Source organism: Clostridium sp. C8-1-8, from assembly GCF_009928445.1.
Taxonomy (GTDB): domain Bacteria; phylum Bacillota; class Clostridia; order Clostridiales; family Clostridiaceae; genus Clostridium_AR.
Map to the genome: position 1 here is coordinate 1 of NZ_JAABNO010000011.1, position 57671 is coordinate 57671.

The 57671-nt window shown below is 30.6% G+C and carries 50 protein-coding genes and 1 tRNA gene (1 of these 51 running past the window's edge); 37 read left to right on the forward strand and 14 right to left on the reverse strand.

Features of this window, described 5'->3' with window-relative positions:
• The first annotated feature begins 187 nt into the window (after positions 1–187).
• From GXK57_RS12545 to addA, 4 genes are all read left to right on the forward strand, one after another.
• On the forward strand, positions 188–1078 hold the full coding sequence (locus GXK57_RS12545; RefSeq protein WP_160676626.1) for a metallophosphoesterase: 891 nt from the start codon (positions 188–190) through the stop codon (positions 1076–1078).
• Between the two features lie 154 nt (positions 1079–1232).
• A complete protein-coding gene (locus tag GXK57_RS12550; RefSeq protein WP_160676629.1) occupies positions 1233–1772 on the forward strand; it encodes a GNAT family protein in 540 nt (179 codons plus the stop codon).
• A gap of 127 nt (positions 1773–1899) precedes the next feature.
• Entirely contained in the window at positions 1900–5364 is a 3465-nt protein-coding gene (addB, locus tag GXK57_RS12555; RefSeq protein WP_160676632.1) for a helicase-exonuclease AddAB subunit AddB, read from the forward strand.
• A complete protein-coding gene (gene addA / locus GXK57_RS12560) occupies positions 5364–9173 on the forward strand; it encodes a helicase-exonuclease AddAB subunit AddA (RefSeq protein WP_160676635.1) in 3810 nt (1269 codons plus the stop codon). Before addB ends, addA begins: the two co-directional genes overlap by 1 nt.
• 59 nt (positions 9174–9232) lie before the next feature.
• Here addA and GXK57_RS12565 read toward each other — a convergent pair whose 3' ends face one another.
• From GXK57_RS12565 to GXK57_RS12575, 3 genes are all read right to left on the reverse strand, one after another.
• Positions 9233–9538: a hypothetical protein gene (locus tag GXK57_RS12565; RefSeq protein WP_160676638.1), complete on the reverse strand. Its 306-nt coding sequence runs from the start codon at positions 9536–9538 to the stop codon at positions 9233–9235.
• 284 nt (positions 9539–9822) lie between these two features.
• Positions 9823–10767 carry an AEC family transporter gene (locus GXK57_RS12570; RefSeq protein ID WP_160676678.1) on the reverse strand — a complete coding sequence of 315 codons (945 nt, stop codon included), beginning with the start codon at positions 10765–10767 and terminating at the stop codon, positions 9823–9825.
• A 19-nt stretch (positions 10768–10786) separates the two neighbouring features.
• A complete protein-coding gene (locus GXK57_RS12575; protein ID WP_160676681.1) occupies positions 10787–12133 on the reverse strand; it encodes a CCA tRNA nucleotidyltransferase in 1347 nt (448 codons plus the stop codon).
• Between the two features lie 161 nt (positions 12134–12294).
• Here GXK57_RS12575 and GXK57_RS12580 point away from each other — a divergent pair, with 161 nt between their 5' ends.
• Positions 12295–13260 (forward strand): HD domain-containing protein, encoded by a 966-nt coding sequence (locus GXK57_RS12580; protein ID WP_202127721.1) that lies wholly within the window; start codon positions 12295–12297, stop codon positions 13258–13260.
• Positions 13261–13318: 58 nt separating this feature from the next.
• Here the strand turns inward: GXK57_RS12580 and GXK57_RS26610 are convergent, their stop codons facing one another.
• Complete coding sequence (locus tag GXK57_RS26610; protein ID WP_243156424.1) at positions 13319–14671, reverse strand: L,D-transpeptidase; 1353 nt, start codon at positions 14669–14671, stop codon at positions 13319–13321.
• A 113-nt stretch (positions 14672–14784) separates the two neighbouring features.
• Between GXK57_RS26610 and GXK57_RS12590 the strand changes: the two genes are divergently transcribed.
• The 9 genes from GXK57_RS12590 to GXK57_RS12630 all read left to right on the forward strand — a co-directional run bounded on the left by GXK57_RS12590 (position 14785) and on the right by GXK57_RS12630 (position 25978).
• Complete coding sequence (locus GXK57_RS12590; RefSeq protein ID WP_160676684.1) at positions 14785–15570, forward strand: DUF1189 domain-containing protein; 786 nt, start codon at positions 14785–14787, stop codon at positions 15568–15570.
• A gap of 77 nt (positions 15571–15647) precedes the next feature.
• The gene (locus GXK57_RS12595) at positions 15648–16448 is read left to right on the forward strand and encodes a DUF1189 domain-containing protein (RefSeq protein WP_160676687.1); all 801 of its coding nucleotides are present in this window, start codon (positions 15648–15650) and stop codon (positions 16446–16448) included.
• A gap of 16 nt (positions 16449–16464) precedes the next feature.
• On the forward strand, positions 16465–17688 hold the full coding sequence (gene pepT, locus GXK57_RS12600) for a peptidase T (RefSeq protein WP_160676690.1): 1224 nt from the start codon (positions 16465–16467) through the stop codon (positions 17686–17688).
• Positions 17689–18075: 387 nt separating this feature from the next.
• Positions 18076–19404, forward strand: coding sequence for a type I glutamate--ammonia ligase (glnA, locus tag GXK57_RS12605; RefSeq protein WP_160676693.1), 1329 nt, complete (start codon positions 18076–18078; stop codon positions 19402–19404).
• A gap of 20 nt (positions 19405–19424) precedes the next feature.
• On the forward strand, positions 19425–19997 hold the full coding sequence (locus GXK57_RS12610) for an ANTAR domain-containing protein (protein ID WP_160676696.1): 573 nt from the start codon (positions 19425–19427) through the stop codon (positions 19995–19997).
• A gap of 678 nt (positions 19998–20675) precedes the next feature.
• Positions 20676–21008 carry a bacteriocin immunity protein gene (locus GXK57_RS12615; RefSeq protein WP_243156425.1) on the forward strand — a complete coding sequence of 111 codons (333 nt, stop codon included), beginning with the start codon at positions 20676–20678 and terminating at the stop codon, positions 21006–21008.
• A gap of 135 nt (positions 21009–21143) precedes the next feature.
• Positions 21144–21323, forward strand: coding sequence for a hypothetical protein (locus tag GXK57_RS12620; RefSeq protein ID WP_160676699.1), 180 nt, complete (start codon positions 21144–21146; stop codon positions 21321–21323).
• Positions 21324–21625: 302 nt separating this feature from the next.
• On the forward strand, positions 21626–22837 hold the full coding sequence (locus GXK57_RS12625) for an exonuclease SbcCD subunit D (RefSeq protein WP_160676702.1): 1212 nt from the start codon (positions 21626–21628) through the stop codon (positions 22835–22837).
• Entirely contained in the window at positions 22838–25978 is a 3141-nt protein-coding gene (locus tag GXK57_RS12630) for an AAA family ATPase (protein ID WP_160676705.1), read from the forward strand. It abuts the gene before it with no gap.
• Between the two features lie 86 nt (positions 25979–26064).
• On the opposite strand, the gene GXK57_RS12635 is transcribed toward GXK57_RS12630, so the two are convergent.
• The 3 genes from GXK57_RS12635 to GXK57_RS12645 form a co-directional block, all read right to left on the reverse strand.
• Positions 26065–26391 carry a hypothetical protein gene (locus GXK57_RS12635; protein WP_243156426.1) on the reverse strand — a complete coding sequence of 109 codons (327 nt, stop codon included), beginning with the start codon at positions 26389–26391 and terminating at the stop codon, positions 26065–26067.
• 30 nt (positions 26392–26421) lie between these two features.
• Complete coding sequence (locus tag GXK57_RS12640) at positions 26422–26853, reverse strand: nucleotidyltransferase domain-containing protein (protein WP_160676708.1); 432 nt, start codon at positions 26851–26853, stop codon at positions 26422–26424.
• Positions 26854–26985: 132 nt separating this feature from the next.
• On the reverse strand, positions 26986–27861 hold the full coding sequence (locus GXK57_RS12645) for a DegV family protein (RefSeq protein ID WP_160676711.1): 876 nt from the start codon (positions 27859–27861) through the stop codon (positions 26986–26988).
• A 721-nt stretch (positions 27862–28582) separates the two neighbouring features.
• Here GXK57_RS12645 and GXK57_RS12650 point away from each other — a divergent pair.
• The 5 genes from GXK57_RS12650 (at position 28583) to GXK57_RS12670 (ending at position 34244) form a co-directional block, all read left to right on the forward strand.
• Entirely contained in the window at positions 28583–29842 is a 1260-nt protein-coding gene (locus GXK57_RS12650; RefSeq protein WP_160676714.1) for an Nramp family divalent metal transporter, read from the forward strand.
• 333 nt (positions 29843–30175) lie between these two features.
• Positions 30176–31105, forward strand: coding sequence for a sugar ABC transporter permease (locus tag GXK57_RS12655; RefSeq protein WP_160676719.1), 930 nt, complete (start codon positions 30176–30178; stop codon positions 31103–31105).
• Complete coding sequence (locus GXK57_RS12660) at positions 31105–31926, forward strand: carbohydrate ABC transporter permease (RefSeq protein WP_160676722.1); 822 nt, start codon at positions 31105–31107, stop codon at positions 31924–31926. Before GXK57_RS12655 ends, GXK57_RS12660 begins: the two co-directional genes overlap by 1 nt.
• 245 nt (positions 31927–32171) lie before the next feature.
• Positions 32172–33527, forward strand: a complete 1356-nt coding sequence (locus GXK57_RS12665; RefSeq protein ID WP_160676725.1) for an ABC transporter substrate-binding protein — start codon at positions 32172–32174, stop codon at positions 33525–33527.
• Between the two features lie 640 nt (positions 33528–34167).
• A tRNA-Arg gene (locus GXK57_RS12670) sits at positions 34168–34244 on the forward strand.
• A gap of 216 nt (positions 34245–34460) precedes the next feature.
• Here the strand turns inward: GXK57_RS12670 and GXK57_RS12675 are convergent.
• Positions 34461–35525: a hypothetical protein gene (locus tag GXK57_RS12675; protein ID WP_160676728.1), complete on the reverse strand. Its 1065-nt coding sequence runs from the start codon at positions 35523–35525 to the stop codon at positions 34461–34463.
• Between the two features lie 316 nt (positions 35526–35841).
• On the reverse strand, positions 35842–36177 hold the full coding sequence (locus GXK57_RS12680) for a helix-turn-helix transcriptional regulator (RefSeq protein WP_160676731.1): 336 nt from the start codon (positions 36175–36177) through the stop codon (positions 35842–35844).
• A gap of 169 nt (positions 36178–36346) precedes the next feature.
• On the opposite strand from GXK57_RS12680, the gene GXK57_RS12685 reads away from it, so the two are divergent.
• Entirely contained in the window at positions 36347–37132 is a 786-nt protein-coding gene (locus GXK57_RS12685; protein ID WP_160676734.1) for a DUF5780 domain-containing protein, read from the forward strand.
• A gap of 86 nt (positions 37133–37218) precedes the next feature.
• On the opposite strand, the gene GXK57_RS12690 is transcribed toward GXK57_RS12685, so the two are convergent.
• The gene (locus GXK57_RS12690) at positions 37219–38460 is read right to left on the reverse strand and encodes a site-specific integrase (protein WP_160676737.1); all 1242 of its coding nucleotides are present in this window, start codon (positions 38458–38460) and stop codon (positions 37219–37221) included.
• Positions 38461–38462: 2 nt separating this feature from the next.
• Entirely contained in the window at positions 38463–39029 is a 567-nt protein-coding gene (locus GXK57_RS12695) for a helix-turn-helix transcriptional regulator (RefSeq protein WP_160676740.1), read from the reverse strand.
• A gap of 181 nt (positions 39030–39210) precedes the next feature.
• Between GXK57_RS12695 and GXK57_RS12700 the strand changes: the two genes are divergently transcribed.
• The 9 genes from GXK57_RS12700 (at position 39211) to GXK57_RS12740 (ending at position 47315) form a co-directional block, all read left to right on the forward strand.
• A complete protein-coding gene (locus GXK57_RS12700; protein ID WP_160676743.1) occupies positions 39211–39393 on the forward strand; it encodes a helix-turn-helix transcriptional regulator in 183 nt (60 codons plus the stop codon).
• A 73-nt stretch (positions 39394–39466) separates the two neighbouring features.
• Entirely contained in the window at positions 39467–39697 is a 231-nt protein-coding gene (locus tag GXK57_RS12705; protein WP_160676746.1) for a hypothetical protein, read from the forward strand.
• A gap of 17 nt (positions 39698–39714) precedes the next feature.
• The gene (locus GXK57_RS12710) at positions 39715–40272 is read left to right on the forward strand and encodes a hypothetical protein (RefSeq protein ID WP_160676749.1); all 558 of its coding nucleotides are present in this window, start codon (positions 39715–39717) and stop codon (positions 40270–40272) included.
• Positions 40273–40970: 698 nt separating this feature from the next.
• A complete protein-coding gene (locus GXK57_RS12715; protein WP_160676752.1) occupies positions 40971–41363 on the forward strand; it encodes a hypothetical protein in 393 nt (130 codons plus the stop codon).
• Between the two features lie 10 nt (positions 41364–41373).
• Positions 41374–42141, forward strand: a complete 768-nt coding sequence (locus GXK57_RS12720) for an ImmA/IrrE family metallo-endopeptidase (RefSeq protein WP_160676755.1) — start codon at positions 41374–41376, stop codon at positions 42139–42141.
• Positions 42138–42725 carry a hypothetical protein gene (locus GXK57_RS12725; RefSeq protein ID WP_160676758.1) on the forward strand — a complete coding sequence of 196 codons (588 nt, stop codon included), beginning with the start codon at positions 42138–42140 and terminating at the stop codon, positions 42723–42725. The genes GXK57_RS12720 and GXK57_RS12725 overlap by 4 nt, the downstream gene beginning before the upstream one ends.
• Positions 42726–43844: 1119 nt before the next feature.
• Complete coding sequence (locus GXK57_RS12730; RefSeq protein ID WP_160676761.1) at positions 43845–44243, forward strand: hypothetical protein; 399 nt, start codon at positions 43845–43847, stop codon at positions 44241–44243.
• A gap of 73 nt (positions 44244–44316) precedes the next feature.
• The gene (locus GXK57_RS12735; protein WP_160676764.1) at positions 44317–46620 is read left to right on the forward strand and encodes an ABC transporter permease; all 2304 of its coding nucleotides are present in this window, start codon (positions 44317–44319) and stop codon (positions 46618–46620) included.
• Positions 46620–47315: an ABC transporter ATP-binding protein gene (locus GXK57_RS12740; protein ID WP_160676767.1), complete on the forward strand. Its 696-nt coding sequence runs from the start codon at positions 46620–46622 to the stop codon at positions 47313–47315. Before GXK57_RS12735 ends, GXK57_RS12740 begins: the two co-directional genes overlap by 1 nt.
• Before the next feature lie 557 nt (positions 47316–47872).
• Here the strand turns inward: GXK57_RS12740 and GXK57_RS12750 are convergent.
• On the reverse strand, positions 47873–48499 hold the full coding sequence (locus tag GXK57_RS12750; protein WP_160676774.1) for a hypothetical protein: 627 nt from the start codon (positions 48497–48499) through the stop codon (positions 47873–47875).
• Between the two features lie 188 nt (positions 48500–48687).
• Positions 48688–48891: a DNA-binding protein gene (locus GXK57_RS12755; RefSeq protein ID WP_160676777.1), complete on the reverse strand. Its 204-nt coding sequence runs from the start codon at positions 48889–48891 to the stop codon at positions 48688–48690.
• Between the two features lie 678 nt (positions 48892–49569).
• Here GXK57_RS12755 and GXK57_RS12760 point away from each other — a divergent pair.
• The 5 genes from GXK57_RS12760 to GXK57_RS12780 all read left to right on the forward strand — a co-directional run bounded on the left by GXK57_RS12760 (position 49570) and on the right by GXK57_RS12780 (position 53325).
• Positions 49570–49776, forward strand: coding sequence for a hypothetical protein (locus GXK57_RS12760; RefSeq protein WP_160676780.1), 207 nt, complete (start codon positions 49570–49572; stop codon positions 49774–49776).
• A gap of 448 nt (positions 49777–50224) precedes the next feature.
• Complete coding sequence (gene lepB, locus GXK57_RS12765; RefSeq protein WP_160676783.1) at positions 50225–50785, forward strand: signal peptidase I; 561 nt, start codon at positions 50225–50227, stop codon at positions 50783–50785.
• Positions 50786–51112: 327 nt separating this feature from the next.
• Positions 51113–51520, forward strand: coding sequence for an SdpI family protein (locus tag GXK57_RS12770; RefSeq protein ID WP_160676786.1), 408 nt, complete (start codon positions 51113–51115; stop codon positions 51518–51520).
• A gap of 25 nt (positions 51521–51545) precedes the next feature.
• On the forward strand, positions 51546–51824 hold the full coding sequence (locus GXK57_RS12775; RefSeq protein WP_160676789.1) for a hypothetical protein: 279 nt from the start codon (positions 51546–51548) through the stop codon (positions 51822–51824).
• Between the two features lie 319 nt (positions 51825–52143).
• On the forward strand, positions 52144–53325 hold the full coding sequence (locus tag GXK57_RS12780) for a cation diffusion facilitator family transporter (RefSeq protein ID WP_160676792.1): 1182 nt from the start codon (positions 52144–52146) through the stop codon (positions 53323–53325).
• 114 nt (positions 53326–53439) lie between these two features.
• On the opposite strand, the gene GXK57_RS12785 is transcribed toward GXK57_RS12780, so the two are convergent.
• Positions 53440–54231: a glycoside hydrolase family 16 protein gene (locus tag GXK57_RS12785; protein WP_160676795.1), complete on the reverse strand. Its 792-nt coding sequence runs from the start codon at positions 54229–54231 to the stop codon at positions 53440–53442.
• Positions 54232–54871: 640 nt separating this feature from the next.
• On the opposite strand from GXK57_RS12785, the gene GXK57_RS12790 reads away from it, so the two are divergent.
• From GXK57_RS12790 to GXK57_RS12800, 3 genes are all read left to right on the forward strand, one after another.
• A complete protein-coding gene (locus GXK57_RS12790) occupies positions 54872–55861 on the forward strand; it encodes a polysaccharide deacetylase family protein (RefSeq protein WP_160676798.1) in 990 nt (329 codons plus the stop codon).
• 273 nt (positions 55862–56134) lie between these two features.
• Positions 56135–57091, forward strand: a complete 957-nt coding sequence (locus tag GXK57_RS12795; protein WP_160676801.1) for a glycosyltransferase family 2 protein — start codon at positions 56135–56137, stop codon at positions 57089–57091.
• A gap of 26 nt (positions 57092–57117) precedes the next feature.
• Positions 57118–57671, forward strand: partial view of a glycosyltransferase family 39 protein gene (locus GXK57_RS12800; protein WP_160676804.1) — the beginning only. It continues 1789 nt past the right edge of the window; the window shows 554 of its 2343 coding nt (coding positions 1–554); it begins with the start codon at positions 57118–57120; its stop codon lies off the right edge, out of view.

Genomic DNA, 57671 nt, shown 5'->3' on the forward strand with positions numbered 1-57671 from the left:
GGCCGAAGAGGCGCCCCTGCTAAGGGCGTAGGTCGGGTAACCGGCGCGAGGGTTCAAATCCCTCTTTCTCCGCCAGCAAACACTCAGTTTTATAACTGAGTGTTTTTTTGTGTTTTTATATGTATCTATTGATTTAATGCAAGCATATACTAATAAAGCATAAATAATTATACATGAAAAGTTGTATATGAAGAGAGATATATTGACCAGTATAATGGATAAGTCACCAGAAGTATATTTTGATAGAAGTAGTAAAATTGCATTTATAAGTGATTGCCATAGAGGAGATGGAACTTATAAGGATGACTTGCTACCAAATGCCAATATATATATGACTGCATTAAATTATTATTATAGAAATCAGTTCACTTATATAGAGATTGGTGATGGCGATGAGTTATGGAAGGTTAAAAGCATAGAAGATATATACAATACCTATCCAGATATATTTAGATTACTTTTAAAGTTTAAAGATGCAAAACGATTTTATATGCTTTTTGGAAATCATGATGAAATAAAGGCTACTAAGAAGTTTAGGCATATGATAGAAAAAATAGACAGAAGTGAAGATGAGAACGAGCTTTATAAACTTTTTCATGATCTTCCTATATACGAAGGCTTAATATTAAATTATGAAAATATAAAAAGGCTGTTTATAATACACGGGCATCAGGTAGATAGATTAAACTATAACTTTGAGCCTTTTGCATCATTTATGGTTAGGTATGTATGGTCATTTCTAGAGGGTCATTTGGGATTTAAGAATGGAACAAGTCCTGCAAGAAGTAATACTAAGAGAAAAAAGGTTGATAGAAAGCTTCAGCAATGGGTTAAGAATAACAACCAACCTATTGTAGCTGGGCATACCCATAGATCAAGGATGCCAAAAGCAGATGAGATTCCATATTTTAATGATGGTTGCTGTATTCACCCTTATTCAGTAAGTTCAATTGAAATAGAGAATGGAAGAATATCACTTATAAAATGGAGTATAAAATCATTAGAAAACGGAGTACTCACCGTAAAAAGAGATATCATAGGTGGGCCAGAACTTATTATTAATTATAAAATATTATAGCTAAAGATTATATCAATGAGCTTAATGACTTTATTTATGGTTAAGTTAAGTAAAGCTGATATAAGCAATATTATTACTTATATTATAAGTTGAACCATATATTTACAAGATATATAATAGAAGAGGATTACTTTATGCTAAAGAGGGTGTAAGGGTGTTAAAGGGTAAAAAGATATATTTAAGATCAGTAGAAAAGAGGGATGTAAACATCTTTTATAATTACTCTACTGATAAAGAAATACGTAAGTTTGATGGGGGAAATATGATTTTTCCTTCTATAGAATATGTGATGCAGCATTTTGATGAAATAATGAATGTGTCTAGAAAAACACTTAGTATAATTAATGAAAAGAGTGTTTTAGTAGGCTATTTGACCTATAAGGAATTTGAAGATACAGCAAATGTATATACTATTGGTATTACTATAGGAAGCCAGTTTTGGGGAAGAGGATATGGACAGGATTCTATAATGGTTTTATTAGATTATCTATTTATGTATAGAGGTGCTCAAAGAGTTGAACTAGAGGTGGTTGATTATAACCTACGAGCTATAAGATGTTATGAGAAGTGTGGGTTTATAACTGAAGGAAAAAAGAGAAGTAGGTATTTTTCTCAAGGTAAGTACCATGATACATTACTAATGGGGATTTTAAGAGATGAATTTGATAAACTAAGACTAGAGGCTATAAATTAATTAATTTGAAAGTTATGTGTACAGGTAATTAATATTATCTGTACCTTTTTTATTCTTTTTAGAATTGGGTTATAATTAAAGAAGAACTTATAAATTATCTACATTGATAAAAGTAGGAGATACGCATATGGGAATAAAGTTTATTTACGGAAGAGCTGGCAGTGGAAAGAGCTATTATTGCATAGAAGAAATTAAGAAAAGAATTGAGGATGGAAGAGAAAATAAACTAATACTATTAGTTCCTGAGCAGATAACCTTCCAAACTGAAACAAGACTTTTAAAGCATATTGGAGAAAAAAGTGTGCTTAAGTCTGAAGTGCTAAGCTTTAAGAGAATGGCGCATAGAGTCTTTAACTTTTGTGGTGGAATAACGCACAAGCGAATGAATGAAGCAGGCCGTAATATGCTTATCTTTAAGGTGCTTGAAGAGGTTAATGAGCGTTTAAGTGTTTTCTACAGAGCGTCTAAACAACAAGGGTTTGTAGACATAGTTTCAAGAACTATAACAGAGTTTAAGAAGTATAATATTACCTCGGAAATATTAAATACAACAATGCAGGCTATGAGAGAAGACAATGAAGAACTTAAGATGAAGCTAAATGACTTATCAATAATATTTGATAAGTTTAATGAGTTACTGCATGAGAATTATATTGATTCTGAAGATGAGTTAAATATGCTTTCAGATAAACTTGACGATTGCAATATATTTGACGGTGCAGATATATGGGTTGATGAGTTTACTACCTTTACTCCACAACAGTTGGGCGTATTAGGTAAGCTTATGAAGAAAGCAAATAATATATATGTAGCATTAACCTTAGATGACACTCATGGAAGAGATGAGACAGATATCTTTAATGTAACTAAGAATACTGAGAAAAGGCTTTTAAGAATAGCGGCAGAAAATAACATTCCTTACGATGGATACTTAGATTTAAATAATAAAGAGAACTATAGGTTTAAGGAGAGTAGAGAATTAAACCATTTAGAAAAACATCTTTTTACATATCCATTTGTGCAGTATAAGTGGGCTAATAATGACTTAAGGCTCTATAAAGCTAATAACAATTATGATGAAATAGAAATAGTAGCAAAAGATATATTAAGGCTAGTAAGAGAAGAAGGCTATAGATATAGAGATATTTCAGTAGTTTGCAGACAATTAGAGGACTATGAGAAAATAGCTGCTGTAATATTTAATCAATATAATATTCCATACTTCTTAGATAAGAAAAGAGACATAGTAAGTAATCCACTTATAGTTTTAATTACTTCTGTATTTGAAATATTATCTAGAAATTGGTCTTATGAAAGTGTATTTAAATACCTAAAGACAGGTCTTACAGGGATTGATGGCGAGTACATAGATATATTGGAAAATTACGTTTTAGCCAACGGAATAAAGGGAAAGAGATGGCTTGAGGACTGGTGGGAATATAAAATAGACCCATTTAAACAAGAAGGAGAAGATCTACCAGAGGAAGAAAAGCAGAGAATTTCACTTATCAATGATATAAAGGATGAAATAAGAACTCCATTACTTAAGTTCTACTCAGATATTAAAGGAAAGCATACAATAAGAGAAACTTGCGTAGCTTTATATGATTTTATGAATTCTCTGGATATTATTGAAAGAATGGATAGACTATCTAAAGACTTTGAGGAAAAGGGTATTGGAGATAAGTCTAAGGAGTATGATCAAGTTGTAGAGATAATGATGGAAGTATTAGATCAGGCTGTAGATGTAATGGGAGAAGAAGTAATAGAAGCCGGTGACTTCATTAAGATACTAAATGTAGGTTTTGAAAAGTATGAGATTGGACTTATACCGGTGGCCTTAGATCAAGTAAATATAGGTGAGATATCAAGAATAAGAAGTAGAGAGCTGAAAGCTCTTTATATAATTGGAGCCAATGATGGAGTATTTCCTGCTTCTAATAAAGATGAGGGAATACTTTCAGATATGGATAGAGAATTATTGAGAAACCAAGGGGTAGAACTTGCTTCTGATACAAAGACTAAGGCTTTTGAAGAGCAATTTTTAGTTTATACAACTTTAACTATGTGCAGCAATTACTTAATGATAACCTATCCTTTAGCAGATTTTGAGGGTAAGTCTTTAAGACCATCTATCATAATACCTAGACTTAAAAAGATATTCCCTAACATAAAAGAAGAAAGTGATATATTTAGACTTAAAAATAATGATTTTGAAAAGGTAGTAGCTCCTATACCTACCTTTAATGAACTTATTGGTGCAGTAAGACGAGACTACGATAAAAAAGAAATAGAAGAATATTGGGCAGAGGTATATTCTTGGTACAAGAGTAAGCCAGAGTGGAAGGAAAAGGCTGACAGCATATTTAAGGGATTAAGGTATAGCAATCAAGAACAGGATATAGCAAGAGATAAGATAAAAAAGATATACTCTAGCAATAGTGATAATTTATTATTTAGTGTTTCAAGAATAGAAAAATATGCTCAGTGTCCTTTTGCTTATTATGTTCAATACGGTCTTAAGGCTAAAGATAGAAAGGTTTACGAATTCACTCCGCCAGACCTTGGTAGTTTTATGCACAATGTGTTAGACGAGTTTACAAATTATATAAGAGATAATAAAATTCATTGGGATGAATTAGATGGTAATAAGTGCAGAGCAATAATATCAGATATAGTAGATAAGCAAGTAGGAGAAAGTGCTGCTTCTATATTAAACAGTTCAAAGAGATATGAGTATTTTACAAATAGATTTAAGAATATATTAACTAAGTCAGTTAGCGTAATATCTGAACAGATGAGAAGAAGTAACTTTGATATATTTAGAAATGAGTTTGAGTTTGGCAGCTATAAGGATAGCGAACCGATAAAGCTTAAGCTATCATCTGGAGATGAGGTGTTCTTAACTGGTAGAATTGATAGAGTAGATACTGTAGAGTTAGAGGGGCAAACTTATATAAGGATAATAGATTATAAGTCAGGAAGCAAGGAATTCGATTTAAATCAGCTATATTATGGATTACAAATTCAGCTGTTAGTATATTTAGATGCTTTAATTAAGAATTCTAAGTACTTCTTAGATAAACAGGTAGTGCCTGGAGCAATCCTTTATTTTAGAATAGATGACCCTATAATAAAGTCAAAAAGAGATTTAAGTGATGAAGAGTTAAAGGAACAAATACTTAAGAAGCTTAAGATGGATGGACTTTTACTTAAAGATGTTAGATTAGTTAAGGCAATGGATAAAACTATGGAAACTTATTCGCTTGTAATTCCAGCAACCTTTAAGAAGGATGGAGACTTTACAAAGCAGAGCGCCGTTATAACAGAGGAGCAGTTTGATATATTGAGAAAGTATGTAAATGAGAAAATGATTGAGTTATGTGAAGAGATGTTAAGTGGTCGTATAAAGATTGAGCCATCAAAAGATGGAAAGTTCACATACTGCAGCTTCTGTAATTATTCTCACATATGTCAGTTCGATTTAAGTTTAAGTGATAATAAACATAAGGTTATACAAAAGCATAGTGACGAAGAAGTGTGGAAAGAAATAACCAGTGTTGTAGTTAAGGATCTAGGAGGTGAAAAATAATGGGAGACACGAGATGGACGGAAGAACAATTTAGTGCAATAACTACTAGAGGTAGAAATCTGTTGGTGGCAGCGGCTGCTGGATCTGGTAAAACCGCAGTATTAGTAGAGAGAATAATAAGAATGATAACTGAAGGCCAAGAGCCAATAGATATAGATAGTTTATTAGTGGTGACTTTTACATCTGCTGCAGCTGCTGAGATGAGAGAAAGAATTGGAGAAGCTATATCTAAGGCGCTAGAGCATGCACCAAACTCTAAAGTTCTTCAAAGACAGTTAGCTCTATTGAATAGAGCTAATATAACTACTATGCACTCCTTTTGTTTAGATGTTATAAAAAATAACTTTCATCATATAGATTTAGATCCTAACTTTAGAATTGGTGATGACACAGAAGGTACCTTAATAAGAAATGAAGTAGTAAGCGAGTTGTTTGAAGCTAGGTATGATGCTGATGATGATAATTTTAAAAGGTTAGTAGATGCCTATGGCCAAGGAAAAGACGATAGTAAGCTTCAACAGATGGTATTGGATTTGTACCAATTTTCTATGAGTGAACCTTGGCCAAGAGCATGGCTTAATGAAAAGTGTGAGAATTTAAATATTAGTACAGAAGAGGAACTTAGCCATAGTGAGTGGGCTAAAATATTAGTTAATAATGTTGAGATTGAATTACAAGGTTCCCTAAAGCTTCTTTATAATGCTAAAGAGCTATGTGAAGCTACAGAAGGTCTAGAGCCTTATCTAATTAATTTAGAGGATGATATAAATCAAGTAACTAACATAAGAGAAAGTATTTGCGGTGGTATTAGTGCTGTTTATAACTCACTAAGGGATTTTAATCTATCAAAGCTTAAATCAGTAAAGAAGAACCAAGTATCTGACGAAGATGTTCAACAAAGGGTAAAAGACATAAGAGATGAGGTCAAGAAAAAGGTAAATAAGATGAGAGATGATATATTTGCCATACCTCCAGAAGAGGCTATTAAGGACTTTGACACCTTACATTTTCTTATATCAGAGCTTGTGAGTTTAGTGCTAGAGTTTGATGAAAGATATAAAGGCAAGAAGAGAGATAGAGGAATATTGGACTTTAATGACCTAGAACACCTATGTCTCAAGGTTCTTACTGAAGAAAATGAAGATGGTACTATAGTTCCATCAGCCGTGGCTAAGGAATTTAAGGCTAAGTTTAGTGAAGTTTTAGTTGATGAGTACCAAGACACTAATAATATTCAAGAAACTATAATAGATATGGTTTCTAGAAAAAATGATGATGATCCTAATGTATTTATGGTGGGAGATGTAAAGCAGAGCATATATAGATTTAGACACGCTAAGCCAGAGTTATTTTTAAACAAATACAATAGCTACTCTGAGCAAGGTGAGCATGATATGAAGATAATGCTCTATAAAAATTTTAGAAGCAGAAAAGAAGTAATAGATGGAGTAAACTATGTATTCAATATGCTTATGTCTAGAACCGTAGGTGAACTTGAATATGATGAGAGAGAAGCTTTAAACCTAGGGGCTGATTATAAAGATTTAGACATTGAGAATGTATATAGTGGAGAAGCTGAGATCAGTGTAAGTGATGTGGAAATTGCGGGAGACATAGAGGTTCATATATTAGATAAATCAGCAAAGAAAGAAGAATCTGAAGAGGAGACTCAAGAGGCAGAGGTTCTGGATGAAGTAGAGGGTATTGGAGAAGCAGAAGAAGATTTAGATGCAATTCAGATTGAAGCAAGAATTGTAGCTAAGAGAATACATGAGCTTATGAATGCTGCTAACGGCAAAAAATACATGGTATGGGATAAGGGTTTGGAAAGCTATAGGAGACTCAAGTATAAAGATATTGTAATACTTTTAAGAGCAACAAAGAACTGGTCAGAGGTATTTGTAGAAGAGCTTAGTCAAAGTGGGATTCCTGTATATGCGGATACTGGCACTGGTTACTTTGATACTATTGAGATAAGAACTATAATGTCTTTATTACAGGTAATAGATAACCCTATGCAAGATATTCACATACTATCGGTACTTAGATCACCAATCTTCTTATTTTCTTCAGAAGAGTTAGGGGATCTAAGACTGGTTGACAAAAAGAAATACTTCTATGAAATAATAAAAGATATAGCTGAAGAAGAATTACAAGAAATTATCTCTGAAACTCTTAAAAGCAAATGCATTAACTTTATGGAAAAGCTTAAAGTATGGAGAGATAAAGCTTTGTATATGCCTATAGATGAATTTATATGGTACTTATATATGGATACCTCCTACTATGGGTATGCAGGGGCAATGCCTAATGGGGTTCAAAGACAGGCTAACTTAAGAGTATTGTTCCAAAGAGCTAAACAATATGAGAAAACAAGTTTTAAAGGCTTATTCAACTTTATTAACTTTATCAATAAGCTTAGAAAATCCTCAGGTGATATGGGGAGTGCAAAGATACTTGGAGAAAATGAAGATGTAGTTAGAATAATGAGTATACATAAGAGTAAAGGACTAGAGTTCCCAGTAGTGTTTCTATCTGGCTGTGGAAAACAATTTAATCTTATGGACCTAAACAAAGAGATACTTTTCCATGATGAATTAGGTTTTGGACCTGAATATATTGATGTGGATAGAAGAATAAGCTATACTTCTCTTCCAAAGCATGCTATAAAGATGAGGTTTAAGCTTGAGGCTCTTTCTGAGGAAATGAGAGTTTTATATGTTGCCTTCACTAGAGCAAAGGAAAAGCTTATAATAACTGGAGCGGTGTCCAATCTTGAAAAGTCAGCAAGGAGATGGTGCTCATCTGCCAATCTTAGTGAGGAGAAGATACTTTCTTCAGAGGTTCTTAAAGGAAAGAGCTATATGGATTGGATAGGTATGTCCCTTGCAAAGCATAAGAATGGAGAAGAAATCAGAAAGTCTGGAAATACAATTGTGGATTATATTAAAAGTGACTTTTCCACATGGAATATAAAATACTGGTCAAAAGCTGATGTAGTTGTGGATGAAAAACTAGAGGTTGTGGATGAAATTTCACATGAGGAAGAGGAAAAACGACTCTTTATCTACAAAGATATAGATGATATAAGTGAAGATATTGATAGAAGACTAGGGTTTAATTATAAGTTTAATAGCTCTACTAAGATAACAGCTAATATATCTGTTTCGGATCTTAAAAGAGCAGCCTATGAAGAAGATCAAAATGAAATACTCACTGTATATAAGGGAGATAGAATAAGAAAACCTCAATTTTTACAAGAAGAAAAAGGTCTATCTGCTACTGAAAGAGGTACTATAGTACATTTTGTTATGCAACATATAGAGCTTGGTAAGGTAAGAAATATAAACGAGATAAGAGAACAGATTGAAGATATGATTTCAGGAGAGTTCTTAACTAAAGAACAGGCTAAGGTGGTTAATGCAAGTAAGGTATTTAAGTTCTTCCAAAGTGACATAGGCAAAAGAATCATAGATGCCTTTGAAAATGGAAGTATGCTATATAGAGAATTACCTTTCTTTACTGAGATACCAGCCTACCTTGTGGATAAATCTTTATCTCAAGAAGAGGGAGAAAATGAGTTAGTTAGACTACAAGGAGTTGTAGATTGCTTCTTTGAAGAGGAAGATGGATTGGTGCTTCTTGATTATAAGACTGACTATGTAGAACAGGGCAATGAGCAGGAGATAAAGGATAGATATGAGCTTCAGCTTAGCTATTATGCAGATACCTTAGAAAAAATAACAGGAAAGAAAGTTAAGGAAAGATATCTATACCTATTTGGGTTGGATAAAGAAGTTAAGTATTAATATAAGTAATTAGAACAAAAAAAGATAATATAAAAATACACCTTAAGATTAAGATGCATCTAAATCTTAGAGGTGTATTTTTTTCTTATTGAATTATCAAATATAACTAATATACAAGCTGGAATACCTATTAAACCTCTAATAGAATCAAATCCATGAATTAGGGCAGCTCCTAGTAATAAGTACCCTATTCCTATAAAGAGAAATAAGATTCGCTCACTTTTGAGATAATTATTCTCGTCTATTATATTAAATTTTCTTGAATTAGGAATAAAAAGTTTTTTTGGTCCAACAACTGCTATGACTGCACACATAACTCCTAAAAATATAAATAAATAGTTAAGAATGTTACCTATAGTACTCATTATATGTCTCCTTTACTTAAAGTTTTTTATTCATAATTATTATAAATATGTGCTGATTCAATGATAAGTATATTTTTAAAACTCCTCTAATTTCTAAAAAGAAAGTTTGAAAAATTAAATCTTAAATAATGAGGCACATCTATTCTTCTAAACAAACGCAATATTTAGACCCTTAAGATTAGGGGATTTTTAAATTAGTCGCTATAAATGTGACTCTCTATATGAGCAAGCTACTAGAATTAAAATGAAGTTTTAATAAATATAAGTGATTTATTATGTCCTTATTATAGCAAATATTTAAAAAGGAATACATATATTGGTATAAAAATAAAGCTCGCTATTAGTGACGTTGCATTTAGAACAGAAGAAAACTTATAATCTCCATTGTATTGTCTAGCTACTATAGCGACAGTATTCATAACTGGCATAGCAGACATAACTATGAATACCTCCTTCATAAGTAAAGGAAAGGATGTAAAGCTTAAGAGTAGAAAGGATACAATTGGCGATATGATAAACCTTCCTATTAAGATTAACAGTGAATCTTTATCTACTTTCATCTCTTTATAATTCATATTTGACAAGATTGAACCTATAAATATGGTTGAAAGTGGAGTTGTTAGATTTCCTAAGTAGTTACAGCTGTCAACTAAGAATACTGGTAGTTGAATCTTCAGGAGTATTAGAGTAGCAGAAAAGATAAAAGCTATAAGTGGTGGAGAAAGTATATTTTCTAAGTTGCTTTTAGAAAAAAATCCACCAGAAGTTTTCTTGCCATCACATCTTATATCATAGGCTGCTATGGACCAAAAGAACAAAGTGTTTATTATATAGTAAATTAAGATATAGGGGAGAGCCTTTTCTCCAAATATAGATATGTTTACTGGAAGACCTACGAATATGGTGTTTGATAGACCAAAGAGCGCTCTGAAGACGCCCTTTCTATCTTTTGATATATTAAAAAGTTTATATACAAAGGAGCCTATTAAATAGGTTGTAGAAATCGATAAAAAAGCTAATAAATATCCTCCAAGGGAATTTATGAATTGTTCCTTAGTAAAGCTAGTATTTAAGTTTGCTATCATGAAAGCAGGTAGAGATATATTTACTACCATTTTAGACATAAGAGTGTCTGTACTTTCATTAAACCAGCTTTTCTTTCCAAGGAAGAAGCCTACAGCTATAAGAATAATTAGTGTTATAACCCCATTAAAAGCATTTATAATCATAATAAAATCCTTTCAAAAACTATTTAGAAGGCTTATTGTAAACTTGGTATTCTTTAGCTAATTCAAATAGCTTTTCTCTGCTGTTAAGGGAAGGATCTTTAAGTACCTTTTCTAATAGATAGTTTAGGAGCTCTCCCAAGTGTTTACCTGGTTTTAATGTTAATTCATTTATTAAGTCATTGCCATTTACGGCTAGTTCTTTAGAGGATAAAGGAGCTTTTGAGTTTAATATTTCGTTAATTTTATTCTCCATAATAGCTACATGTTCTAAATACAAAAATGGAGGAGCAGAGGACAGTATATCAGCTCTTTGAAGTTTGAACAAATCAAATACTAAGCTTTTACCAACTCTATTTATCATACGCTTAAGAGCTATGTCTGTTGGATCTACAAGCACGTTCATATGCTCCTTTACCAATGTGCAGGTCGTATCTGTAGTTAAGTTATCTACTCGTAGCCTTCTTAAAATCTTTCTTGTAAGATTTTCTCCCTTATTGTTATGACCATAAAAATGACCTACGTTATTCTCATCTAAAGTAAAGCATATAGGTTTAGCTATATCATGAAATAATGCTGCCAGTCTAAGATAATCTAAGTTTGGTACCTTTTCTACAACAGAAAGTGTGTGGTTAAAGATATCCTTGTCATGGTATGGAGTATGCTGATCAAAACCTATGCATTGATCAAGTTCCGGTAGTATGTGCTTAAGTATACCTGTATCTGCTAGAAGTCTTAAGCCTAAGCTAGGATTGTCTGAGATAATTATTTTTATAAACTCATCCCTTATTCTTTCAGCGCTTATATTATTTATAAGTGCATTGTTTTTCTTAATGGAAGCCAAGGTTTTAGCTTCAATAGTAAAGCCTAGTTGAGCTGCAAATCTTATGGCTCTCATCATTCTTAAAGCATCTTCGTTAAACCTCTTATCAGGTTCTCCAACAGCTTTAATCAATTTATTTTGAAGATCCTCATTTCCGCTAAAGTAATCAACAAGACCTTCATTATAATTATAGGCCATAGCATTTATAGTGAAGTCTCTTCTTGATAAATCTTCCTTTATATCAGAAACAAACTCCACAGATTCAGGTCTTCTATTATCTATATAATCTCCATCAATTCTATAGGTGGTTACTTCATAGCTGTTTCTGTCAATAAGGACAGTTATGGTGCCATGTTTTATACCAGTCGGAATTGTCTTTTCAAATAATTCTTGAATTTTTTCAGGAAGTGCATTAGTAGTTATATCATAGTCATGTGGAGTTACTCCTCTTATACTGTCTCTCACACATCCACCAACTATAAAGGCTTCGTAGTTATTTTCATAAAACTTATCTATTATAAACTTTACATCCTTTGGAATGTTCATGTCATATCCTCCTATAGAAACTAGTTTATACTTTCATACTAATTTAAGTATATAATATATAGTATAAGCATTAAATAAAATATTTTACTAACTTATGTTTATGTTTCTATAACTAAAGATATAATTATTAATAGGATATTGACGAAAGGATGTAAGGTGCATTGGGTATAGAATTGAAAAAAATCAACGAATTTGAACAAAATGAAAGAGTGGAAGGCTTCTTCTTAATAAAGTCACTAAGCTTAAAAACAGCGAATGCTAACGGGAAAAAATATTTGGATTTTGCTTTAGGAGATAGTACTGGAGAAATAGCAGGAAAGCTATGGGAAGTTAATGATGACAATGAAGATGCCTTTAAGGAAAATACAATAGTTAAGATTAGAGGAATGGTTTCTGCTTGGCAAGGAAATCTTCAACTTAAAATAGAAAAGATAAGAAATATAGATAAAGAGGATGATGTGAACATACAAGATTATGTTCAAAGTGCACCTTTTGACAGTGAATATATGTATTCAAATATAAAAGAGCATATAGACAATATGAAAAACGAAGATATAAGAAATATAGTTGGATATCTATTTGAGGGATCTAAAGAAAAGTTGATGTACTATCCAGCAGCTAAAAAGAATCATCATGCCATAAGAGGTGGTCTATTATATCACATAATGACAATGCTTACTGTAGCAGAGAATTTAAGTTCTATCTATACATTTTTAAATAAAGACTTACTTTATGCTGGAGTAATACTTCATGATCTTGGCAAGATGAAAGAGATGGATTCCAATGAACTAGGAATTGTATCAGAATATAGTTTAGAAGGTACACTACTTGGACACATAACCCAAGGAATAAAAGATGTTGAGGTTGTTGGAGAAAGCTTTAAGGCTGATAGAGAAGTTATTGTACTACTACAGCATATGATATTATCACATCACTACGAACCAGAGTATGGAAGTCCAGTAAAGCCTATGATAGCTGAGGCTGAAATGCTTCACTATATAGATATCATTGATGCAAGAATGTATGACATAAGAAGAGTCACAGGAGAGACAGAAGCAAAGCAGTTCTCTGAAAGACTATGGTCACTGGAGAATAGAAGAATATACAATCATGATTTAGATAAATAAAATAGCTAATATAAATAAAACCTCCTCGTGTTTAGCTAACATGAGGAGGTTTTATTATTTAGTTTATTATTACTTTTGACCCTCTAGAGACATTATCATATATCCATTTTGCATCTTCTAGTTTGAGTCTTACACATCCATGTGAAGCTGCCTTACCTAAAGTAAAGTCTGTTATTTGGGATTTAGAGGAGTTATAAGGCAGTGAGTGGAATAAGTAATTTCCATCGAACTGAACCCAATATTTTGCTCCTTCTTTATACTCATCTGAATAGAACCAATCTCCCTTTTCCTTAACTGTAAATATTCCAGAAGGAGTATCACTTCCTTTAATTCCTGTAGAGCATGAAAAGTTCTTTAGTAAGGTCCATCCATTTTTCTTACCTTTGTACACATAAGTCTTTTGTGAAGATAAGTTTACATATACAAGATAAGGTGTATCAGAATTAAGGTTAAGTGAATTTATTGTACTTGAGTTTATAACCATTGCTGATACCGAAGTGGTTTTAGAACCAGAGTCTGTACTACTTTTATTATTTCCGTTTTCGGTTTTTGAAGTAGACTTAGAGGAATCCTTTTTTGTGTCTTTTGATGAGTTAGTGCTTGCAGCGGTAGATGAAGCTGTATTTGCACTTGAATCATCCTTATCATTAGCTGAGGGTTTACTACTAGAATCTTTATTTAAAAAGTCATCTTTGTCTTTCTTGTACTCATCTATTTTACTTAACACATCTTTATCATTAGAGTAATACTTTGTATTGTCCTCCAACAGTGAGATTGCTTTTGAAAAGTAGTTTTCTGAAACTAGCTTTTCAGCAGAGCTTAAGGTTTCTTGCTTTATGCAATTTGCTACTTCTTTTTTATATTCTTCTGCCTTGAGGAAATTATCATCGTAATTATTTACCTTATCAAAGGCGGCATAAGCTTCTGCATAACTTTTATCCTTATAAAGTTTTATTCCTAGTGAAAAGTTGTTAGCTGAGTCAGTTAGTATTGGTAATTTCTTTTTAAAATCACGAATTTTATCACTAACTACACCATATCTATCTACTTCATTCAATACTGATAATGCAGTTTCATCCGATATATTGTTGTTTTTATAATTAGAAATCAAGTCATCTATATATGTTGAAAAGTAATTTCTTAAATCACTATATAGCAATAGTTTTTTTGCAGGATTAAAATTCCCCTTAGAAACTATTAGAGAATTAGCTGCAGAATAATCCTTTTTATCAAAGTCGATTTTAAAATCACTGATTATATCATTATAAGCATAAAAAGAATAAGACATTGCTATACAAAAGAGCGCAAACATGCTTAAGACAATAATTTTCGATAAAGGGGGCTTTCTTTTTTTTATACTTTCATTAACTTCATTACTTTCATCAATTATATCATTTTTATCATTTTCCAAACTATATCCTCCTTCCTAGTTTAATTAAATTATTGCCAAGTTTCTTTTAAAATAAACAACAATAAGTACTAAAAAAAACTTCAATGGCTAAAATACAAGAAGGAGGAGATCTTATGGATAAAAACATACCGTTTATTACTAAGTTTTATAAGTCTATGACAAGTCCTAAGTTCTATATAAGGTTTAACCAGGTAAGTTTGGCAGCAACAATAATATATCTATTTGCCATTTCTCTTATTCTAGGACTGATAGGTTATATTAGACCAACTCTTAATTATTATAGGTTTATGGATACTATGCATCATGAGGTTGTATATGACTTGCCTGATTTTACTTTTAATAATGGAATATTAAAAGTTGATGGAAAGCAGCCTATTTTACTTAGGAAAAGTAATTACTATATATTGATAGATACTACAGGAAAAACTAAAGTGTCTGATATAGAAAAGTACAATAAAGCAGTTCTTATTCTTAAGGATAAGGCTTTTATAAAAAATGAAGATAAGCCAATAGATGAAACAAGATATAGCATTATTAAGTTTTTTAAATTTAATAAAAATCAGTTTATTCAAGCTATATATGATTTTAAAGCTGGATCTTTCATAATATTAATTTGTGCACCAGTACTGTTTTTTATATCTAACTTATTTACTGCCTTTATAGTATCGATGCTTGGGACCTTGGTCAATGCAACACTCAAGGCAGGTATAAAATACATAAATTTATATAAGCTAAGTGTATATTCCATTACAACATCCACGGTATTAAGCTGTATAAGGAGAGTTTTAGGTATAAGTATAATTTTTATAAACTATGTATACATAATCATAGGTTTTATTTATCTATTCCTAGCTATAAGAAATATATTGATCAGCGAAGCTAAAAATATGGAAGAGTAGAATATACTGCTCTTCTTTTTATATATTTAATATAGTATAATTGCTATATAATGGTATAAATATGGAGGGAATAAACAGTGACGAAAAAAGACAGGTTCTTTAAAAAATTTATTAAGTCTATAGTAGATGTTAAGTATTACGTTAACTTCAACAAGGAAACCTTAGGCAGAGCTTTTATGTATTTATTCTTAATGTCTTTACTTCTGGGAACTCTAAACAGTATAAAACCTATGTATTCAGGGATAACAGGAGTAGGTAAAGCAGTAAAAGAGTTAGATAAGAATTCAGTAGATTTTAAGCTAGAAAATGGTGTGCTTAATGTATCTAATAGTCCTTTTACATACGAGGATGGAGATACTTATATAATAGTAGATACAACTAAAAATGCTAGTGAGTTTGATAAGTCTTCTATAAAATCAAATGAGAAGAGCACGATGTATATATTTAAAGATAAGATTATAATAGAACAGGACTTTAAGGATACTCAAGAAATTAAATATTCGGACTTAGGTAATGTTACTTTTACTAAGGCTGATTTAATTCACTTAATGGGATGGGTTAAGATATTTGTAGCTATTATAATTCCACTTTGGATAATAGGAATGTTTATAGGGCATATGTTCTCTGCTTTAATAGTAGCCGTAATTGGATTACTCATAAACATATTTATAAAGGCTAAGGTTGATTTTGAGAACTTATATAAACTAGCTATCTATTCATTAACTTTACCAACAATAGTTGATATATTAAGAGGTGCATTTGGACTTAACGTACCACATTTTTATAAGATATATATATTAATAACACTTATCTACCTTGGTCTTGCATTAAAAGCAATAAAGGATGATAATAATAGAATGGAACTAAGTGAACTATAAGAAAAGAGGCGATATTATGTCACAAGTAATAGAAAGATTTTTAAAGTATGTTAAGGTTAATACTAAGTCTGATCCTACAACTGGTACTACACCTAGTACAAAGGGTCAATTAGAATTAGCAAAGTTAATAGTTGAAGAGTTAAAGGAAATAGGTCTTGATGAGGTAGTGTTAAGTGAATATGGATATATATATGCCACAATACCTTCTAATATAGATAAGCAAGTACCTACAATTGGATTTATAGCTCATATGGATTCATCTCCAGACATGAGTGGAGAAAATGTTAGTCCTAAGTTTGTAGAAAATTATGATGGAGGAGATATAGTACTTAATGCTGAAAACAATATAGTATTATCTCCAAAAGAATTTCCTGAACTATTAGAGTATAAAGGAAAGACTTTAATAACTACTGATGGAACTACTCTTCTAGGGGCTGATGATAAGGCTGGACTTGCTGAAATAGTAACTGCTGCAGAATACCTTATAAATCACCCAGAAATAAAGCATGGCAAGATAAGAATAGGCTTTACTCCAGATGAAGAAATAGGTGAAGGTGCAGATCACTTTGACGTAGAACTATTTGGTGCAGAACTTGCTTATACAATGGATGGTGGAGCTATAGGAGAATTAGAGTATGAAAACTTTAATGCTGCTGGTGCTAAGGTTACTATAAAGGGAAGAAATGTTCACCCAGGTAGTGCAAAAAATAAGATGATTAATTCAATGCTTATAGCTAACGAATTTATTAACTTGCTTCCATCAGAAGAGGTACCAGAGAAAACTGAAGGTTATGAAGGTTTTATACACCTTACTGATGTAAAGGGAGAAGTTGAAGAAACACATCTCGGTTTTATAATAAGAGATTTCTTCAATGACGGATACGAAGCAAAGAAAAATAAGTTGAAGCAAATTGAGAAGTGCTTAAATGACAAGTACGGTGTAGGCACTGTTAATGTAGAGTTAAAAGACCAATACAGAAATATGAAGGAAAAGATAGAACCAGTTATGTATATAGTTGAGAATGCTATAAAGGCAATGGAGACTGCTGGAGTAAAACCAAATGTTAGACCTATAAGAGGTGGTACAGATGGTGCTAGATTGTCCTTCATGGGATTACCAACACCTAACATATTTGCTGGTGGAGAGAACTTCCATGGTAAGTATGAGTATGCAGCAGTAGAATCAATAGAAAAAGCTGTTGAGGTTATATTAAATTTAGTAGATATATATTCAAAGTAATACAAGTTATTAACAATAAGTCTTACTAGACTGCCGTATTTTTGTAATATGTAATTGAAGAGGCCTATGAGTAAAAGCCATATTAAAGATGTTAGTTTTTATAATTCTTTTTCTTGAGCATTGAATAGATGGCGTCAGTATAAAACTAGTGAAAACTATTGCTCAATAATAATTAGCTGGCAGGCTTCAAGTCATATTAAATGCAAGAATAGATATTTACAATTTTTAATATCAATTGATATTGACAACTTTATAAGTACAGAATATTATTAATAGTATGATATAACTAAGGATTAATTCGATGAACAAAGGCGTTCTATATCGAGTCTAATAAAGGCTCTATATAGGCGTCTTTAATTATTATTAAGGGTAAAGGAGAGAAGTTTTATGTCTTACTCAAAAGAAGATATTGTCAGGCTTGTTGAAGAAAATGATGTTAGATTTATAAGACTACAATTTACAGATATTTTTGGAACTATGAAGAATGTAGCCATAACTTCCAGACAGCTAGACAAGGCTCTTAATAATGAATGCTTCTTTGATGGATCATCAATTGAAGGATTTGTTAGAATAGAAGAAGCGGACATGTATCTAGCACCAGATTTAGATACTTTTCAAGTAATGCCATGGTCTACACCTGATGGAAACATAGCAAGACTTATCTGTGATGTTTATACTGGTGATGGAAAGCCTTTCGCTGGTGATCCAAGATACATTCTTAAAAAGGTTATAAATGAAGCTAAAGAATTAGGGTATACCTTCAATGTAGGTCCAGAATGTGAATTTTTCTTATTCCATACTAATGATGATGGATCTCCTACAACAAATACCCATGATAATGCTAGTTACTTTGATTTAGGTCATATAGATCTTGGAGAAGAAGCAAGAAGAGATATGTGTATTGCCCTAGAACAGATGGGCTTTGAGATAGAAGCATCTCATCATGAAGTAGCAAGAGGACAGCATGAAATTGACTTTAGATATGACAATGCATTGAAAACTGCTGATAATATTATGACTTTCAAATCTGTTGTAAAAACAATTGCTCAATCTCATGGTTTACATGCAACCTTTATGCCTAAGCCTATATTTGGAATCAATGGTTCGGGAATGCATATGAACATGTCTTTATCAAAGAATGGAGTTAATGCCTTCTATGATGAAAATGATGAGTTTGGAATAAGTAAGGATGCATATAGCTTTATAGCAGGCTTGCTTAACCATATAAAAGGAATAGTTGCAGTAACAAACCCACTAGTTAACTCTTATAAGAGATTAGTTCCAGATTATGAAGCGCCTATATATGTTTCATGGTCTGCAAGAAATAGAAGTCCTTTAGTTAGAATACCAATATCAAGAGAAAATTCAACTAAAATCGAACTTAGATGTCCAGATCCATCCTGCAATCCATATTTAGCACTGGCTCTTTGTCTTGCAGCAGGATTAGAGGGAATAAAGAAAAATCTTACTCCTCCTAAGAACATAGAAGCTAATGTATTTGCTATGACTGAAGAAGAAAGAAAAGCAAATGGTATAGATAGACTACCAGACAATCTTTATGATGCTGTAGTAGAATTTAGTAAAGATGGTTTAGTTAAAGATACTTTAGGAGATCATGCATTCCAAGTTTATAGAGAAGCTAAGAATTTAGAATGGGATGACTATAGAACAAAGGTACATCAGTGGGAGATCGATCAATATTTAAGTAAATTCTAGTGGTAAATGGGGGGAAGTGCATGCTTAACAGTTATAAGATTGTATTAGGAACAAGCACTTTAAAAGCAGGTGGACAGATAAAAAGCCTTCTCCTTCAAAAAGGATTTAATGTTGATGGCATCTGCACTTCCGGAAGTATGCTCATAAGGAAAGCAAGGCTTACAAAGCCAGATATAGTCATTATCAATTATGAGCTTACAGATACAAATGGGGCAGAGGTTGCAAAAGTTATTTCAGGGGAAGCAATAAGCAAAGTAATACTTCTATGTACTTCGCAGCAATATAACATAATATCTAAGTGGACATCTCAAATGGGGATAATATGTATGCAAAAGCCAATAAAACCAAGTGGATTTTTGCATACCGTAAGTGATATTATTGAAGATATTTCACAGAACAAGAGAGGAAAAGCTGAAGGAAGCACTAGACCAGTGGGGGATAAACTTTTAATAGATAAAGCAAAACAATTATTGATGAAAAAAGAAAACATCGAAGAAAATGAGGCCTACAGAAGGATTCAGAAGGAAAGTATGAATAGTAAGAGGCCTATGAGAGATGTAGCAAAAAGGATAATAAATTCTTATAAAGCATAAGCAATGGCGCTTAATTCATAGGTATATGGATTTTGCGTCTTTTTTCATATAAGAGTCATATAAGCATAAAGAGATAAGGCAGACTTTATACTGTCTAAAATTAGTATGACTTGAAATTATAAAGTTAAGAGGGCTAATTTAATATAGAAATAGATATATAAAGAGATGCAGGATTTCAGTTTAGCAGTTTATAGACCTGCTATAGAAATCAAAACATCCAATAAAGAAAAAATATAAACAAGTTAAATAATATAGCTCATGATTGTATAAATTTAATGTTTTTATGGGGATAATATAGCATTAAGTTTTTCCTATCAAAGCTGTATATTTAAATATTACTATTTAACCTCCAATTTAATATTATTTTAATCAACGACAAATTACGAAGAAATAGCCTGCACCTGAGTTAAAGTGCAGGTTATTTCTTTATAATATATAATAATTCCTGATTGAGTATTTTTTGCTTAATATTGACATAGGGGTGCGTTTTTACTATAATTTCCATTAAGGGAGGTGTTGATTGTTGGAGGATTTGCAATGCTTACAGATATAGAAATAATGAGTATATCTGTGGTGAATATTACCATAATGGCGTCTAATGAGACGACAAGGGCTGTTTTATAGATTGGCATAAATAAGCAACATGTATTGCTGGTATGTCGGTTGGAAGAACTTTAGGTGGTGCAACTCCTGGAACATGTTAAGCTTATGAATAGATCTAAAGATTTAATACACTCTTTATATAACAGTATTTCACAATCAAAAGAAAGTAACTTTGATGATATTAAGGAAGTATTATTAAAAGTTTATGTAAAACTAGATTTATCTGATGAAAAAAATATTCCTTTGATAAATAAGTTAGTTAACTATATATACTTTACAGCTTATACAGAAAAACTGCATTTTTCATCTAGTGAAGAGAAAATTATAAAAGAGCTATCCCAAATAGGTAAGTATGCGGGTTTAAATGGCGCATATCGTTCAGATTATGGAGATAAGTCTCAGTTTTAGATGAAATATATAATAATTAAATGCTACTCTAGAAAAATAAAATGTAAAAAGGCATACTACAAATAAATTATGATGTTTTTTTACATTTTATTTCTACAAAGATCATTCTATATAGTATAAGGATATTTATTAACAATGAAAAATAATATTAAAAAGATACTTAGCAGCAGATTTTGGTTTGTATTTCCTACATTTTCAATATTTATAAATGACAATGTATTGTTAGTTATATTTTGGATAATTGTTTTAGTCACATTTTCTTTGGCATATGCTGCTAACTATAAATCTAAAGTAAATCAAGCAGAAGTGAATTAATTACTTCTGCTTGATTTATTTTATTATGTAGTAATGAAGGCTTTTTCTAGTATAATTTTTTATAAAGTTTTTTTACAGAGAAGTTTAGAGTTCATATTAAAAAGAATATATCGAGTGGTACTAATCTAATTGTATTAGGTCAATAATCTATAATATGAATTATTATGTAGATATATAAAATATAATTAGTATTTTACAGTATTTAATATGAGTCTATATAAGGTTTTAGTGATATTATTATTTATATATTACATGCTGAAATATGAAGAATTACATTATAGATAATTTAGGAGGTGCATAAAGTGAAGTTTATACATACAGGTGATTGGCACATAGGAAAGATAGTAAATGAAATAAGTATGATTGAAGATCAGCAGTTTGTTTTAGAGCAGCTAGTAAAGATAATAGAAGAAGAAAAACCAGATGCTTTAGTTATCGCTGGGGATTTATATGACAGATCGGTGCCTTCTGTAGAGGCAGTAACCTTACTGGATAAGGTTTTTTCTAAGATATTGCTTGAGTTAAACACACCTATTATAGCTATAGCCGGCAATCATGATAGTGGGGAGAGAGTATCCTTTGCTTCAGGAATACTGACTAAAAACAAATTATATATTCAAGGAAACTTCAATGAGGGCATAAATAAGGTTGAACTTGAAGACAGCCATGGAAAGGTTAATTTCTTTTTAATACCTTATGCAGAGCCAGTGGTTATAAGGGAGTTATATAAGGATCCAAATATTAGAACACATGAAGATGCTATGAAAAAGCTTATAGAGGAAATTAAGAAGCAGTCAAACTATGGGGATAGGAACGTTATTGTAGCTCATGGATATGTTTCCTTTATGGGTGATATAGAGGAAGTTGCAGTAGATGACTTAGGAGAGGAAAAGAAGAAGAGAGCTGGTCTTGAGGTTTCTGACTCAGAAAGACCATTAAATATTGGCGGTACTGACCTAATAAGTGGACAAGTTTTTGAAGGATTTACATATACAGCCTTAGGCCATCTTCATGGACCACAAAAGGTAGGCTCAGATAGAATTAGATATTCTGGGTCACTTTTAAAGTACTCTTTTTCAGAAGCAAGGCAAAGAAAAGGGGTTACCTTGGTTGAGGTGGATGCTCAAGGAGAAGTAAGTGTTGATATAAAAGACTTTAAGCCTAGAAGAGATATGAGAACCATAAAAGGACCACTTAAGGAACTTATAAATCCAGATGTATATAGAGGAACAAATACAGAAGACTATATATTTGCTGTGCTTACTGATGAGGGGGAACTTGTAGACCCTATATCAAAGCTTAGATCTGTTTATCCAAATATAATGGGACTTAGCAGAGAGAATTCTATTCAAAGGGAAGGTAGTAAGACCGCAGCTTCCTTAGGCTATAAGACTAAGGGAAAGGCTGAGCTTTTCAAAGAGTTTTACAAAGCCATAAGCGGAAAAGATATTGAAGCTGATAAGTTAGATATAATAACTGACATCATAAGGGATGTAGAAAGGGTGGTAAAATAGATGAGACCAATAAAACTAACTATTTGTGCCTTTGGACCTTATGCAGATCAGCAGGTAATTGATTTCGACGCGCTTAAAGGGAAAAATATATTTTTGATAACTGGACCTACTGGTGCTGGTAAAACCACTATCTTTGATGCTATAAGCTTTGCTCTTTATGGAGAAGCTTCTGGAAGTAGCAGAGATAAGGACAGCTTAAGAAGTGACTTTGCCTCGGATGAAAATGTGACTTATGTAGAGCTTGAGTTTGAGCTTAGAGAAAAGATATATAGGATAAAAAGACATCCACAACAATTAAAAAGAAAGGCTAGGGGAGATGGCTATACCTTAAAAACTGCAGAAGCTGAATTAATTTTGCCAGATGGTACTGTAATAACTAAGGTAAACAATGTAGATGAAAAGATTAATGAAGTTCTCGGAATAAATAAGCAGCAGTTCAAGCAGATAGTAATGCTTCCTCAAGGTGAATTTAGAAAGCTTTTAGAGGCTGAAAGTTTAGAGAGAGAAGCTATATTTAGAAAGATATTTGGTACAGAAGCTTTCTTAGAGGTACAAAATAGGCTTGATATTCAGAGAAAGAAGCTCTATGGAGACATAATGGATGTAAGTAATGAGAGAAGAACTTACATAAGAAACATAGATAGTGGTGAGGATGAAAAGCTAAATACCCTTATAAATGCAGAAGATATAAATATTACAGAGGTATTGGAGCAAAGTAAGCTTAAGATAGAAAAAGATGAAGCTAAGGTTCTTGAAATAAGAAATGCCTTAGAAAAGGTTATAAATGAGCAAGATAAACTGCAAAAGCAGTTATTTCAAGGACAAGAGATAAATAGAAAAATAGATAACAGTAAATTACTCAAGGAAGCACTAGAAAAAGAATTAAGTAAAAGAGAAGAATATACTAGCAAGGAAACCTCCTTAATATTAGCTAGAAGTGCCTCTGAAGTAAGGCAAGTGGAAGAAATGCTTGAAGCTAAGCTTCAGGAAAAGAAGTCTAAAGAATACTTAATAAATCAAGGAACTATAAATTTAGAGAATAGCTTAAAGCTAGTAGAAAGTTCAAAGCTAAGGCTTGACAATGAACTAAAAAGAGATGCTGATAAGAATAAGCTTTTAAGTGAGGTTTCGCTACTTAAGAGTTATGAGTCAAAGGTTAAGGAATACGAAGTTAAGAAGAAAAACATAATAGAATTAGATAGAGTTATTAAATCAAAGGATGAAGTAAGAAAAGATTTAAGACAAAAACTAATACTTCACAAAAAAACAATAGAAGAGAAAAACTTAAAGGTAAGGGAATTTCAGAAAGAGCAAGAAAACCTTTCAGTTAAGGAAGTACAGTTTGCAGCTAAGAAAACTCAGACCGATGAACTTAGGACCTTATACAGGTATTATCAGGATTATAATAAAGCAATTTCTTCATATGAAGCTGAGAAAAAGGAATTTTTAAACACTGAGATTCAATTTAAGAAAACTAAGCATGATTATGAGTATATGGATGAAATATTTAAGAAGGGTCAGGCTGGGCTTTTAGCTAAGGAACTTTTAGAGGGAATGCCTTGTCCAGTTTGCGGATCAACTAAACATCCAAGTCCTGCAAAAGCTATTAAAGATGTACCGACTGAAGATGAACTGAAGCTTCACAAGAATAATTTTGATAAAATAAATCAAGAATATCAACAAAAACTTCAAAAGCTTTCTGCTTTAAATGCTTCTTTAACTGAATTAGAAAATAAGTATAAGGAGCAAGAAGATAAGCTTAAGGAGATATTAAGTGATAAGTTGTCAGAATTAGATATAAGAAATAAGCTCAATAATACTGCCGAAGCTGGAAAGAGACTAGCAAGTGAGCTTGAAACTTTAAATAAGGATATAGATAAGCTAAAGAATAATATAAGCTTAAAAGAAAAACTAGAGTTAGAAATAGATAAGTTGAATAAGGAATATGAGCTTGAGACTAACAACCTAGAAAAGCTAGACAATGAATATACAGAGCTTTTTGGTAAGGTAAAGGCTGAGCAGGAACTTTTAGTTAGTGTAGAAAATGAAATTCCTGAGAGTATAAGAGTTTTAAGTGCTCTTGAAGCTAAGATAAAGAACAACGAGAAGCTTATAGAAGATATAGTTGAAGCACTTAATAAAGCTCAAGAGGCATTTAATAAGGCTACCACTAATAAGGCTTCTATAGAAGCAGAGCTTAATACTCAAAGAAGTAATCTTAAGGAAATAGAAGAACAGGTAGTTAAGTTAAAGGAACGTTTTGAGTTAAAGCTAAAGGCCTGTGATTTTAGCAGTATTGACCAATATAAGGCTGCCTTTTTAACCTTAGATAATATTAGAATATTAGAAAAGCAAATAAAAGAATATAATGAGAACTTAAAATCCTTACAAGATAGATATGCTGCTTCTGAGAAGGAAGTTGAAAATTTAAATTATATAAATCTAGAAGGAATAAATACAAGCCTTATTCAATTAAAAGAGGAAGAAAAGCTTGTTAGAGATGATGAAAAGAAGATAGCTTTTAGAATAAGTACGAATACAAAGGCTTTAGATAAGATCCAGCAGCTTACAAGCTTGATTGGAGATAAAGAAGAGAAATACTCAAAGGTTGCAGAGCTTGCAAGAATAGTAAATGGGGATAACTCTGAAAGACTTACCTTTGAAAGATATGTATTGGCTGCATATTTTGATGAAATAATAGAAGCTGCAAACTCAAGACTTTACAACATGTCTGGAGGAAGGTTTGTATTAAGAAGAAAAGAGGAAAAGGGTAAGGGAAGAAAACAAGAAGGTTTAGAACTTGAGGTTTTTGATAACTACACAGGAAAAGCTAGACATGTTAAGACCTTATCTGGTGGAGAAGGATTTAAAGCTTCCTTATGCTTGGCCTTAGGTCTTGCAGACGTTATACAAGCTTACGCTGGAGGAATAAATCTAGATACTATGTTTGTAGATGAAGGCTTTGGGACCTTAGATCCAGAGTCCTTAGACAATGCTATACAGTGTCTTATAGATTTACAGCAGGGTGGAAGACTTGTTGGTATCATATCTCACGTTCCTGAGCTAAAGGAGCGTATAGATGCAAGACTTGAAGTTACGCCTGCTAGAGAAGGAAGCAAGGCTAAGTTTAATGTTTTATAAGACATTCAGTAGATAAGTACTTTTACAAATTATTAAATAGAGCCAGTATAATCTTGGTTAAGTCCAATTTATACTGGCTCTAAAATTTACAACTTGGTTTTATATTTTAAAACAACCTTATCTTTACTATGGTCTAAAAATATATCTAAGTTAGCTAATTCCTTAAAGCAGAACTCTTCAATCTGCATTTCACTTAGTTCTCTTTTGTAGTAATCGTGAGTATATCTGTTTCTAAGCTTTACTGACATATAAAGATAGTCTTTAAGCTTTTCATCAAAGAACTCCATAGCATGAGCCTTCTCAATAAGGTTTAATGAGGTTTCTGAACTGCTTAGCTTTCCATCATTGATTAATATATAACTTTCGCACATGTCCACAATAAATTCTGAAAAGTCCTGAAAGAATGCAAACATAGCTCTTCTTATAATTTTTCTTTTTTATATTTATAATAAGGTGTCATCTACGATACCTCCAAAATAGCTATATTGTTCATCTATCTTTAGCATTCTTTCAAATTGTCTATTCTGTCTAGCAAATTTTAAAACATAATGTTGAAAATCAAACCATCTATTTTCGTCAAATATATATTGTTCTTCACTATCAACAGCTATCCTTGCATATTTGCTTGAAAAATCACTAAATAAAATAAAGGTTAGATGTATATTATCATAATCATAATATTTCTTACATAAAGCTGAAATTTCGTCTTCCATATATAGGATATTCATAAAGGAGATGCCAGGTGCTACTACTATAGCTAAATCAATGTCGCTTCGGTCTTCTATCCAGTACTTTGTACCATGACTTCCGAACTTACATATAGCAACTATGTCATTGATTTTACTTAACTCTTCTATAAAATCTTTTCTTGTCACGTTAACATCTCCTTTAAGTTTTAATTTCAACACAGTATTTAGCAGAGTATAATTTAATAATAAGATTTTTCACTATTATTTAGATTATACACAATATGATTGGCTCTATACAAAATATAATAAATATTATGCTTAAGGCTCTCTAGTATCGCCAAGGAAGAATACGCCGATAGTTCCTGCTCCTGTATGACTACCTATAACAGTACCGATGTAGTTAATAACTATATCCTTAACCTTATATTTATCCTTTATCATCTGAGCTAAATCTTCAGCGCCTTCTAGGTAATCGCTGTGACAGATAAATATAACCTGCTCCTCAGGATTTACTATATGTTCTTCAAGCTTTTCAAATAACATCTTTATAGCTCTTTTACTTCCCTTTGCCTTTGAAAAGTTTTTAAGCTCCCCGGTATTATTTACATAAAGTACTGGCTTTATATTTAATAAGCTTCCTATAGCTGCGGCTGTAGGGGATACTCTTCCTCCTCTTTTTAGGTGTTGAAGATCATCAACGGTGAAAACATGGCAAAGCTTTAGTTTATTATCCTCAAGCCATTGAACCACTTCGTCCTTTGACTTTCCTTCTTCTCTAAGCTTTGCTGCATAATATACCAAGAGGCCATGTCCCATTGAAGCTGATTTTGAATCCACTACAGATATATCTGCTTCAGGGTATTGTTCTAAGATTTCCTCTCTAGCTATTGATGCACTATTATAAGTACCACTTAAAACTGAAGAGAAACCTACGTAAAGAACGGGCAAGTTATTCTTTACAGCTTGCTCAAATTCTTCATAAAATCTATAGCTATTTACCTGGCTGGTAGTAGGCATAGAACCATTTCTTATACTATCATAAAACTTTTTATAAGAAAGAGTTTTACCAGAGTCTTCAACAAATTCTTTTCCATCCAGATTGCAAACAAGACCTAAGTAGTGGATATTTAGATTAGTAAGCATTTCGTCTGGTAAGTCACAGCACGAGTCAGTAAGTATAATAAAGTCTTTCATATAATTGCTCCTTTACTAAAGATGAAGCTAATAAAATCTAATAGATATAAAATAGCTTGTGCATAAAAGCACTTATAAATACTAATAAATAAAAAGTTACCTATGAGAGAATAAGCTCACCTTGCTTCATATTTTTTGATAAAATCAATTAAATTAATTTAAATAAGACTTAAAATTATTTGTTTATAAAAAGATATTATTTCACAATTAATTATACACAAAAAGTGTTAACTTTACTAAACATGGTTAAACTTTTGTTATTTACTACAGCTTTGCTGTATGGTGGCTATCAAATATATTTGATTAATATGCTGAGCAAGTATAGCCCCATCTTCATATTTAATCATAGAGTGTATCACCCACTGAGGATGAACAATAACTTCAATTTTGTCATAATCCCAATCAAAGAGCCAGTAGGAGTTATATCTAATAACTCCTTTAGATACAATCATCTTGTAATTATATAATTTAAATATTATTGTTAAACACAGCTTATAGTGCATGTTAAAAGTATTATTATAATTTAGATAAGTAATTTTTTAACGATAATATACGTAGAGATATAATATAGAGAAATCAATAGCAGTATCATCTTAAACTGCATATAAATAAAAAGGGTGAATTTACAAATTTTATTAAAATATAGACTAATAGGATAAAGTGTGTTATTGTTTTATTAGATAATAACGATTATTATATAATAGCATAAAGGAGGGATAGTATGAAAGTTAAGGACTTTTTCAAAAAAGAAGAGCGTAAGCCAAAGCATATGGCGCTAGACTTCTTAAAATATATAGGACCAGGAATGTTAGTAACAGTTGGATTCATAGACCCAGGTAACTGGGCATCTAATATAGCGGCAGGTTCGTCCTATGGATATAAACTTTTATGGATGGTTACTTTATCAACTATTATGCTTATAGTACTTCAGCATAATGCAGCACATTTAGGTATAGTAACAGGACTTTGTATATCAGAAGCTATAAACAAGCATATAAAACCTGTGTTGGCAAGGGGAATAACTAGTACAGCAATCATGGCGGCTATTGGAACTGCGATGGCAGAGATACTGGGTGCAGCCATAGCACTTAAAATGTTGTTTAATATACCATTAAAGATAGGTGCTGTGTTATCTAGTTTAGTTGTACTTTGGATGTTGTTTTCAAATTCATATAAGAAATTAGAAAAAATTATAATAGGTTTCGTTTCAATAATAGGACTTGCTTTTATCGTAGAGGTATGGCTGGTAAATGTACATTGGGGAGAAGCAGTAAAGGGATGGGTAACACCATCATTTCCATCAGGTTCTCTTCCTATAATAATGAGTGTTTTGGGTGCTGTAGTTATGCCTCATAATTTATTTTTACACTCAGAAGTAATACAAAGTAGACAGTGGAATCTTCAAGATAAAGATATAATGGAGAAACAATTGAAATATGAATTTATGGATACTTTATTCTCCATGATAGTAGGATGGGCTATAAACAGTGCAATGATTCTTGTTGCAGTATCATTCTTCGTAAGTCATATGCAGGTAACTGAACTTGAACAAGCTCAGGTATTATTAAAACCATTGTTAGGAAATGCAGCTGCAGTGATATTTGCAGTAGCCTTACTTTTTGCAGGAATATCCTCCAGCGTAACAGCAGGTATGGCTGGTGCATCAATATTCTCAGGCTTGTTTGATGAACCATATGACATACATGATAAGCATACAAAGATGGGGGTACTAGTAACAATAATTCCAGCATTAATAATTATATTCTTCATATCTAATCCGTTTAAGGGACTTGTATACTCACAGATGCTATTAAGTATTCAGTTGCCAATAACAATATTTACACAAATATATCTAACATCTTCTAAGAAGGTAATGGGAGAATATAAGAATACTAGATGGGAAAACATTGTGCTTTGGATTATTGGTGCAATAGTAGCAGTATTAAATGTAGCTCTTCTTATAGATGGCATTATAGGATAGATCACTAATAATAAAATTAAGATTTATTAAAAATAATATAATGTTATTTTTATAAAAGATTGTTTGTATGAAGTAATGTAGACTTCATTTACAAGCAATCTTTTTATTTTGCAGCTTTTAAAGTGTATTTGCCATTAGCTTAGTATTGATGTGATGATTTCATTAACTTAAGCAAAGCCTCAACATACTAGAGTTAAATGGTTATTCATTTAAGTATTTAATTAATCATAACCTTATGTTAATATATGTAAACTAACCTTAACTGTACCTCAATTAGTACTTAACATTCTTACAGTAACATTAAGTCTGTAGTAATTATTAGGAGGTACAACAATGCAACAAGCTATACAGGAGAAAACTTTAGATAAAGAGATTGTTATTCCAGCTCTTCGAGAAGCTAAAAAGGCTAAAAGGTTTTCTGTTAAGCCATATCTATATTTGCTTCCAGCTTTCATTACATTCATAACTTTTATATTTTATCCATTTTTAAAGACAATATATCTAAGCTTTACCATAACAAATCCTAGAGGAGAGGTTAAGTCTTTTGTAGGTATAGATAATTATAAAGATATTTTAACATCACCAGATTTCTTTAAAAGCGTTATAGTTACCTTGAAGTTTGTCCCTATGCTTGTAATACCATCAATGGTAATTGGTCTTATATTAGCTTTGCTGGCTTATAGGAAAATAAGAGGTTCAGCTGTTTACGAAGTGATGTTTTCCATGCCTATGGCAGTAGCGTCTGCCCCTGCAGCCATAGTGTGGACAATGTTATTTCACCCAAGCATAGGTCTTATAAATTATGTATTTGACACTAATATTGGATGGTTAACAGATGAAAAATGGGGTTTGATATCTGTTTCAATAGTTACTGTTTGGCTAAATATTGGGGTTAATTTTATATTCTTAGTTACTGGTTTAAAGGGTATACCAGAAGAATTGTTAGAGAGTTCAGATATAGACGGGGCAGGTTTCTTTAGAAAATTATTTAAGATGATAATACCATTAGTTTCACCAACTTTATTCTTTGTTTTGTTCTTCAATGTGGTAAATGCGTTTCAAGCCTTTGGACAAATAAAGATCTTAACTGGAGGAGGTCCAGCAGACTCTACTAATGTGCTAGTTTACTCCATATATAAAGAAGCTTTTATGAATAATAGATTTGAAACAGCATGTGTTCAATCCTTAGTATTATTCTTCATGATGTTAATAGTTACCTTACTTCAATTTAAGTTTGAAAAGAAGGGAGTACATTACAGCTAATGTTTAATAAAAGAAAGAGATTAACTTTATGGATAGTAAATATAATAATTGGGTTAATAATAATATTCCCGATTCTCTATGTATTGTCTATTAGTTTTATGAATCAAGATGAGATACTATCACCTACACATAAGCTAATACCATCAGCTTTAAGGTTTGATAACTATAAGCAGGTTATTGATTCTGTTCCAATATTCCAGTTTATATTGAACAGTTTCATTGTTTCTTTGGCAATAACAGTAGGACAAATAATTACTTCAAGCCTAGCAGCATATGCTTTTGTCTATTTCGAATTTCCTGGGAAAAAGTTTTTATTTTTGGCTGTTTTATCAACAATGATGATACCTGGCGAAGCAATAATAATATCAAACTATCTTACAGTAAGTTCTCTAGAGTGGCTTGATAGCTATAAATCACTTATAATCCCATACCTAGCTTCAGCTATGGGCATCTTTATGCTTAGACAGTATTACTTAACTGTTCCAAAGGAACTGAAGGAATCTGCTCAGATAGATGGATGTTCTGATTTCAAGTTTTTCCTTAAGATATTACTACCTATATCTAAGCCAACCTTGGGGGCTCTTGGAATATATACTTTCTTATCAACTTGGAATCAATATATGTGGCCACTACTGGTTACTAATACACCTGAAAAAAGAACCGTGCAGATTGGTATAAGCATGCTTCAATTCTCAGAATCACAGTCTTATGGTCCAATCTTAGCAGGAGTTGTAATGATACTGATACCTTCAATAGTCATATTTATGATTGGACAAAAGCAGATGGTTAAGGGAATTATAGCCGGTGCGGTTAAAGGATAATAATGAGATTATGAGTTCCTAACTTAACTTTTAAGTTTCTATATAGAAATTTAGTATAGGATTCCAACTTCAACTATTAAGTTATGAATGCCACAAAAATCTCCAGAACTCGCGATTTTCGAAAAGGCATAACTTAAGTTTTCGTAATAGAACCCTATAGCTAAAGATTACAACTTTAAGTTACCAAAATAATTCGCATTAGCGATTAGTTATAAATCAGGTTTATATTTGAAAGGGGATTTAATATGAAAAAATCTATTATTGCCTCAATGCTAATAGCAGCATTAGGTGTAGGACTTTTTGCAGGCTGCTCTAAAAATGACAGCAAAGATGCTAGTGCAGATGGTAAACCAGTAGAAATAACCTTCTGGCACTCCATGGGTGGTGCTGGTGGAGATGCCATAAAGAAAATGGTTGAAGACTTCAATAAAACTCACTCAAATATTAAAGTTACTGATCAATATCAAGGAGCTTATGACGATGCAATAAATAAGCTTAAGAGCTCTCAGCAAGGAAAGTCAGGCCCAGACGTAATGCAGTTATACGACATAGGTACAAGATGGATGATTGATAGTGGCTATGCTACACCAGTACAAAAGTTCATAGATGCAGAAAAATATGATACATCATCCTTAGAAAAGAACATAGTTGGCTACTACACCGTTGACAATAAGCTTAACTCAATGCCATTTAACTCATCAACACCAATACTTTATTATAATAAAACAGCTTTTAAGGAAGCAGGATTAGATCCAGACAAAGCGCCTAAGAACTTTGATGAATTAAAGGAAATGTCTGCTAAGCTAACTAAGAAAGATTCAAGTGGCAAGACAACTAATTATGGATTCTCTATGGCCATATATGGATGGATATTTGAACAATACATGTCAAAGCAAGGTAAGTTCTATGCAAACAATGAAAATGGAAGAAAAGATAAAGCTACAGCTGTAGACTTTGATAGTAATGGTGCTGGATTAAAGTTCGTTAAGATGTGGAAGGATTTATATGATCAAGGTCTTCTAGGTAACTACGGAAGAAAGACAGACGATACTCAAAATGCCTTCGTAGGTGGCAAAGCATTTATGTATATAGACTCTACAGCATCCTTAAGCGGAGTACTTAAAGGTGTTAATGGAAAGTTTGAAGTAGGAACAGCAGCACTTCCAAACCTATCAGATGATGATAAGGGCGGAGTTTCTATAGGTGGAGGTTCTTTATGGATAATGGACAAGAAGGATAAGAATGATAGCAAACAAAAAGCTGCTTGGGAGTTTGTTAAGTTCATGGTATCACCAGAAGAGCAAGTTTTCTGGAACAAGAGCACAGGATACTTCCCAGTTACAACAAAAGCTTATGATATTCAAGATATGAAGGATAACTTAACTAAATATCCTCAGTTTAAAACTGCTATAGATCAGCTACATGCATCACCACTTGAAGCAAGAGGAGCATTACTTGCAGTATTCCCAGAAGCTAGACAAACTGTTGAAACAAATATAGAAAGTATGCTTCAAGGAAAAGAAACTCCAGAGCAAGTTATAGACAATGCTGCAAAGGCAATAAATACTTCAATAGATAAATATAACAAATCAAACAAGTAAGCCATTAATATACACCAATATGTCATTACAACCACTAGAGCAAAAGTTTACCCTAGAATAGCTTTTGCTCTAGGATGGCATAAAAGTATTAATAATATATATGAAACCCCCATTATAACTATATATTTATATTAATATATAATTATATAAACATAAGAATTTATAATAAAAACGATAGTTATGTAATCTTAGGATTATTTAATTATACTGCTACTCAGAATACCTGATATTTGCAATATGGTTCCTTTTTAGATTATTTTTTGTTGAGAGAATTAATAGTATTATTATTGATTCTCTTATTTTTATGGGCAAGTTATCAATACCAATAGCATCACTAAGAGTGATTATTGCTTCTTTTAGAAGATTATATTTGAATATCATTTAAATAAATACATAGAAGCAAAATCTTAATTAAAGCTAATTGATAAAAGCTTATTTAATTACAAGAATCAAATTGATATGAAAGTTTGTTATAGTATAGTAATATAAAGTCAATAATATAGAAGAAAGATAACGAAGTTTTTTCGTGTAAACTAAGTGTTTGCAACAATTCCGACGATTTTATACATGTAAAAGGTTAGGTTTCTATTGATTTATGTAATCCTTTGTGATAAAATTATTTCGTTGTATAAATCAATATGCGGTGGTAGCTCAGTTGGATAGAGTAGCTGGCTACGAACCAGTTGGTCGGGAGTTCGAATCTTCTCCGCCGCACCATAAGAAAAGCAGATATTTCAGCAGTTTGAGATATCTGTTTTTTTTATCTGTTTTTTTAAAACATTTGAATGTGGTGTTTATTTGGTGTTTACAGATGGGAAATACCAAGTAATTTAATATTGTGGAGAGAATTTTATAGAACATTTTCACAGTACTAAAGTTAGATTCATAGATTTATTAAAAGTAAGCTTAAATAAGAATATTAAGTTTTTTTAGCTAATAAGTAGTATTCAAGTTTTTTTCACTGAATGAATAAGTTTTATTATTAAGAACTAAAACATTTTGGATTTCTACTTTTTTATTGCTAGTTGATACTGTCAATTTAATAGAGTTATTTCCATTATCGATGAATTTGCTTAGATCAATTGAATATAAATATTTATCAAAACTTTTATTTAATAATACTCGCCTATATTTAATAGTGTCGTTTGAATTGTTTGTTTCTGTCACCTTAACCATACTATGAAGAAAATCATCTGCTTTTAGCTTAATATGTTGTTTACCTTTAGAATTAGAAATGTCTAAGCTGAATTCATCTGGAAAGTTTATTGTTTCTAGATGTATTATCATATACGGAGTAGTACTATCTTTAAAATCCACGTTAAGGTTAGATGGATATGAAGAATATAATTTTAATTCAACAAGTATTATAAATATTGTTAATAGCAGATACATAAAAATATGGAATAACCCATGTTCTAGTTTAAGCTTCTTCTTAATTTGCAAAATTATAACTATCAGAATGCAAAGCGATATAATAATAATATAAATGATCTCAAAGTATGCCATGAATGTATTTCTTTCAATATAGAATAGCGCGATTAGTACAAAAAACTGAAATGTGCATGCTAAAATATGAAACTCACAAATTTTTAGTAATTGGGAATAAGAATCATCAGCTTTTCTTAAGTATTCAGATTTTAAATTTCTGTAATCTAAGAAACAATATAATTCTAAAAAGCAGTATCTAATTATATATGCTAGGATCATAAATAAGGAAGATAAAATAATTGCGAAAATAATATGCTCAACGCCAAGTGGCGAATCTTTTAAAATAAAGCTATCTAGCTTTTCATAAAGGCCTTGGTAAGCGTTTATTAAGAGTTTTGCTATAACTTTTACAAAAAATATAATAGCGCCGACAGTTATAGTAAAAACTAATAAAAATCGTTCTTTTCTCTTTGAATAATCTAAATCACTTGCATATAAATCAGGCTTGAATGGAGTTTTATTAATAGTTTCCTTTTTCTTATTTTTTTTAAAACATTCTAGTATTTTCATAATACCTCCTAAGATTGTTAAATAACATATTTTATGATAATTATCGGCAGGTATATATATAAATATAGACTATAAATATAAAAAGTTATATATAATAACTACTAATAGCTTCAGAATTAGTTTTAGGGCATTCTGAAGCTATAATTTACTCAGTGTTTATAATTTACATATCTAAAGTAATAGTGGGCTTAAAATTCACTTTGATTGATTCTGAAAATAAACTATGAATGTATTTTAGATAAGTTAGAGTGTTGTACTTAGTTAATTATATAAAGATTAAAGGATAGGCTTAAATATCTTTACTTAAGCCTATCCTTTAATCTTTATATTTATGTTCAAGCAGTAATTTAGTCATATCGTATATAAGTTTTAAGTCTTTATTTGAGCAATCTTTGATTAAATCTGCAAATTCATCACTTAATAATTCTTTAGATACATAAACAGAATTTGATAAGAAAAAATCTATAGATGTTTCTAGTGTATTAGATATTTTAACAAGTGTCTCTAGACTGGGTTTAGATAGACCCTTTTCTACATGGCTTATATACGTATCAGACAAGTCAGTCATTTCAGCTAGTCTACTTTGAGTTAATTTCTTTTTCAGTCTTGCCTCTTTGATTCTTTTACCTAGTAATTCATAATTAACGTTCATAAAATCACCCAGTTAAAATATAGCAGTTTTAATAAAAATGAATAATAAATTATAAGGACGAATTGTACTTACAGTTAATGTTTGGTAAAATAAGAATATGTATTTATGTAATACTATTTAAAATTGAATTTGGAAGATTAAATTTAAAAATATTTAAGTAGGTGATATATTGGTTACTAAGTTAGTGTTATCTTGTTTTTCAATTGGTATATTGGGTTTGAGTGGGGTTTTAGTTTCAGCAATTAATAAGACCAGAAAGGGAAGAAAAGTTTTTGGTATTGGCATGAGTTTTACAACAATTATATTTTTGGCAATATTAATACTGGGCGGTTTTGTAGCTATTGATGATGTAAATCAAACTAGAATAACAGAAGGTATACTTTCAAGTTTAAAAAAGGAAAGTAAAAATACAGTTACAGAAAATGAAACGCAGAAAATGCAAAATCAAAATTCTAATATGCAAGCATCTAGTCAAGAGATTAAAGATTCAACTACTGATAATAAGAGTAGTAGTGGTGAAAATGCTAGGAACTCTAATCTAAAAAATGATACTAAGCAATTATCAATGAAAGGTAATATAGAAACTAATGAAAATGATCCTCTTCAAATAGAGAGTTGTATACCTACTCAAATAAGTACTGGTCAACTTGTAGCAAAATATAAAGTTAAGAACAATTCTAAAAAAACAATTGATGCTTATATTACTACAACACTTATGTTCGATGGTTTTGATGAACCAGTTCTATATTACAATACACAATCTAATCATATAAATCATGAACACCAAGACTACACACTTGCACCAGGTATAAAGGATGAAATTCTGGGAAGCGAGGTTATGGATAAGACTAAAAAAGTAAAGGGAATTATTATGAAGGTACATTTTACTGATGGTACTACGTGGGAGAACCCTAGATGGGACAAATTTATAAAAGATCAAGGTAAAAAGTATTAGTAAGTTGGTTTTGTAGAAATACAAAGCCTTTTTATTTGTCATAATTTCTAAAATCGAAAAAGAGATACATAAAATAAAAAGCAGGATTATATCTGCTTTTTATTTAAAATACTTTTAGTAAATAAGTGCTCTAATTTGTCAGCGGCTAACATATCGGATTTTTGAAGAGAGTGTGAATAAATATCCATGGTTGTTGATGTTCTTGCGTGTCCAAGTCTCTTAGATACTGTACTAACATCAACATTTTGATTGATTAATAATGTAGCAGAGGTATGTCTTAATCCATGAAAATTTACTTCTGGCAACATAAGAGCTAATTTATCTTTTTCTAAGATAGAAGAATCATTTGAAATCTTTTTATTATGGGTTCTAATAAATTTTAAGAACCATTTACTTATAGTGCTAGGAAAAATAAAACTACCATCATTTGTAGTAAATAAGGCATTGTTATCGTGCCATAAATCACCTAGCTTTGTACGTTCTATATTCTGCCATAACTTATACTCTCTTAATAGTGTTAATACTGATTTAGGTATTGAAATTACTCTACTTGTTTCAGTTTTAGTTGATTTTATGAAGGTTCCTTTTCCAGGTAAGTGTTGCAATGATTTATTTATTTTAATAATGGAGTTATTAAATTCTATATCATCCCATGTTAAAGCGGTTAGCTCACCTTGACGCATTCCTCCATAAATCGATAGTGTAATCATTACTCTGTACTTCAATGGTTCTGCCTCAATAAGCTTTAATATATATTGTGTTTGCTCTTCGTTGAAATGTCTAGCTTCCTTCTTTATAACCTTTGGTGCTTTAACCCTTGATGCAGGATTATTTAATATAAAGCCCCATTGTAAAGCACTGGTCAAGATTGAACTAATTAGACGATGGTGATGGAGAATTGTTTTTTCACTTAAGCCTCCATCCTTATTATCTTCTCTAATTCCATTTTCTCTTAAATTATTGTAAAATGATGTCAAGTGTATTGGTTGAAGTTGAATAAGCTTTAAGTGACCAAGAGCAGGAGTAATTCTTTTTAATAATCTGCCGTATTCTAATAGTGTCTTAGGCTGTAGATTAGAATTTGCATAATTCTCTATCCAATGATTTATAAACTCTTCAAAGGTTATTTTCTCATTATTAACGTAACATCCTTTTTTTATTTCTTCTTGATACAGTATAAATTGCCTTTTTGCTTCAGCTTCTTGTTTTTTAGGTGGGATATGAGATAAATCTATTGTCTTAAAGAAACGATTTTGTTTTCCATTTTTATTATATCCATTTGAAACTGTTAATTTATATGAATTCTTTCCGCTCTTCTTGTACCCCATGCTTAGTCCTCCTCTTCATTAATAATTTCATTGAGTTTATCCATTGTACTAAGTAAGTTATCAATGGCTTCATCAAACAATGGAGCTAATAACTTTTTCTTATAATATCCGATGTCGAATGTTTTAATAAATTTAAAGACTTTTGAATCCTTTTCTCCATGAAGAAGCTTATCGTACTTGTCTATTTCATCATTAGATAAGGTGTTATATCTATCAATTGCTTGTATTAATTTATCTAATCCATTCATCAGAAATACATTTTTAATAAAAGTCAGGTTTTCATTGGAAACTTCACTTAATTTATTCACAAGACTAGTGTCTAAGATGGTTGAATTAATAGTAGATAACTTATGAGCATCGAGAGTTTTATACTCACTTTTTCCAAGTAGATAATCAGTACTTATGTTAAATTCATCTGATATTTTTAGTATTATATCTAGCCCCGGTTGCCTTATTCCTGTTTCGTAGTTTGATACTGTTTGTTTAGATAAATTTAGTTTTCTAGCAAAATCAACTTGATTTAATCCTTCATCTGTCCGTACTTTAACAATTCGTTCAGCTATTGTCATAAAAATACCTCCTTGATTAGTTAAGATAAGAATAACACAGTAATAATCTTGAGTCAACAAATTTCATACTAAGATACATTGACTGTATAACAAAATTCATATAATATTAAGTTACAATATTCATACTAATCAACGGAGGGTATATAACAAAATGAATACTATAATAGCAAAAGGCGATGTTATGAAACATCAAAGAATAACAAAAGGGTTGAGCATAAGAAAGCTTGCAGAAATAGCAGAACTAAATCCTGTCACAATTCAGAAAATTGAGAGCCAATCATCTAGACCGAATCCATCAACTGCTAAAAAAATATGTAATGCATTAGAAGTAGACTTTGATGAAATATTCACTATTGCAAAGTGAATATATACATAAGATATTTAATATTGAAAAAGTGATATTAAGATTAGATAGGGATAATAAAGGAGTAGTAAATATGACTAAATACATGGGTATAAAAGAAGCATCAGCAGAAAGTGGAATAGCACAATATACATTAAGAAATTTATGCAAACAAAAGAGAATCCGATATAACTTAGCAGGAGATACGAAATATATTTTGAGGTTAGACTGGTTAGAGGAGGATTTAGAAAAATTGGCTTTGCAAAATATAGACTCTTTGGGTAGTGTCGGTCAGCTTGGTAAATTAAGAAAGGTGGAAGGTTAAGATATAAAGGTATATTTATGGTGAAAAAGAAGAAAAAAATATATGAAAGCTTTGAAACGTGGGGAAAATCTAATTTTATTAGTATATATATTGATATGATTAATAGCAAGGCTTGGAAAGAGTTAAACGCGTATGATATTACATTATATGTGTATTTTAAATCAAAGTTTCACAGAAAAGTACTAAATGGAATAGTTGAAAATAGTAATAAAGATAATATAACATTTCCTAAAAAAACATACGGTAGTAAGTTAGATGAAATAGGGTATGAGGATATAATGAACCAAAGAACATTTTTTAATAGTATAGATAAACTCATAGAGCTTGGATTTATAAGAGTAGTGCAACATAGATGGACAATTAGAGAATCAACAATTTATGGATTCAGTGATATGTGGAAGAACTACGGAACTGAAAAATTTATGATTTATAAAAAGGATAGGAGAGCAAAGGGAATAATTTCTGAAGAACATAAGGAAGCAATTAGTATTGCAAATAAAAGGAGAAATATAAAAAAAAGAGAGGGTGAAAATAATAAAGTAAAGAAAGTTAAAAAGTTAAAAAAGAATGGATGAAATTTTTAGCTTATGTATTTTTGAATATTGTAAATATGTAAAAATGCATATTATGATGATAGATTTACATTTCATGAATATATATAAATGCATATTGATGAAAAAGGTGAAAATAATCGTTTAAGCAGTAATATAGTGAAAGTGGAGTGCAAAATACTAAAAGCACTACTATTTTCTTATAATATGCTAATATACATACCCACTATATAATACCATATGTATATTTTAAAATTAAATAATAGGTCTTTTATAAATACATAAAGTAGATCATATATTAATAAGTAGAATGTAGAATTCAACATTAAAAAAAGTTTAAATAATATATAGATTGGATGATTAAGGATTAATGTATAATGCAGGTATTTTAATACTGAAAAGAACTGAAAAATTTTCTATATGAAATAAACTTTTTAGTTAATATAATTCTGTAGATATTTACTTGATTTATAATGAAATATTACACTGATAGAATATATAAAGAGAGAGGAGATAAACTCTCTTTTTTTTTATTGAGATATATATTATTTTTTTGTTTAAACTTAATTAAGAAGTTTACTAAATTATTGGTTAAAGGAAAATTTAAATTTAGGATAGGTTATATTATCGTAATGATGTGTCAAAACTAAAAATAAAACATATACTGAATTGTATAAATTTTACTATAAATATATTGAATTTTAGTCACGGAGAGTGATATAATGAAGGCAGTATTAATAGATTTTAATGAATATAAATATTTAAAGGGGGGGAAAAGTATGGGCATTGGAGCATTATTGAGAGAAAGAATGGATTATTTCAAAATATCTGAAGAGAAATTAAGTGATGAAGCTCTTGTTGATATGGATGAATTAAATAGTATATTAAACAATGATGTTTCATATAGTGAAATTGATGAAATAACCTTAGAGTTCATATCAAATGTAGTATACTGCAAACCAGAATACTTTATTGATGAAGCTGTAAGGAAAAGAGATATAGTTAATGCTTGTTATAATAGAGGAGACTCTACCCCTAAATCTAATAAAATTAAAGGTATATTACAAAGCTTTACTGAAGATTTAGCTTTTTTAATTGAATTAAAAGGGGAATAGAGGGATAAAATTGGAAGTTGAATATAGCAAGATAGAGGAAGCAAGAAGATTCCTAGGAATAGTAGATTATCCAGGGAATCTTTTTTCTTTGTTTAGTGATACTGAAATAATGGTTGATAAAAAAAAGGTAGTACTATTTAAAGAAGATATAGATAGATTGTCTGGATTTATTGGATATAATAGCGGTTATGCAATTATATGTGTAAACTATAAAAGAAATATAGGACATCAAAATTTTACTCTGGCTCATGAATTAGGACACATGTTTTTACATATAGGATTAAGTATGTCTGATTCTAATCCTGAAACATCCGGTGGTAGTGAACGAGAGAATGAAGCAAATTCATTTGCTAAAGAATTATTATACCCTAAAAAATGTGCTGATGAAGATTTAAAGCACGTATTAAAAGAAAGATTACTGTATAGAGAAAATTGGGGAAAGCTCGCGGAGTATATTAATGCCTTGTGCTGTAGGTATTATACAAGTTTTAGCTTTACCTTTAATAGATTATTGGAGAGTCAGTTTAGAACTTATTTAGAGAGGAAAACCTTTTACAAAAGTTTTAAAAAGAAAGAGATAGGAGTTTTTGATAAGAGATTCCCAGAAGAAGCATTTATGTATAATGTAAAGCCTGATCATGAGTTTTATGTCCCTAATTACGAGCCATACAATTATATGAAGAGGTTAGTTGAAAGACTTATCAAAGATACTGAATTAGGATTAGAGACCGGAGAAGCAATGATTGAAAGGTATGAGGAGTTGGAGGGGGAAAGTTGATTTATTTAAAGGATACATGTGTTCTTATAAAAAAATTCAATTCACTCGAGTTAATAAACACTGCAACTATGTATAAAGAGACTAAAGATACATTTGCACTAACTGATGTTATATTGGATGAATTGAGACCTGGAAAGTCTGTAAATCAATATGATGCTGATAAATCTAAGAATCTATTAAGTGGCATAAAAATTTTAGAGCAGTCTAATGCTGTAAAAACATATTGCGTGAAATCAGATGTTAAGTATAAGAGTAATTTTGATAAGATTAGAAGGGCTTTCTATGGTCATTTAAAAGACCCAAGAGTTATAAAAAAGGCTCTTGCTAATAATGAAATTACTATGGAACAATTTAAAAGTAGATCTTATGTATATAAAGATTATGGAGAATGCTCTTGTATAGCAGTAGCAATGGATGAACCTAATAATATATGCATAGTATCTAATGACAAAGGAAGAATATTTCTTAAACCTGATATAAATTTATTTGATAAATATAAAGAATCAAATAAGATAAATGTTTTTGAGTATGATGAATGGAAGAAAATGATTCAAGATTCTCATAAACAACACAAAGATGCTTAATGAAATTATTAGAATTTAGTTTTAGTGGTAAAGAATTGAGGTTGAATAAAGCAAATTTCTGATTCATAAATAAAGATAAAGGCGTAGTAATAAGTAGTGTTTATTTAGTGTTTATAAATACTTAAAGATACTGAAAAATACATGAAAATACGCATAGTAAATACTATTAAAATGTTGTATTACAGGGATTTGAGATAATATAATTTAATATAAAATAAGTAGTCTGCCACACTACGAACCAGTTGGTCGGGGGTTCGAATCCTCTCCGCCGCACCAAAAAACTCAGAAATCTCAATGGTTTCTGAGTTTTTTTTATTTATAGCAACATTAAACAACTTGTTAAAATAACACAACAATAACGCAACCTTATGGATTTTATATATTTTTATATTGATGATAAGACAAAAGTATATTGTTTATTGTATGTATGAATATTTAATGTAATTACTCAAAGTATTGTTATATGATTGTTGATAGTGAAATTTAAAATGTTTTTTGATATGAAACATGTTCAAGCAGTAGTAGTATTTATAGAATATTATGTGATTTATTAATGTATATAGGCATACTCTGTGGAAGTTTGTATATATCTTTCTAATGTTGAGTTCTTGCAAATCTTCAGTACTTAATAGATACTCAAAACTTCATTAACCTTTTAATAGTTAGTTTTAAAGTAAAGCTAACAATGAATTTTTATGGATATAGTTTGCTTTGTTGCATATTGTAACGATATAGTATTATTATTATTTATTACTATATTAAAGAATATAACTAAAATTATAGTTGTTTTTAATTGAAATAAGTTTCATTATTTGAGTTATTTTGTCGATTTAATGATAATAGAAGACAACTGTCTTATTATGTAATAGTATCAAGTAATATGTAGAAAAAAAATATTTTACATGTTAAGTAGAAAAAAGTATTATATATATGATGTAATATTACATTAAACACTAATTTTATACAAAATTTGTTAAGTAATTTGTAGTATTTAATACTTTCGCGCGTTAGTAAATTAAAAAAAGTAATATATTAATTAATTTAATGAAACATGTGTTGATTAGTGTAACATCAAGAAATGAAATTTTAAAATAAGGTATGAGATGGGAGAGAAATAAAATGAAAAAGTTATTAAAAAAGACAATGGCGGTAGGATTATCATTAGCTTTATTTGGAGCAGTTTCTGCTTCAGCTGTATCACTTTATGATCAAAATGTTAGTACAGGTACCGTTAAGTTAGGTTTACTTAATAAGTCTGGTAGTAGTTCTGCCATTGCAGAAACTGATTTTGTACAAAAAAATGGATATCAAAGTTTAAGATCTTACGTTTACTTATCTGCTAAGAATAGTTCGGGTGTAGTCTTGAACAATACGCAGGGATATGGACGTGGAAATGGTACTGACGCTAGACCTGATGTATCAACTTGCTCTCTTACACAGGCAGGCACATATAGATGGATGAGTACTCATAGATCAGAAGGTATCTCAGATTACGCATATCTTACACTTACAAATTAATTAGAAATGATGCATGTAGGGATTAGACTAATCAAATCCCTATATGCTTCATTTATTAATGGGGAGAATTCATATGATTATATTAAAAAATATTATAAAAAATAAAACAAGTTCATTAATTATTGTTATATGTATGGCTATTAGTATGATAGGTTTCAATATTGTTTTTAATATGTTTTTTAATTCATCAGTAGAGTCGTTTGAAAGTAATGTTATTTCAAAAAATAACATTATTTTATCAGCTATATTTGGAAAAGAGCATACTTTAAAAGAAGTTAATGATTTAATTAAAGAGATAGATAAATTAGGTGTTAAAGTGGCTTATAGTCGTGAGATAACATTTAAAGGTGAAATGTTTGATAAACAGGCTAATGTTATTTGTGTTTCAAATACTAAAATGTATGATTTTAATTTATTAAAAGGAAGAGATATAAATAATCAAGATATTAATAAAGGTGAAAAGATTGCTGTCATCTCATATGTATATGAAGATTTATGCAGAAAGAAAGGTGACAAGCTTTTTATAGATATTGATAATGATTCTTATGAAGTAGTTGGAGTATTAGGTAACAAATACTCAAGTTCCTATTATAAGCTGCAAATATTTATTCCATATACAGCTGCTCCACAAAATTGGATAGATACTAATAAAGTTGCAAGTCAGCAATTTCTATTAAGTAGTGATAACATTAATATTAATGTACTTAAGGATAAGTTTGATATAAAGCAAGCATCGTTTTCTACTCCTCCGGTACAAAAAATTAACTATTTTTTATTTTCAACCAAAAACGATGTTATATACTTTTTAACACTTTCATTAATAGCTATAGTTAACATAGTTATATTTTCAATATATTGGGTATGTAAAAAGCAGAATCAAATAGGTATATTGAAAGCTATAGGGTATTCCACTAAGGCCACAAATGCTTTAGTAAGAAATGAACTTTTAGTTTTAGGTTTTATATCTGCGATTATTTCAAGTTTAATATACTATCCATTTTCTAAATTTTTTAATAAAAACTTTTTTGATATGGGTTTAAATGGCTCGCCAATTATATTTATTGCAGATATAATGTTTTCATTTATTTGTTGTTTTATTGTAATTAAGTTTAATAATAGAAGATTAAATAAACTTTCTATAAGCAGTAATATTAATATTCATATAAATTTATCAAAAAACTTACTAATTAAAATAATAATGATAGTGCAAATATTTTTGGTTTTGAATTATTCAGTAGAAGCATTTAATTCACTAGATTTTGTTTTCGGTATCATGAATAGAGCTAAAAGTATAATACAGATTAAAAATGTTAAGGTTGTAGATCCTTTTTCAGTATCATATGATGATAAAGTATTAGATGGATATAATGTTAGAAAAACTCTTTCTGATTTGAAAAAAGAAAAAGATATAGGGTTAGTTACATATTTATATGATGTTGATACTTCTTCCGATGTAGAAGGTTTGAATAATAAGGATAAGATAAATAATTATGTACCAACTTATTATTACGGTACTATGAGTAAGATTCAAGGAAATGGTGCTATTCCTTTAGTATATATAGAACAGGATTCATTTAAGCAATTAAAAATTAAAGTTAAGCAAGATATATTAAAAAATGAAGACACAGGTACTATTCCGGTTTTTGCGGGTTATGATTACAAAACGCTTTTTTCTGAAGGAGATATTATAAAAGGTAAATCAGGTAATAGATATAAAATTGTAGCATTCTTAGATAAAAATCAATATATGTTTGCCACAAATTCTGGATCTGATGCACTAAGTTACACTAACAATTTAAACAGTTTCTTGGTTGTTCCATTTGATATTAAAGATACTAGAGTTTTACCACCAACATATAGAGAAGATGATTTGGATTTCTACTCTATGACAAATAGTTTTATTATTTACAAGGGAGATTCAGGGGAAAAGTATATAGATGCTACATTGAAACATATGGGTATTAGAACAACATATTTGAGTGATCAAATGAAGAAATTTACGCTATTAAATTTTAACTATGTTGCATATAAATTATTTAATGCAGTAATGATATTATTAATTAGCTTATCTGGTGTTATAGGCTTTATTCTGTCAGCTATTTTCTCTGAAAAAAGATATATAGGAATTAAAATTGCCTTAGGTTTTAGTAAAAAAAGGATTATCTTAGAATATATAATTAATACAGCTAAGTTGTTATGCTTATGCCTTGTACTATTAGTTGTAAGATATAATATACATTCTGAAATTAACTTAACGATAGCTCTATTCTTGAAAACATTTTGTGTTGCTATCTTTATATTGATACCTGTAATTATATTAACTAGATATTTTATAAATAATTTTGAAGTTAGAGAACTTATAGGAGGAAATCAGTAATGAGTATTATAAGCTTAAGCAAAATAAATAAAGTATATGAAACAAAACAAACAAAAACAATTGGATTAAGAGAGATTAATCTTGAGATAAAAAGTAACGAGATGGTTGCCATTATGGGCCCTTCTGGCTGTGGGAAAAGTACATTATTGAATATTATTGGCTTGATAGACAAGCCAACAAGTGGCTTATACTATCATAATGAAAAAGATACAAGTACTTTAAATGATCAAGAAGCAGCCGCTATTAGGAATAGGAAAATTGGGTTTATATACCAATACTTTGCGTTAATAAAAGAATTTAATATAATAGAAAATATAATGTTACCTCTTAATGTTAGAAAATTGACTAAGAAGGATAAACTGGAAATAGCTTTTCAACATTTAAAGGAAGTTGGTCTTGAAGATGTAGCTAAAAAATATCCAAACGAATTATCAGGAGGGCAACAGCAAAGAATTGCTATAGCAAGAGCCCTGGGTCAGGATACAGATGTCATACTTGCAGATGAGCCTACTGGTAATTTAGATCAGGATACTGGAAAAGATATTATGAACCTTTTAGTAAGCATAAACAAAAAGGGTAAAACTATTGTTATAGTAACTCATGATGAGAAGATAGTTTCCTATTGTAATAGAAAGATTACTATGAAAGATGGAGGAATAGTAGCAGATGAAGTATTGATTGAATTAGAATCTTGAGAGTACTAAGTTTTAGTTTACTGTATATAAAAAAATAAGATGGAAGAATTAATATATTAGAAGTACTCCTCATTTACATTAACAAATGAGGAGTATTTAGTTTAAATTTATTTAATAAAAATTCATTGATTTTCGTCTTAGGTAAATTTAGTTATATAAACATAGCATACCTTTTAAATTAAAATATATAATTTAGTAATTCAACTGCTTTTATCTTTTCTTGTAAATGCACATGAGTATATATATATTTGCAGTTATCTCTAATTTACTATGTCCCAATAACATTTGCACAGTCTTTAACGAAACACCTTTTTTAAATAATCTTGTGGCATAAGTATGCCTTGGAGAATGGAGCTTTTTATCGGGTATACTAGCTGATTTTAATATCCTGTAGAAGCTCCTGGATAGGTTTCTTCCATCAATAGGGTTACCTAGTTCGGTTGCAAATACCAAGTCGCTATTGTTATATGCATCACCAGCTTAGAGCTTTTCTTGTGCTGCTTTAATTCAGAAATCATAGATGAAGTAAAAGGCACTGTCCTAGTGCTATTTTTGTTTTAGGAGCTTGTACTATGATTTCTGTTTTTGTTGCCACTACTAGTTATATCAAGTTTTGCGACTCTTTTAAAAGTTCTAGATATTTTAGCATTGTTAGCGGTTAAGTCTATATCACACCACCTAAGTGCAATAATTTCACCAAGTCGTAGGCTTGTACTCAAATCAAGTTTGAATAGGGTACGCAGTCTATGCTTACTACTATCTAAATAATATAAAAATTTATGTTTCTCTATTAGTGAAAATATTTGAGATTCCTCTTTTTTCTGAACTTTAGGTAAAGTTGCGCCTGTACATGGATTTATAATAATGTATTGTTCTTTGCAAGCTTGGTTAATGCCGGACTTTAGTAGTTTATGAAATAATCTAACTATAGTAACACCTTTGTTTTTGTTTAAATTATTATAATAAATCTGTATATGGGAAGTTTTCAAATCCTTTAATTTGATAACTCCAATGTCGGAATTTCTAATGTAACTTCTATATATTCCATTATATCGTTTTATTGTAGCTGATCTAATATAATTTATTTTAAAGGTAGTTAACCAAATATTTATCCACTCTTGAAGAGTTGTTTTTTTATCTTTTGAAATTAAACCGAAAGCAGATTTGTTTCTGTAATCATTCATCTTATTAATAACTTCAGATTTAGTTTTTCCATAGAATTGCTTTCTTTTTAGTCTGCCATTATCCTCTCTCTATTGTTATTGTGGCGCTCCAGTCATTTTTGTATTTATTAATTAAACCCTCGCTATTTGATTTTTTCATAATAAATTAATCTCCAAAGCGATTTTATTTAATATATTTTTAATGAAGTTTAAAAACTTTTTCCAAGTTGGATTTCAATCCATCCGTCCATTTTGGAACCAATAATAATTATTTTTTTGCCACAACGTATCATTGGAAAGCCTTTAACATTATCTAATTCATAAGCTTTATTTTGACCAATACCGTATTCAGAACAAAAATCTTTTACTGACATTGTTTTTTTATTAGTGTTTGTTTCTATAATAGATTTCATAACTAAAGTCCTCCTAAATATATGAAATATATATTTATTTTAAAGTGCAATATTTATTAAAATAATTAAAGTGGTTGTCCAACTAGGATTCCATATACATAGCTATAATATATAGTTGTAAATCTACTATTTTTCAGTGTTTGCATACCTTGTCCCTAGTACCAATAAATATATAAATAGCATATTTAGTTAAAGGGTATTCTAGTCTTGACCTTTCCAAAACCTACATACTTTTTCGTATACAACTTCTGAAGAAAGGTATAAAAATTCAGAATATTTATACCCTATAATGTTGGTCTTATTAGTTGTGGCTTCATCTATATCTTCCAATGACCACATATTACTAAGTAACATATTTTGAATTGGAATTATAAAAATAATTCCAGGATTTTGTTGGTCAGGGGTTCGAATCCTCTCCGCCGCACCAAAAAACTCTTAAAGCTTGATATTTCAAGCCTTTAATAGTTTTTTTGTTTTATCAATGAATTTTCCTCAAATCAAACATTTAATTATTGAGAGTAAATTTACTTATAGAATAAGGAATTATTATCTTGATATAACATGTTAATAAGATGCTTCCAGCACGGTGTTCCCTTTATATGGTTACTTTAAGGTTGTACGTGTCGTTAAAAATATGGAATAGTGGTAATATTAGTAATATGGTGAGGCGGATTATATATGAATAAAAGAAAGTACATAATTGCCATAGTGCTATTAATTTGCTCGTTGGCTTTTTTATACAACGGAATAAAAGGTGCTTATGGAACAAAACTTCATTGGGTAAGTTATTTAGGCTTTATCGCCTTTGGATTATTATCATTAAAATACTTTTTAGAGGCCTGCAAAAACCATAATGTTATTAGATTAATTAGTATGGAAATATAAGAGGTAGAAGTCATATGATGATATGATTATTCTATCTTTTTTGTATTTTATGTGGCATTATTGAGTGAATCTTATATATGAGTATAAAAACCGTTTTTATAAATTTTTGTAAGATTAGATTTTTAAGGCAAATTATAAAATAATAGTTTGAAGGACAAAAAAAATGTGTTAATATTATTACATAATTTACAATATATGTAACTAAGGGCTGTAAACTATTCAAAAAATATATTCTAATAATATAGTTTAGGATCTTCTAGTTTGCTGAATAGACATATTGCTTCAATCCTTAGACTCAAGAAAGTTTTCTATGAATCTGGGAAGATTTATTTTGATAGATTTTATTTGGAAGTAGTATCTCTATAAAACTTAACTATTAACATAGTACCTATCTATATCTTTTAAGTAAGAATACAAACTAAGCAATAGTCGAAAGGTGGATTAAGTAATGTTAAAGGCCATAAATAAGAAAAGTAGTCTAATGAAACGTGTAATAAATATAATAAAAGATTATATAATACCTATGGCAGCTGCAGTATTAGTTGCTTTCTTAGTAAACAAGTTTTTATTATATAAGGTTTATGTTCCCTCAGCTTCCATGTATCCAACTATTAAAGTAGGAGATAACATAGTGGTAACAAAGGTCTATGATAGAAGTAAGCTGCAAAGAGGAGATGTTATTGTATTCCATTCTAAGGAATTGAATGAAGATCTTATAAAAAGATTAATAGGTCTTCCTGGTGATACAGTTGTTATAGACAATGAAGGAAAGATGACTATTAATGGTAAGGATTACTCAGAGCCATATGTTAAAAATAAAGAAAATTTAGCTGGAAGTTTCAAGGTCCCAAAAGACAGTTATCTATTTATGGGCGATAACAGGGCTGAATCAGATGATGCTAGAAGGTGGAAGGAGCCTTATATAAATGGAGAAGAGATTATGGGAAAGGCTCGATTTATAATATATCCATTCAATAGACTTGGCGGATTTGCTACCAAGAGCAATTAATTATAATATGGTTCATCTATTAAATTCATTGATTATAGTTTAATTAAATAAATATACACCTTATCAATAATAAAAGGGTTAGAGGTTCTTTATTGATGAAGGTGTTTTTATTTTACTTATAAATAAACTGTGATTTGCCACAGTATTATGTTAAAAAACACGAAAATGCAGTATTCTTTAGGTATTCAATGATATTTAAAGATAATACCACTTAATTTAACATTAAGGAGGAACAGTGGAATAAATGAAGTGGTTTGAAGAAATTGTAATATAAGTAAGTGGTAGTTATAATTGGTTTAATAAATAGTTTATTGTAGAAGGCACCATATGATTAAAAGTTATATTTTATATGAAGGTGATATTATGAAGATATTTTTTTCAATATTAGTACTGATAATACCAGTGCTTATGTTATGTATAGGATTTAGGTGGAGGAGCAATCCACCAAAAGATATTAGTATGATTTATGGATATAGAACTACTATGTCCATGAAGAATAAGGAAACCTGGGACTTTGCTCATAGATGTTTTGGTAAGGCATGTTTATATATTAATGTGCCTTTAATAATAGTATCTCTAATACTGTTAGTCTTATTTATAAATAGTAGCATTGATAAACTTGGATTAACGGTTACTTTGATAGTGTTAATACAGACAGCAGCAATCATTTTAGCATTAATTCATACAGAGGTAAAATTAAAAAGCAGGTTTGATAAAAGTGGATTACCTAAATAAGGTTTAATAAGAAAGGATATATAATATGAAGAATTTCATATTGGGACTCATAATTGAGGCTATAATTATTGTTGTTAGCTTAATACTTAGACAAATACAGATATTTACTGTGGCAAACGAAATAATCTTTGGCTTTACTATTATGATAGGGGTAGCTGGAAGTGGCGTTGGAGCGAGGTCTTATCCCTCCCTTGATCAAAAGGCTGATGAGGAAATTGATAGACTGAAGGTGCTTAGAAAATATGCTTACTTTGCAGCTCCAATGTTTGTGGCACTCTTAGTAAATTACTTGTTCATTGATTAAATAGTTATTCATATTTGTCAAAGGTAAGTTTTATTGAAGATTACAAGATGATTGCTTCATAATATTTAGTGCTTACCAACCAACTTGCTATCGTGCTCTTGTGCAATAATGTGGATTTATATGGTATAATACTTAGGTGTAGTTTGCTAAAAAAGACATATACTGCTTGCATTAAGGATGTGTTTAAAACACCTTTACACTAATAAAGGTGATTTAAGGTATTTATGTTGTAAAGTAGTACATGCATGGCAGTTTTATTAATTCACATGTAAAGAAACACAAGATAAAAGAATAGAATAATAATTGGAGGTGAGTTTATTTGAAGTTTATATTTGATTATCTAATCAAAAGGTTTGTAAAGGACTATAAGAATATCAATTCTCAAAATGTTAGGCAATCCTATGGTTCGCTTGGAGGTAAGGTCGGTATTATAATTAATTCTTCGATTCTAATTATGGAGCTTGTTATAGGTTTACTTCTAAATAGTATAGCTATTACTGCAGATGCTTTCCATAACCTTACAGATGCACTATCATCCTTAGTTACAATAATTAGCTTTAAGCTTTCCAACCGTCCAGCAGATGACAAGCATCCTTTTGGATATGGAAGAATAGAGTATCTTACAGCATTGCTGTTTGCAGGAGCTATATTGGTGGTAGGAGTAGAATTTTTAAGAAGTTCTTTTTTACGTATATTACATCCTGTGAATGTTCCTTTTAATCTCATAAGCTTTGTGTGTATGCTATGTGCACTGCCTTTACAAATATTGCTTAATAGGTTTACTAACTACATAGGTAATACTATTAATTCATCAGCGCTAAAGGCGTCAGCTGTAGAATCTTTCACTGATATACTAGTTTTATCTATGGTTACAGTATCTTTATTGATAACTAGATTTACTACTTTTCCTATAGATGGATATGTGGGAGTTGTGGTATCAATATTTATTCTTCATTCAGGTTTTGAGCTTGGTAAGGATACGTTGGATACTATAATAGGAAAGGCGCCAGAAAAGGAATTTGTAGATGAGCTTATTAACAGTGTGTTAAGCTATGCACCTATAACTGGTGTACATGACTTAGTTATTCACAATTATGGACCTGGAAGATATATTGCTTCTCTTCATGCAGAGGTTCCGTATAATATACCTGTAATGGAGATTCATGATGTTATTGATAAAGCTGAAAAAGAGATCGGTCATCAAATGAATGTATATCTATCAATACACATGGATCCTATAAAGACTGACAATCCAGAGACAGTTAGGTTAAGGGAAGAGATTTTGGAACATATAGGTAAGATAGATGGAGTAATATCAATTCATGATTTCAGAGTTGTTGGAGATTGTGAAGAGAAAACACTTATCTTTGATGCAGTGTTGGATAAGCCATATTTTACTGAGGCTAAGGAAGAAGAAGTTAAGCTTAAGATTGAAAAAACTATAAATGACATTCATCCATCTTACAAGAGCATTATAAACTTTGATAGAGAATTCTATTAAGAAGAAAGTTTTTTAGACTTAAATAAGTTTGTGTTTGACGTTGGAAACACACAGTACCTAGAAAGGCGTATTGATTAGATATGACTCTCTAGGTACTTTTATTTCTAGAAAACTCTATTGATATACTCTGACGTAATCAACTAGCATTTGAGCAGGGAAAGCAGTTGATCCGCTTGGGTTACCAGGCCAGCTTCCTCCAACAGCTAGATTTAATATTATAAAGAATGGCTTGTGAAACTCATCAGTACCATTTATGTTGTTTGCTATATTAGCTTCATTGTATTGAACTCCATCAACAAACCATTTTATTGAGTTAGTATCCCACTGTATTGCATAGGTGTGGTATTGAGTTACATCAATATTACTGGATTGATTTCCGTAGGATGCATGACCGTTATTATCCCAGTGGATAGTACCATGGACTACACTTTCAGAATTGATATGCTCCATTATATCTATTTCTCCACAGCCTGGCCATCCAACTTGAGTTATATTTTGACCAAGCATCCAAAAAGCAGGCCAAAGACCTTGTCCATTAGGCATCTTTATTCTTGCTTCAACTCTTCCATAGGTCCAGTTCTTAAGACCTTGAGTCTTTAATCTAGCTGAAGTATAAGGTGAGCCTCCATAGTTTTCTTTTCTAGCCTCTATAATTAGATTACCGTTTGCTACTCTGGCATTTTCAGGTCTGTTTGTATAATATTCAAGCTCATTATTTCCCCAACCTCCTGCACCAGTTTCAAAGGTCCAGTTTGAGGTGTTAATAGAGCTACCATTAAACTCATCACTCCAAACTAAGGTAGAAGCTGTAGCAGCTTTAACTGGAGTTGAATTGGTGTAAGGCATAATAGACGCAGTAAGAGCAAGTATAGCTGGAATAGTAAGAAGTTTTTTGATTTTTAACATAATAATCCTCCTAAATATTTAGATTTTATTCGTTAGAAAAATATAGCCTGCCAGAATTCCTTCACCCATCCAAAGAAGAGTACAGATAAAGTGAACTACTGATGAAAGTTGCAGTATAAATTATTGCTAAGGACAAAATAGTAAAAATCTAGGTAAGTTTATAGAATGTCGGTATTAGTAAGGTAATCCTCCTTTCTTTAAGGTAGTTTAAGAAAAGTGTAAAAGATAAGTTAATTGTTACGAATGTGATGCGACAGTACTACATATAAGAGAATATGTTTTAATTGTGCTTGTAAATAGTTAGAAAATTAAGAATTTTATAAACTAATTATAACATAATATGTTAATAAGTGTATATAAAAATTAAAATTAATTTATTATATTTCTAGTGTTATTTGAAAAGAGATGATTTGTAATTATAGATGTACCACTTCAATCTAAAAATATAAATCTTACTATGAATTAGAACATCTATATAAAAAGTACATTAACAAGTTTTTTACGAATAAAGCATAGGTAATAATCATATCAATGTATAGAAATAAAGTTGAGAATAGCTTTTGTTGTACCTTAGTAAAAGTTATACTTCTGGCAATTATGATTACTCTCAGATTAGTAAGATAATAGATTGGGGGAACCTATGTTGAAAAAAAAGAAAGCTAGTAAGAATGTATGGGTAAAAAGACTAACTACTATAGTATTTATAATGTTAATTATAATGTCTTCAAGGTTTACTGAATTAAGTAATATGAGTGATAATAACAAGAACATAGATAATGGACAAGCTAGTATACATAATCAGCAACTAAATATAGATGAAAAATTACCTAATAAGAGTATTGATACGATAAAGAAGATAAACAATGAAGAAGGGCAGTTAGAAGTAAGAGCTAAAGCAGGAAATCCAGTATATAAAGTCATGACTGAAAAGTATGAATCTACAAGAGAGATAAATAAGAATAGCTTTGATGCTTCTAAGATAGAAGACCTATTAACGAAGCATATTAAAATAGAAGATGGAAAGAAGACTGCATTTCTAACCTTTGATGATGGACCTTCTACAACTGTAACACCTGAAATTTTAAGAGTTTTGAAGGATAACAATATAAAGGCAACGTTCTTCGTTATAGGAAAACAAGTAGAGGACACTCCAGAGGCTAAGCGTATTCTGCAGGATATATACCATGAAGGGCATGCAATAGGCAATCATACTTACTCACATAATTATTCCAAGCTTTTTCCTAGAGGTAGAGCAGATGCAAATACCTTTATTGCGGAGGTAGAAAAAACAGATCAAATACTTAAAAGTGTATTAGGACAAGATTTTAATACAGATATAGTTAGGTTTCCGGGAGGACATTGCTCTTGGAAGGGGACAGAGGAGTTGGATAAGCGTCTAGCTGAAAAAAACTATAAATATATAGATTGGAATGCCTTAGTAGGAGATGCTGAAGGTGGTCCAAAGACTAGAGATCAACTTATCAAAAGATATCACCAGACTTTTGTAGGGCAGCAGCAGGTAGTGCTACTAATGCACGATACTTACGGTAAGAAAAGCACAGCTGAGGCTCTTCAATATATAATAACTGATTTGAAAAATAAAGGTTATGAATTTAAGACTATTAGCTAATTAATGGAGATGCATAATTTCACTAGAATAGTGAAGTTATGCATCTTTTTATTTTGAACGTACTTAATAATAGTTTTGAAATAAAGCAGTTATGAGTAATTTGTTATATGACAAAGTTATCATAATGCTACTATTTTCAATAAATGTTTTTGTATTAGCTTTCACACAAAGTTCACATTTTATTTTGATATTAGTTAGATTATTTATTTCTATAATTTTAATCAAGGAAGCAGAGATTAATAAAATCTCTTACGTATTGTTGAGGTGATTAAAATGAGTAAAGAGACTATTTATTCTGTTGTAGTACCTTTGTACAATGAAGAATTAGTGATTAGTGAAAGTTACAGAAGATTGAAGTTCGTAATGGATAAAACTGAAGAGTGTTACGAGATTATATTTATAAATGATGGCAGTAAAGATAACACAAGAAGAATAGCTGAAGATATATGCAAAAGAGATGACAATATAAAGCTTGTAAATTTCTCAAGAAACTTTGGACACCAGGCGGCGATAACTGCAGGTATGAATATAGCAGAAGGGCAGGCAGTGATAGTTATTGATGCCGATCTTCAAGATCCACCAGAGGCTATACTGAACATGATAAAGAAGTGGAAAGAAGGCTACGAGGTTGTCTATGGGAAAAGAGCAAAAAGAGAGGGAGAGACATTTTTTAAGAAGTTTACAGCAAAAATCTACTATAGGTTATTAAAGAGTATGACAAATGTTGATATACCTGTAGACACAGGAGATTTTAGACTTATTGATAGGAAAGTATGCGATGCATTAAACTCACTGCCTGAAAAGAATAGATACGTAAGAGGACTTGTGAGTTGGGTTGGTTATAAGCAAATTTCAGTTGAATTTGAGAGAAGTGAAAGGTTTGCGGGAGAAAGCAAATACCCGCTAAGTAAAATGCTTAAGCTAGCCTTTGATGGTATAACTTCATTTTCTTTTAAGCCGTTGGTATTTGCAAGTTACATTGGTGCATTAATGACTTTTGTGGGAGTAATGTCACTTATTGGCCTAATTTTAAGTGATATATCAACTCATTCAAACGTATTAAGCTTAGGACTTATATTAACTATAAACATAATGATGTTTGGACTTGTATTCTGTAGCATAGGAATAATTGGACAGTATATAGGAAGAATTTTTGATGAAAGTAAAGATAGACCTATTTATATAGTAGAAAGCACAATAAATTATGATAATGCAAATAAAGTGCATTAGCTCGTTAAATTAGGGGAGGATTAGACATGAAAAAGATAAAAGCTACTAAGGAAAATATAGCTTTAGTTTTAATAACAATATTATCAGCAGTACTTAACTTATGGAACTTAAGTATTGAGGGAACAGCCAATTCTTATTATGCAGCAGCAGTAAAGAGTATGACCATGAGTTTTAAGAATTTCTTCTTTGTATCCTTTGATCCAGCTGGGTTTGTAACTATAGATAAGCCACCTTTAGGATTCTGGCTTCAAGCTATATCAGCGAAGATTTTTGGGTATAGTGGGTGGAGTATAATATTACCTCAAGCTCTTGCAGGAGTTATATCTGTGGTATTAATATATCACATAGTTAAGAGAAGTTTTGGAAGTGCAGCTGGTCTTATATCAGCCTTAGCATTAGCAATAACACCAGTATTCGTTGCAGTAAGCAGAAATAATTCAGTTGACAATACCCTTGTTATGGTACTTTTATTAGCATGCTGGGCACTAACGGTGGCAGCTGAAAAAGGGAAGCTTAAATATCTTATATTAAGTATGGTTTTAGTAGGTGTAGGCTTTAATATAAAGATGCTACAAGCATA

Excerpts from the sequence above, each read along its gene's own strand:
- GXK57_RS12545 (WP_160676626.1), top strand. The coding sequence starts at position 188 with ATGAAGAGAGATATATTGACCAGTATAATGGATAAGTCACCAGAAGTA.
- addB (WP_160676632.1), top strand. The coding sequence starts at position 1,900 with ATGGGAATAAAGTTTATTTACGGAAGAGCTGGCAGTGGAAAGAGCTAT.
- addA (WP_160676635.1), top strand. The coding sequence starts at position 5,364 with ATGGGAGACACGAGATGGACGGAAGAACAATTTAGTGCAATAACTACT.
- GXK57_RS12565 (WP_160676638.1), bottom strand. The coding sequence starts at position 9,538 with ATGAGTACTATAGGTAACATTCTTAACTATTTATTTATATTTTTAGGA.
- GXK57_RS12570 (WP_160676678.1), bottom strand. The coding sequence starts at position 10,767 with ATGATTATAAATGCTTTTAATGGGGTTATAACACTAATTATTCTTATA.
- GXK57_RS12575 (WP_160676681.1), bottom strand. The coding sequence starts at position 12,133 with ATGAACATTCCAAAGGATGTAAAGTTTATAATAGATAAGTTTTATGAA.
- GXK57_RS12590 (WP_160676684.1), top strand. The coding sequence starts at position 14,785 with ATGGATAAAAACATACCGTTTATTACTAAGTTTTATAAGTCTATGACA.
- pepT (WP_160676690.1), top strand. The coding sequence starts at position 16,465 with ATGTCACAAGTAATAGAAAGATTTTTAAAGTATGTTAAGGTTAATACT.
- glnA (WP_160676693.1), top strand. The coding sequence starts at position 18,076 with ATGTCTTACTCAAAAGAAGATATTGTCAGGCTTGTTGAAGAAAATGAT.
- GXK57_RS12610 (WP_160676696.1), top strand. The coding sequence starts at position 19,425 with ATGCTTAACAGTTATAAGATTGTATTAGGAACAAGCACTTTAAAAGCA.
- GXK57_RS12620 (WP_160676699.1), top strand. The coding sequence starts at position 21,144 with ATGAAAAATAATATTAAAAAGATACTTAGCAGCAGATTTTGGTTTGTA.
- GXK57_RS12630 (WP_160676705.1), top strand. The coding sequence starts at position 22,838 with ATGAGACCAATAAAACTAACTATTTGTGCCTTTGGACCTTATGCAGAT.
- GXK57_RS12635 (WP_243156426.1), bottom strand. The coding sequence starts at position 26,391 with ATGTTTGCATTCTTTCAGGACTTTTCAGAATTTATTGTGGACATGTGC.
- GXK57_RS12645 (WP_160676711.1), bottom strand. The coding sequence starts at position 27,861 with ATGAAAGACTTTATTATACTTACTGACTCGTGCTGTGACTTACCAGAC.
- GXK57_RS12650 (WP_160676714.1), top strand. The coding sequence starts at position 28,583 with ATGAAAGTTAAGGACTTTTTCAAAAAAGAAGAGCGTAAGCCAAAGCAT.
- GXK57_RS12655 (WP_160676719.1), top strand. The coding sequence starts at position 30,176 with ATGCAACAAGCTATACAGGAGAAAACTTTAGATAAAGAGATTGTTATT.
- GXK57_RS12660 (WP_160676722.1), top strand. The coding sequence starts at position 31,105 with ATGTTTAATAAAAGAAAGAGATTAACTTTATGGATAGTAAATATAATA.
- GXK57_RS12665 (WP_160676725.1), top strand. The coding sequence starts at position 32,172 with ATGAAAAAATCTATTATTGCCTCAATGCTAATAGCAGCATTAGGTGTA.
- GXK57_RS12675 (WP_160676728.1), bottom strand. The coding sequence starts at position 35,525 with ATGAAAATACTAGAATGTTTTAAAAAAAATAAGAAAAAGGAAACTATT.
- GXK57_RS12680 (WP_160676731.1), bottom strand. The coding sequence starts at position 36,177 with ATGAACGTTAATTATGAATTACTAGGTAAAAGAATCAAAGAGGCAAGA.
- GXK57_RS12690 (WP_160676737.1), bottom strand. The coding sequence starts at position 38,460 with ATGGGGTACAAGAAGAGCGGAAAGAATTCATATAAATTAACAGTTTCA.
- GXK57_RS12695 (WP_160676740.1), bottom strand. The coding sequence starts at position 39,029 with ATGACAATAGCTGAACGAATTGTTAAAGTACGGACAGATGAAGGATTA.
- GXK57_RS12700 (WP_160676743.1), top strand. The coding sequence starts at position 39,211 with ATGAAACATCAAAGAATAACAAAAGGGTTGAGCATAAGAAAGCTTGCA.
- GXK57_RS12705 (WP_160676746.1), top strand. The coding sequence starts at position 39,467 with ATGACTAAATACATGGGTATAAAAGAAGCATCAGCAGAAAGTGGAATA.
- GXK57_RS12710 (WP_160676749.1), top strand. The coding sequence starts at position 39,715 with ATGGTGAAAAAGAAGAAAAAAATATATGAAAGCTTTGAAACGTGGGGA.
- GXK57_RS12715 (WP_160676752.1), top strand. The coding sequence starts at position 40,971 with ATGAAGGCAGTATTAATAGATTTTAATGAATATAAATATTTAAAGGGG.
- GXK57_RS12730 (WP_160676761.1), top strand. The coding sequence starts at position 43,845 with ATGAAAAAGTTATTAAAAAAGACAATGGCGGTAGGATTATCATTAGCT.
- GXK57_RS12735 (WP_160676764.1), top strand. The coding sequence starts at position 44,317 with ATGATTATATTAAAAAATATTATAAAAAATAAAACAAGTTCATTAATT.
- GXK57_RS12740 (WP_160676767.1), top strand. The coding sequence starts at position 46,620 with ATGAGTATTATAAGCTTAAGCAAAATAAATAAAGTATATGAAACAAAA.
- GXK57_RS12750 (WP_160676774.1), bottom strand. The coding sequence starts at position 48,499 with ATGAATGATTACAGAAACAAATCTGCTTTCGGTTTAATTTCAAAAGAT.
- GXK57_RS12755 (WP_160676777.1), bottom strand. The coding sequence starts at position 48,891 with ATGAAATCTATTATAGAAACAAACACTAATAAAAAAACAATGTCAGTA.
- GXK57_RS12760 (WP_160676780.1), top strand. The coding sequence starts at position 49,570 with ATGAATAAAAGAAAGTACATAATTGCCATAGTGCTATTAATTTGCTCG.
- lepB (WP_160676783.1), top strand. The coding sequence starts at position 50,225 with ATGTTAAAGGCCATAAATAAGAAAAGTAGTCTAATGAAACGTGTAATA.
- GXK57_RS12770 (WP_160676786.1), top strand. The coding sequence starts at position 51,113 with ATGATTAAAAGTTATATTTTATATGAAGGTGATATTATGAAGATATTT.
- GXK57_RS12775 (WP_160676789.1), top strand. The coding sequence starts at position 51,546 with ATGAAGAATTTCATATTGGGACTCATAATTGAGGCTATAATTATTGTT.
- GXK57_RS12785 (WP_160676795.1), bottom strand. The coding sequence starts at position 54,231 with ATGTTAAAAATCAAAAAACTTCTTACTATTCCAGCTATACTTGCTCTT.
- GXK57_RS12790 (WP_160676798.1), top strand. The coding sequence starts at position 54,872 with ATGTTGAAAAAAAAGAAAGCTAGTAAGAATGTATGGGTAAAAAGACTA.
- GXK57_RS12795 (WP_160676801.1), top strand. The coding sequence starts at position 56,135 with ATGAGTAAAGAGACTATTTATTCTGTTGTAGTACCTTTGTACAATGAA.